50 protein-coding genes (2 of these 50 running past the window's edge) are annotated in these 57,114 nt (G+C 62.9%); 32 read left to right on the forward strand and 18 right to left on the reverse strand.

Going from position 1 to position 57,114, the window contains the following annotated elements:
• Positions 1-624 carry the 5' portion of an amidohydrolase family protein gene (locus CXQ94_RS12925; protein ID WP_219817048.1) on the reverse strand. 915 nt of this gene lie to the left of the window's left edge, so 624 of the gene's 1,539 nt are visible here — the first part of the coding sequence; its start codon is at positions 622-624; its stop codon lies beyond the left edge, outside the window.
• A 200-nt stretch (positions 625-824) separates the two neighbouring features.
• A complete protein-coding gene (locus CXQ94_RS12930; protein WP_181034207.1) occupies positions 825-2,228 on the reverse strand; it encodes a serine hydrolase in 1,404 nt (467 codons plus the stop codon).
• A gap of 327 nt (positions 2,229-2,555) precedes the next feature.
• Between CXQ94_RS12930 and CXQ94_RS12935 the strand changes: the two genes are divergently transcribed.
• Positions 2,556-3,638: a dipeptidase gene (locus tag CXQ94_RS12935; RefSeq protein ID WP_258067063.1), complete on the forward strand. Its 1,083-nt coding sequence runs from the start codon at positions 2,556-2,558 to the stop codon at positions 3,636-3,638.
• A 72-nt stretch (positions 3,639-3,710) separates the two neighbouring features.
• On the opposite strand, the gene CXQ94_RS12940 is transcribed toward CXQ94_RS12935, so the two are convergent.
• Together CXQ94_RS12940 and CXQ94_RS12945 are read right to left on the reverse strand one after the other, a co-directional pair.
• Positions 3,711-4,556, reverse strand: coding sequence for a M55 family metallopeptidase (locus CXQ94_RS12940; RefSeq protein WP_104090876.1), 846 nt, complete (start codon positions 4,554-4,556; stop codon positions 3,711-3,713).
• The gene (locus CXQ94_RS12945; RefSeq protein ID WP_104090879.1) at positions 4,553-5,503 is read right to left on the reverse strand and encodes a serine hydrolase; all 951 of its coding nucleotides are present in this window, start codon (positions 5,501-5,503) and stop codon (positions 4,553-4,555) included. The genes CXQ94_RS12940 and CXQ94_RS12945 overlap by 4 nt, the downstream gene beginning before the upstream one ends.
• A 97-nt stretch (positions 5,504-5,600) precedes the next feature.
• Here CXQ94_RS12945 and CXQ94_RS12950 point away from each other — a divergent pair, with 97 nt between their 5' ends.
• From CXQ94_RS12950 to menC, 9 genes are all read left to right on the forward strand, one after another.
• Entirely contained in the window at positions 5,601-7,220 is a 1,620-nt protein-coding gene (locus CXQ94_RS12950) for a CdaR family transcriptional regulator (protein ID WP_104090882.1), read from the forward strand.
• 151 nt (positions 7,221-7,371) lie between these two features.
• Positions 7,372-8,979 carry an ABC transporter substrate-binding protein gene (locus tag CXQ94_RS12955; RefSeq protein WP_104090885.1) on the forward strand — a complete coding sequence of 536 codons (1,608 nt, stop codon included), beginning with the start codon at positions 7,372-7,374 and terminating at the stop codon, positions 8,977-8,979.
• 367 nt (positions 8,980-9,346) lie between these two features.
• Complete coding sequence (locus CXQ94_RS12960; protein WP_104090887.1) at positions 9,347-10,954, forward strand: ABC transporter substrate-binding protein; 1,608 nt, start codon at positions 9,347-9,349, stop codon at positions 10,952-10,954.
• Between the two features lie 6 nt (positions 10,955-10,960).
• Complete coding sequence (locus tag CXQ94_RS12965; RefSeq protein WP_104090891.1) at positions 10,961-11,983, forward strand: ABC transporter permease; 1,023 nt, start codon at positions 10,961-10,963, stop codon at positions 11,981-11,983.
• Positions 11,983-13,815: a dipeptide/oligopeptide/nickel ABC transporter permease/ATP-binding protein gene (locus tag CXQ94_RS12970; protein WP_219817049.1), complete on the forward strand. Its 1,833-nt coding sequence runs from the start codon at positions 11,983-11,985 to the stop codon at positions 13,813-13,815. The genes CXQ94_RS12965 and CXQ94_RS12970 overlap by 1 nt, the downstream gene beginning before the upstream one ends.
• Positions 13,812-14,621, forward strand: coding sequence for an ABC transporter ATP-binding protein (locus tag CXQ94_RS12975; RefSeq protein ID WP_104090893.1), 810 nt, complete (start codon positions 13,812-13,814; stop codon positions 14,619-14,621). Before CXQ94_RS12970 ends, CXQ94_RS12975 begins: the two co-directional genes overlap by 4 nt.
• 14 nt (positions 14,622-14,635) lie before the next feature.
• Positions 14,636-18,001, forward strand: coding sequence for a serine hydrolase (locus tag CXQ94_RS12980; RefSeq protein WP_104090895.1), 3,366 nt, complete (start codon positions 14,636-14,638; stop codon positions 17,999-18,001).
• Positions 17,998-18,831, forward strand: coding sequence for a GNAT family N-acetyltransferase (locus CXQ94_RS12985; RefSeq protein ID WP_104090897.1), 834 nt, complete (start codon positions 17,998-18,000; stop codon positions 18,829-18,831). Before CXQ94_RS12980 ends, CXQ94_RS12985 begins: the two co-directional genes overlap by 4 nt.
• Before the next feature lie 2 nt (positions 18,832-18,833).
• Positions 18,834-19,961 (forward strand): o-succinylbenzoate synthase, encoded by a 1,128-nt coding sequence (gene menC, locus CXQ94_RS12990; protein ID WP_104090899.1) that lies wholly within the window; start codon positions 18,834-18,836, stop codon positions 19,959-19,961.
• A gap of 88 nt (positions 19,962-20,049) precedes the next feature.
• Here menC and CXQ94_RS12995 read toward each other — a convergent pair whose 3' ends face one another.
• Positions 20,050-21,057, reverse strand: coding sequence for an N-acetylglucosamine kinase (locus tag CXQ94_RS12995; protein WP_181034208.1), 1,008 nt, complete (start codon positions 21,055-21,057; stop codon positions 20,050-20,052).
• Positions 21,058-21,150: 93 nt separating this feature from the next.
• Between CXQ94_RS12995 and CXQ94_RS13000 the strand changes: the two genes are divergently transcribed.
• The 5 genes from CXQ94_RS13000 (at position 21,151) to CXQ94_RS13020 (ending at position 26,318) form a co-directional block, all read left to right on the forward strand.
• The gene (locus CXQ94_RS13000; protein ID WP_104090905.1) at positions 21,151-22,122 is read left to right on the forward strand and encodes a MurR/RpiR family transcriptional regulator; all 972 of its coding nucleotides are present in this window, start codon (positions 21,151-21,153) and stop codon (positions 22,120-22,122) included.
• Entirely contained in the window at positions 22,115-22,879 is a 765-nt protein-coding gene (locus CXQ94_RS13005) for a sugar isomerase domain-containing protein (RefSeq protein WP_219817050.1), read from the forward strand. Before CXQ94_RS13000 ends, CXQ94_RS13005 begins: the two co-directional genes overlap by 8 nt.
• A 141-nt stretch (positions 22,880-23,020) precedes the next feature.
• Positions 23,021-24,433 carry an N-acetylglucosamine/diacetylchitobiose ABC transporter substrate-binding protein gene (gene ngcE / locus CXQ94_RS13010; protein WP_104090908.1) on the forward strand — a complete coding sequence of 471 codons (1,413 nt, stop codon included), beginning with the start codon at positions 23,021-23,023 and terminating at the stop codon, positions 24,431-24,433.
• The gene (locus tag CXQ94_RS13015) at positions 24,430-25,422 is read left to right on the forward strand and encodes a carbohydrate ABC transporter permease (protein ID WP_258067064.1); all 993 of its coding nucleotides are present in this window, start codon (positions 24,430-24,432) and stop codon (positions 25,420-25,422) included. Before ngcE ends, CXQ94_RS13015 begins: the two co-directional genes overlap by 4 nt.
• A gap of 104 nt (positions 25,423-25,526) precedes the next feature.
• Positions 25,527-26,318: a carbohydrate ABC transporter permease gene (locus tag CXQ94_RS13020; RefSeq protein WP_258067073.1), complete on the forward strand. Its 792-nt coding sequence runs from the start codon at positions 25,527-25,529 to the stop codon at positions 26,316-26,318.
• A gap of 73 nt (positions 26,319-26,391) precedes the next feature.
• Here CXQ94_RS13020 and CXQ94_RS13025 read toward each other — a convergent pair whose 3' ends face one another.
• On the reverse strand, positions 26,392-26,964 hold the full coding sequence (locus CXQ94_RS13025) for a CGNR zinc finger domain-containing protein (protein ID WP_104090913.1): 573 nt from the start codon (positions 26,962-26,964) through the stop codon (positions 26,392-26,394).
• A gap of 83 nt (positions 26,965-27,047) precedes the next feature.
• Here CXQ94_RS13025 and CXQ94_RS13030 point away from each other — a divergent pair, with 83 nt between their 5' ends.
• Entirely contained in the window at positions 27,048-28,061 is a 1,014-nt protein-coding gene (locus tag CXQ94_RS13030; RefSeq protein ID WP_104090915.1) for a DMT family transporter, read from the forward strand.
• Between the two features lie 10 nt (positions 28,062-28,071).
• On the opposite strand, the gene CXQ94_RS13035 is transcribed toward CXQ94_RS13030, so the two are convergent.
• The 4 genes from CXQ94_RS13035 to CXQ94_RS13050 all read right to left on the reverse strand — a co-directional run bounded on the left by CXQ94_RS13035 (position 28,072) and on the right by CXQ94_RS13050 (position 31,769).
• Positions 28,072-28,764: an SDR family NAD(P)-dependent oxidoreductase gene (locus CXQ94_RS13035; RefSeq protein WP_104090918.1), complete on the reverse strand. Its 693-nt coding sequence runs from the start codon at positions 28,762-28,764 to the stop codon at positions 28,072-28,074.
• Between the two features lie 99 nt (positions 28,765-28,863).
• Positions 28,864-31,188, reverse strand: a complete 2,325-nt coding sequence (locus tag CXQ94_RS13040; protein WP_104090921.1) for a cation-translocating P-type ATPase — start codon at positions 31,186-31,188, stop codon at positions 28,864-28,866.
• Positions 31,189-31,212: 24 nt separating this feature from the next.
• Positions 31,213-31,437 carry a heavy-metal-associated domain-containing protein gene (locus CXQ94_RS13045; RefSeq protein WP_104090924.1) on the reverse strand — a complete coding sequence of 75 codons (225 nt, stop codon included), beginning with the start codon at positions 31,435-31,437 and terminating at the stop codon, positions 31,213-31,215.
• Between the two features lie 5 nt (positions 31,438-31,442).
• The gene (locus CXQ94_RS13050) at positions 31,443-31,769 is read right to left on the reverse strand and encodes a metal-sensitive transcriptional regulator (protein ID WP_104090926.1); all 327 of its coding nucleotides are present in this window, start codon (positions 31,767-31,769) and stop codon (positions 31,443-31,445) included.
• Between the two features lie 277 nt (positions 31,770-32,046).
• Here CXQ94_RS13050 and CXQ94_RS13055 point away from each other — a divergent pair, with 277 nt between their 5' ends.
• The 3 genes from CXQ94_RS13055 (at position 32,047) to CXQ94_RS13065 (ending at position 34,671) form a co-directional block, all read left to right on the forward strand.
• The gene (locus tag CXQ94_RS13055) at positions 32,047-33,015 is read left to right on the forward strand and encodes a type IV toxin-antitoxin system AbiEi family antitoxin domain-containing protein (RefSeq protein WP_146070308.1); all 969 of its coding nucleotides are present in this window, start codon (positions 32,047-32,049) and stop codon (positions 33,013-33,015) included.
• Between the two features lie 236 nt (positions 33,016-33,251).
• Positions 33,252-34,370 carry a glycosyl hydrolase gene (locus tag CXQ94_RS13060; protein ID WP_104090932.1) on the forward strand — a complete coding sequence of 373 codons (1,119 nt, stop codon included), beginning with the start codon at positions 33,252-33,254 and terminating at the stop codon, positions 34,368-34,370.
• Positions 34,371-34,383: 13 nt separating this feature from the next.
• Positions 34,384-34,671, forward strand: coding sequence for a MoaD/ThiS family protein (locus CXQ94_RS13065; protein WP_104090935.1), 288 nt, complete (start codon positions 34,384-34,386; stop codon positions 34,669-34,671).
• A 5-nt stretch (positions 34,672-34,676) separates the two neighbouring features.
• Here the strand turns inward: CXQ94_RS13065 and CXQ94_RS13070 are convergent, their stop codons facing one another.
• On the reverse strand, positions 34,677-34,955 hold the full coding sequence (locus CXQ94_RS13070; RefSeq protein ID WP_104090938.1) for an HPr family phosphocarrier protein: 279 nt from the start codon (positions 34,953-34,955) through the stop codon (positions 34,677-34,679).
• 72 nt (positions 34,956-35,027) lie between these two features.
• Complete coding sequence (ptsP, locus tag CXQ94_RS13075) at positions 35,028-36,713, reverse strand: phosphoenolpyruvate--protein phosphotransferase (RefSeq protein WP_104090941.1); 1,686 nt, start codon at positions 36,711-36,713, stop codon at positions 35,028-35,030.
• 150 nt (positions 36,714-36,863) lie between these two features.
• On the opposite strand from ptsP, the gene CXQ94_RS13080 reads away from it, so the two are divergent.
• The 6 genes from CXQ94_RS13080 to CXQ94_RS13105 all read left to right on the forward strand — a co-directional run bounded on the left by CXQ94_RS13080 (position 36,864) and on the right by CXQ94_RS13105 (position 43,283).
• The gene (locus tag CXQ94_RS13080) at positions 36,864-37,586 is read left to right on the forward strand and encodes a TetR/AcrR family transcriptional regulator (RefSeq protein ID WP_104090944.1); all 723 of its coding nucleotides are present in this window, start codon (positions 36,864-36,866) and stop codon (positions 37,584-37,586) included.
• A 54-nt stretch (positions 37,587-37,640) separates the two neighbouring features.
• The gene (locus CXQ94_RS13085) at positions 37,641-39,557 is read left to right on the forward strand and encodes a PTS mannitol transporter subunit IICBA (RefSeq protein ID WP_104090947.1); all 1,917 of its coding nucleotides are present in this window, start codon (positions 37,641-37,643) and stop codon (positions 39,555-39,557) included.
• Positions 39,557-40,714, forward strand: a complete 1,158-nt coding sequence (locus CXQ94_RS13090; RefSeq protein ID WP_104090950.1) for a mannitol-1-phosphate 5-dehydrogenase — start codon at positions 39,557-39,559, stop codon at positions 40,712-40,714. Before CXQ94_RS13085 ends, CXQ94_RS13090 begins: the two co-directional genes overlap by 1 nt.
• 155 nt (positions 40,715-40,869) lie before the next feature.
• Entirely contained in the window at positions 40,870-42,618 is a 1,749-nt protein-coding gene (locus CXQ94_RS13095) for a pyruvate dehydrogenase (protein WP_104090952.1), read from the forward strand.
• Positions 42,619-42,646: 28 nt separating this feature from the next.
• The gene (locus CXQ94_RS13100; protein WP_104090955.1) at positions 42,647-43,039 is read left to right on the forward strand and encodes a DUF1304 domain-containing protein; all 393 of its coding nucleotides are present in this window, start codon (positions 42,647-42,649) and stop codon (positions 43,037-43,039) included.
• Between the two features lie 43 nt (positions 43,040-43,082).
• Positions 43,083-43,283 (forward strand): hypothetical protein, encoded by a 201-nt coding sequence (locus CXQ94_RS13105; RefSeq protein WP_306418902.1) that lies wholly within the window; start codon positions 43,083-43,085, stop codon positions 43,281-43,283.
• A 23-nt stretch (positions 43,284-43,306) separates the two neighbouring features.
• Here the strand turns inward: CXQ94_RS13105 and CXQ94_RS13110 are convergent, their stop codons facing one another.
• Positions 43,307-44,317 (reverse strand): YdcF family protein, encoded by a 1,011-nt coding sequence (locus CXQ94_RS13110; RefSeq protein ID WP_258067065.1) that lies wholly within the window; start codon positions 44,315-44,317, stop codon positions 43,307-43,309.
• A 235-nt stretch (positions 44,318-44,552) separates the two neighbouring features.
• On the opposite strand from CXQ94_RS13110, the gene rlmN reads away from it, so the two are divergent.
• Entirely contained in the window at positions 44,553-45,719 is a 1,167-nt protein-coding gene (rlmN, locus tag CXQ94_RS13115; RefSeq protein ID WP_258067074.1) for a 23S rRNA (adenine(2503)-C(2))-methyltransferase RlmN, read from the forward strand.
• 61 nt (positions 45,720-45,780) lie between these two features.
• Here rlmN and CXQ94_RS13120 read toward each other — a convergent pair whose 3' ends face one another.
• Positions 45,781-46,431: a peptidyl-tRNA hydrolase gene (locus tag CXQ94_RS13120; protein WP_104090961.1), complete on the reverse strand. Its 651-nt coding sequence runs from the start codon at positions 46,429-46,431 to the stop codon at positions 45,781-45,783.
• Positions 46,432-46,518: 87 nt separating this feature from the next.
• Between CXQ94_RS13120 and CXQ94_RS13125 the strand changes: the two genes are divergently transcribed.
• Genes CXQ94_RS13125 through CXQ94_RS13135 form a run of 3 tightly spaced genes read left to right on the forward strand, consistent with a single transcriptional unit; the run spans position 46,519 to position 50,881 of the window.
• Positions 46,519-47,241, forward strand: coding sequence for an HAD family phosphatase (locus tag CXQ94_RS13125; protein WP_104091100.1), 723 nt, complete (start codon positions 46,519-46,521; stop codon positions 47,239-47,241).
• Positions 47,242-47,285: 44 nt separating this feature from the next.
• On the forward strand, positions 47,286-49,652 hold the full coding sequence (locus tag CXQ94_RS13130; protein WP_104090963.1) for a glycoside hydrolase family 65 protein: 2,367 nt from the start codon (positions 47,286-47,288) through the stop codon (positions 49,650-49,652).
• Complete coding sequence (locus CXQ94_RS13135; RefSeq protein WP_104090966.1) at positions 49,649-50,881, forward strand: aminotransferase class I/II-fold pyridoxal phosphate-dependent enzyme; 1,233 nt, start codon at positions 49,649-49,651, stop codon at positions 50,879-50,881. Before CXQ94_RS13130 ends, CXQ94_RS13135 begins: the two co-directional genes overlap by 4 nt.
• Here the strand turns inward: CXQ94_RS13135 and CXQ94_RS13140 are convergent.
• Complete coding sequence (locus tag CXQ94_RS13140; protein ID WP_104090969.1) at positions 50,878-51,312, reverse strand: acyl-CoA thioesterase; 435 nt, start codon at positions 51,310-51,312, stop codon at positions 50,878-50,880. The two genes, CXQ94_RS13135 and CXQ94_RS13140, sit on opposite strands and share 4 nt — an antisense overlap.
• Before the next feature lie 97 nt (positions 51,313-51,409).
• The gene (locus CXQ94_RS13145; protein ID WP_104090971.1) at positions 51,410-52,243 is read right to left on the reverse strand and encodes a patatin-like phospholipase family protein; all 834 of its coding nucleotides are present in this window, start codon (positions 52,241-52,243) and stop codon (positions 51,410-51,412) included.
• 140 nt (positions 52,244-52,383) lie between these two features.
• Between CXQ94_RS13145 and CXQ94_RS13150 the strand changes: the two genes are divergently transcribed.
• Positions 52,384-53,208, forward strand: coding sequence for a nuclease-related domain-containing protein (locus CXQ94_RS13150; RefSeq protein WP_104090973.1), 825 nt, complete (start codon positions 52,384-52,386; stop codon positions 53,206-53,208).
• Positions 53,209-53,311: 103 nt separating this feature from the next.
• Here CXQ94_RS13150 and purB read toward each other — a convergent pair whose 3' ends face one another.
• Positions 53,312-54,754: an adenylosuccinate lyase gene (gene purB, locus CXQ94_RS13155; RefSeq protein ID WP_104090976.1), complete on the reverse strand. Its 1,443-nt coding sequence runs from the start codon at positions 54,752-54,754 to the stop codon at positions 53,312-53,314.
• Positions 54,755-54,906: 152 nt separating this feature from the next.
• Here purB and CXQ94_RS13160 point away from each other — a divergent pair, with 152 nt between their 5' ends.
• Both CXQ94_RS13160 and CXQ94_RS13165 read left to right on the forward strand, forming a co-directional pair.
• Positions 54,907-55,239 (forward strand): hypothetical protein, encoded by a 333-nt coding sequence (locus tag CXQ94_RS13160; RefSeq protein WP_104090979.1) that lies wholly within the window; start codon positions 54,907-54,909, stop codon positions 55,237-55,239.
• Between the two features lie 22 nt (positions 55,240-55,261).
• On the forward strand, positions 55,262-56,830 hold the full coding sequence (locus CXQ94_RS13165; RefSeq protein ID WP_104090981.1) for a hypothetical protein: 1,569 nt from the start codon (positions 55,262-55,264) through the stop codon (positions 56,828-56,830).
• A gap of 67 nt (positions 56,831-56,897) precedes the next feature.
• On the opposite strand, the gene CXQ94_RS13170 is transcribed toward CXQ94_RS13165, so the two are convergent.
• Positions 56,898-57,114, reverse strand: partial view of a phage holin family protein gene (locus CXQ94_RS13170; RefSeq protein ID WP_104090984.1) — the 3' portion only. 197 nt of this gene lie beyond the right edge of the window; 217 of the gene's 414 nt are visible here — the last part of the coding sequence; the start codon falls outside the window, past its right edge; its stop codon occupies positions 56,898-56,900.

Raw genomic sequence — 57,114 nt, forward strand, 5'->3', positions numbered from 1 at the left:
GACTGCAAGGAACTCCGCCGGATCAGTGCGCGGCGCATAGCCAAGCAAGATGCCGATTCCGATAGCGCCGTCTGCGATCTCATTCTCGAGCTGCGCGAGCCAAGTGTTCAACTCGCGCGGGGTCGAACTGCGCTGCCACTCTGGTTTGGCGAGTAAGCCGAAGGCGTTGTGCACATCGGCGACCGGGGCCTGGCCTAGATGAGCAAAGGCGCGCGCCTGCGCCCAGGAGGCCGAAAAGCCGTAGTTGAGGGGGCGGCCCTCGCGGGCTGCATCGGCCATCGCCGCAGCGACGGGCGCCAGCCCAGCTTCGAGGTCAAGTGCCGTCGTGACTCCATCCATCGCCTGCAGGCGCTGCCCGGCGATGGAATGAACGTGGCTGTGGAGGTCTACGAAGCCCGGGCCGACTATGCATCCGCTGACGTCGATGACCACGGCCCTCTCGGTCTCGGCAGGCGAGAGCTGGGCCCCTGCTGCGACCACACGGCCGTTCTCCATGAGGAGATCGCCGATGTTGTCGTTCCCGGTGCCGGGGTCGATGACCCGCCCGCCCTTCAGAAGTGTGCGCATTGACCCAGCTTGGCAGATTTCGGATGCGTACCAGTTGTTCTTTTTGACAATAAACACACGGTGACTTCGTATGGCGGACCCACAACAAGCCGTGCTGCAAACATCTATGGTGACCACATTTACTGTGAGAAACCCAGAAACCCGTAGGCCACCATCACCGTCGTGGGCGCCCCCATCGAGGAGTTGAGTGCTTAGGCTAAACCCGCGCAAAGAAAAAGAGCCGCCCACCTTGCAGGTGTGCGGCTCTTTTAGTGGTGTCAGTTCGGGGTGGGGATCTGGGGGTAGCTGCGGCCGCTGAAGTGAAGTAGTCGGGTGTCTCCCAACGATTCAAAACTTAGCGGCGCCCAGTCCGAGGTGCCGGGCACCGCGGCGCCGAACCCTGCGGGACCGGAGCCTGCCAGCTCGAAGATGTCCGGTTCCTTCTCACCAAACAAGCCCGTGGTGTCCATGACGGCGGCGTGCCAGGTGGCTTCCCCGGCTGCCCTGATGTGTATCCTCACGCCGGCGGCCTCGTAGAAGCCCTCGTATTCGTGGAAGGCGGAGCCGTCGCCGTCGGTTGCGGGGGTGAAGGCTGCTGGCATGGTGGCGCCGGTCAGCAGCGCCGCGGCCTCGGTGAACAGTTCGCGCATCAGTTTCTGGGGTTCCCCACCGTTGGCCGCCAGGAAAAGCACCACGCCTTGCTCGGGAAAGAGCCGGAGCATGGAGTTCTGGCCCAAGGTGCCGCCATTGTGATTGATAGTCGGAACACCGCCCCAGGACTGCAGGACCCAGCCGATGCCCATATGGTCGGCTACCTGGGAGGCATGGTGCATCTCAACCTGGGGAGTGAGCATGGCGGCCAGCGAGTCGGCGCCCAGAAGTGCCTGGCCGCCGCCTGGCATGAAGGTCCTCGCGTAGCTGAGGACGTCGTCGGCTGCGGCCGTGATGAGCCCAGCAGGCCCGCAGCTGCGGGGGAGCAGGAAGGTGGGGGTCAGGACAGGTGTGCCGTTCTGGTTCTGGTGCCCGACGGCGAAGCGGTGGAGCGCTGTCTGCTCCGGCAAGGTGGTGGTTGCCTTGAGCGACAGTGGGGCAAGAATGTATTTGCTCAGAGCGGCGTCCCAGGTCATCTCACGGAGCACCTCTACGACCCGCCCGGCGATGACCAGGCCGGTGTTGCAATAGGACCAGGTTGCGCCCGGGGTAAAGAGTTGCGCAGCCGAGTGCAACGATTCCACGTACTTGCGCACACAATCGTCACCCCGGCCGGTGTCGGTGAAGATGTCCCCGTCAATGCCGCTGGTGTGGGTGAGCAAGTGGCGCATGGTGATGGTGGCCGCGGCGGATTCGTCGCTGAGTGTGAAATCGGGCAGTACGTCACGGATGGGTGCATCCAGATCCAGCTTCCCTTCGGCAACGAGTTGCAGCACCAAGGTGGCCGTCCAGGTTTTGGTGATTGAGCCAATTTGGAACAGGGTATCGGGGGTGACGGGCTGGCCGGTGTTGATGTTGGTGACTCCTGCGCCAACGACCACCCGTTCCTCCTGCCCGGTGCCACCCGAGGCCGTGTCCGAACGCAGGATGCCGAAAACCGCACCCGGGACTTGATACTTTTCAATCAAAATTTCGAGCTGACGCTGCCAGTGGGCAGCGTCCAGAGCCTGAACCGTTTTGGGATTGTTCACAGTAATTCCTCCACCTTGGGCTTGCGCTCCACGGTGATAGCGTGGAGGGCCTGTTGGCTGCCCTTTTGCAGCCCAGCCACTCACCAGCATGACGCAGATCACCCTTGGAATCTTTGGTGGATTTAACCAAAAATGATCAACACCATGTTGAAGCGTCCAAAACTTGGGTGTCTGCGTTGATTGCGCACGGTGCCCATCGACAGGTACTTGTGAACGGTGGACTTGCTGTTACGATCGTCTCGTTCAGCACATTGGCAGCCCCTGGCCGTGGCAATGAAGCCACACATCAACCTGCATGCCGGTGCTCCTATTGGAAGGCAGTACCCCTTGACTACGAACAAAATTGACCTAGCCCAGTTCCGTCCCGCAAGCGTGGAACCGGGCAGCTTTCCGGTGATTGACGGCCACAACGACCTCCCCTGGGCGGCTCGAGAAGCAACGGGCTACTCGCTGGAGGGATTGGACGGTAGCGCTCGCCCGGCGGGCTTCCAGACGGACATTCGCGCCTTGCGGGCGGGCGGGGTGCGGGGGCAGTTCTGGTCCGTTTTTGTCCCGGTGGAACTCACCGGAGGCGAAGCAGTGGCGGCCACCCTGGAACAGATCGACTTCGTGCACCGCCTAATTGCCCGGTATCCGGATGACCTCGCCTTGGCCCGCACCGCCGAAGACGTGCGGCGGGCGTGGGCGTCGGGGCGGATCGCGTCGTTGCTCGGAGCCGAAGGCGGGCACAGCATCGGCGGCTCCCTGGCGGTGCTTCGATCGTTCGCCCGCCTGGGTGTGCGCTACATGACCTTGACGCACAATGACAACACCGAATGGGCGGACTCGGCCACGGACACCCCAGTCCACGGGGGTCTCACCGACACCGGGCGCGAGATTGTGGCGGAGATGAACCGCGTTGGCATGATCGTGGACCTTTCCCACGTGGCCGAAACTACCATGAACGACGCCCTTGATGTCACCGATGCCCCCGTCATCTTCAGCCACAGCTCGTGCCGGGCCCTGTGTTCGCATCCGCGAAACGTCCCCGATTCGGTTCTTGGGCGGCTGGCCGACAACGGCGGCGTGGTGATGGTTGCCTTTGTGCCCCCCTTCCTTCGCAACGACTACGCTCAGTGGCAGGACGACGGGCGCAAGGGTGCCAAACCCACCGTGACACTCAGCGACGTCGTGGACCATCTTGAACATGCACGGGAGGTGGCGGGAGTCGACCACATCGGACTCGGCGGGGACTACGACGGCTTCGACGACTTCCCCGTGGGCATGGCTGACGTCACCTCTTACTCCCCGCTTCGCCAGGCCCTCATCGAGCGCCGGTGGAGCAACGATGACCTGGACCGGCTGGCAGGGCTGAACGTGCTGCGCGTCATTGGTGACACCGAACGCTTCGCCCCGGACATCACCGAATAGTCTTCGGGAAATGCTGAAAGGGTGTGGCGGGCCCGTCAACCGGCCCGCCACACCCTTTCGTCCTAGGCGCTGCTAGCGCCGGTTCAAGAGTGCTTCCTTGACCCGTGTGGCGCTGGCGGCAAGCTCGTAATTGATGTTGATCAGGCCCAGAACTTCTGAGACCGTATCCAGTTCACGGCGCACCGTGCGGTCCGCCGGCCTCGTTACCCCGGGCACGCCCATGGCCATTTGGGCAGCCAACGGGTTGGGCATATCCACTTCCAGGATCAATTCCCCGGGAACTTCCGGGCGGGGCAGCGACGCGGCGTTACGCACCGTTTCTGCCGCAGCAGCCCGGATTGCCTCCCGGGCCACACTGGGTGCCAACGAGTTTGTGGCGGTGAAGCCATGGGCCACTTTCACCTCAACCGTGCGTGCATGCGGCATGACGGTTTCCACGAGCTTGCAGATTACGTCGTCGCCGCTCACCATGCCAACCGGGACGCCCAGGGATGCGGCATACAGGGCGTTGACCTCTGCCTCGGAGACCGGGTGGCCGCCCAACCGGACTTCGGTGAAATGGCTGGAGAACGTATGCGCGAGGACGCCGGGCGCCCCGGCCGGTGCGTGGTAACCGATGAAAAGGGCCACATCGCAATCGGCAGTGAGCCCCTCGGCCATGCACTGTGCCTTCGGGGAGCCGAAGACCAGGCGGGCCCGTGGGTCCAATTGCTCGTGGATGATGTTATCCATGGTCCCGTGGGAGTCATTGACCAACACGGAGGTGGCGCCGCCGTCGAACGCCCCGGCAATGGCGGCGTTGGTTTCACCCGTCATGAGCTCCTGGGCTCGAGGGTAGCCGTGCCCGCCACGGATTATCTGGTCGAACGTGGCAATTCCGGCCACGCCTTCCATATCTACTGAGATGTAAACCTTCATGCGTTTTCACTGCTTTCTGCCTGGCTCTGGCGGAGGTAATCGATGGCTAGCTTGGCCACGGTGCCAATGACGCGGTCGGCATCCGGGTTGCGCGTTTCCTCGGTGGGTTCGCGCAAGAAGACGCCCACGGCGTAGCGGCCACCGTCGGGGAACTCGACAACGCCGGCCTCGTTGCGGGTATAGAACAGAGTCCCAGTCTTGCCGGAGACTTTGATGTTTGAATGGGGGAAGCCGGCCGTCAAGCGGTGCGGCCAGGCCTGTTGGGCCAGAATACGGCGCACCTCCGTGCTGGCCTCGGCGCCGATCACTTCATCGCGCCAAATGGCCGCCAGGAGGCTGGTGATTTCCCGGGGCGTGGTGTGGTTGGTGAGCTCTGCGGTGGCTGCCCGGGTATTTTGCAACGCCTGACGCATTTCTGGGGTGATTCCACCCGTCGCGGCACTGGCGGCGAGTTCCTCAAGTGAGGTGCCCAGGTCCTCTTCCACCGTAACAAAGAGCCCGGCACAGTCCCTGGTGACCACGGTGTCGGACAGCCCAAAGCTACCCAGCGTGGCGTTGATGGCGTCGTAGCCGAGAAGGTCAACGATGATGTCGGTGGCCCGGTTGTCACTCACGGACATCATCAAAAAGGACAGGTCCCGCAAGGAAAGGTCAATGTCGTCCAGCATGGCCGAAATACCCGTGCTGCCGTCTGTGCGCCTTTCATTGGCGGCAATTTTGACCCGCTCCACGGGGCTGCGCTGGCCCGTGGAGTACTGGCGGCAAAGCTCGACCAGGACCGGAACCTTGAAAACGCTGGCCGCAACCACGGGAGTATCGGCGTCCAAACCGATTTCCAAACCGGAGTCAATGTCGATGGCGTGAACATATCCGCGCACCCCCACCGCCGTAAGTGTGGCCGACAAAGCGTCGCGGACGGTTGCAAGTTCTGGATGCGTAATTGTCATTGTTCCAGTATTGTCTTCCCAAAAGGCCAAGAGTTCGTACGTTAGACCAAGTTCATCTTGGTAAAGCTGTACGTTTGATCAGAAGGTGAGCGCCAGGATGGCGAATGGAACATCAACGCGAGCACCGGCGTCGTCCCTGGGACGCATCGTTGAGCGGCTAGGGTCATCCTTGCTGTCCATGGAGGCGGGCACCGTGGATGACGGGCGCGTCATCGGATCCGTGGTCCTCTACGATCCCCTGGACAAGCCGGAGCTGCTGCCGGATTCCTTGGTGCTGGGTGTTGGCATAGCTGGGCCAGCGGAAACCGCCAGCCAGATCCGCGCCCTGTCTGCCGGAGGGGCCGTGGCATTGGTGTTGCGGGAACCGGTCCCTGCCAGTGCAGAGATCGACCAGGCCGTGGCGGACACGGGGATGGTCCTTTTTGGGCTGGTGCGGGGGGCCTCGTGGATTCAGGTGGCCACGATGCTGAACTCTGCGCTGAGTATCGATTCCAGCAACGAGGCCATCCCCACCGTGGGTGCCGAGATGGGCTCGGACCTGTTTGAACTGGCCAACGCCCTGGCCGCGCTCTTGCAGGCCCCGGTGACCATCGAAAACCTGTCCTCCCGGGTCGTGGCATTTTCCGCGGACCAGGCCGGTACGGATGAGGAGCGCAGGCTCACGATTCTGGGGCTTCAGGTGCCAACAATCCACAGTGAAAAGCAGCAGCGCGACGGCGTGTTTCGGCGAATCTATACCTCCGAACGCCCAGTTTTTGTGGAAAAAGTTGTGCCAACGGGGCTTCCCCGCGTAGCCATCAGGGTCAAAGCCGGTGAGGAGTTGTTGGGGTCCATTTGGGCGGTAGTGCAAGAACCATTGACTGAACAGCGTGAGCAGGGCATGGTGGAGGCCGCCCGGGTGGTTGCCTTGACCATGTTGCGGGCACGCGTCAGTGCAGATTCCTCCACCCGCCTTCGGCTGGGTTTGGTGAGCATGCTCCTGGACGGCGGCACCCGGGCTAGGGAGGCAGCCAACCAGCTTAACTTTGCCAAGTCTCCGGCGTGCGTGATTGCCATCGGTGCCAGTAGCGAGCACGACGACGCGGTGCGCACCGAGGCGGAGGCGCAGCGTGTTGCCAGTGCCCTGAACATGCACCTGCAACCCATCTACCCACGTGCTGTTGCCGCATTGCTGGGACGGATCATTTACGCGGTGGTGCCCCTGCGCGAGACCAATCGCAATGCCCAGGAAGAGGCGGCACAAATTGCGCGTGCTTTCATCGCACGCGTCGATACAACCCGCACCCTGTACGCCGGAATCGGTTCGGTGGTGAAAGAAGTCTCGGAGCTCCACGGCTCACGCACCGAGTCTGATGCTGCCCTGCGAGTCCTTCGGAGCCGGGAAGACGGCGAGCTGCGGGTAGCCACCTTCGCGGATGTCTACGTCTCCGCTCTGATGCTCCGGCTCTCCGATTTGCTAGCCGCGGACCAGGTTGCTGTTGGGGAAACCCTGCAGTTCCTAGGTCAGTACGACGCCGAGCACGGCGCCGAGCTGGTATCCACCTTGCGGAGCTGGCTTGATCATTTCGGTGACATCAGCGCGGCCGCCCAAGCCATCCACGTCCACAAAAACACCTTCAGGTACCGCCTGGCCAGGTTGGCCGAAATTGCCGGCGTGGATCTGAGCGACCCCGAGGTCAGATTTGGTTTGATGCTCCAACTCAGACTCTTTCCCTAACTGAATCTTGGTTCCACCACACCAAGGCTCAACGCAAGTTTGGTCGTTTGGACGATGTCCGAGGGCTGCGGAGCGACAACTGTTAACGAAAGTGCTCGCGACGATGCGAGCAGCCTTCACGCAGTACTCGACCCCTCAAGGTGGACAGCCAATGAAAGCTCGTTCTAGTTCCGCGATTGGCCTCGCGATTGTGAGTACCCTGTTCCTTGCAGCATGCGGCGGACCTGCAGCACCCGCAGCAGATTCGGCGCCGGAATACGTCAAGGACGGCACCTTGTCCCTGGCTCTCCCCGAGGATCCGGGCGATCTGAACCCCGTGGTCACCAACAAGGTTGCAGCCCAGGTTGTGGGGTCCTTTGCCTACGACTCGCTGATCTTCACCGACCCCGTCACCGGGGTTGTAAAGCCGTACATGGCCTCAGCGTGGACCGATTCCCCCTCCAAGGTGACGTTCACTCTCAAGGATGGCATCACCTGCGCCGACGGCACCACGTTCACGGCGCAAACGGCGGCGGACAACTTTTCCTGGATTGTTGACCCGGCCAATGGTTCCCCCTTGAAGGATTCGGTGATTCCTGCTGACGCCAAGGCAAGCGCCGCAGGCAATGTGGTGACCGTGGAAACCCCAGAGGCCTCACCGTTCCTGCTGAAAATTGTCGGTTCCCAGGCAATGCTTTGCGACGCGGCACTGAAGAATCCCAAGAGTGTTTCCTCCGCCAGCAATGGCACCGGACTTTTCACCGTCAAGGAAGTTGTCCCCAACGATCACATCACCCTTGAACGCCGCGCCGGCTACACCTGGGGACCTGACGGTGCCACCACCTCGGACACTTTGGGTGTGCCCAAGACTGTCACCATCAAAGTCGTCACCAACGCCAGCACGGCCGCCAACCTGATCCTTTCCAAGGGTTTGAACGTCGCCACTGTTTCCGGTTCCGATGAGGATCGTGTCAAGGCCGCCAATGTACCGTCCAAGCCGACCACGCGCCTGGCAGGGCAGCTGAACTTCAACCACTTCGACGGTCTTCCCACCGCCGATCCCGAGGTCCGCAAGGCCCTGACTGCGGCCGTCGACCTTGACACCTACACCAAGATCATTACCGGCGGAACCGGCGTTCGCGCCACCTCGTTGATGGCTGTCGATCCCAAGATGTGTGTCTACGACAGCGTCAAGGGCATGCTGCCAGCCTTCGATGCCAAGAAGGCCGAATCGATCTTGACCGCAGCAGGCTGGGCCAAGAACTCCGCCGGCATCATGGAGAAGGGCGGCAAAGAGCTGACCATCTCGCTCTACTACACAAACTCAACAGACCGGCAAAGCGCCGCGGCTGAATACCTGGGTTCACAATGGAAATCAATCGGTGTCCAGGTCAAACTTCAAGGTGGCGACGCCAACTTTGTTATCACCAACACCGTCGCTACGCAGGATCCCAGCAAGTGGGACGTGAGTACCCTGACCTTCCAAAGCAATACGCCAAGCATCTTCCCGGCCTACCTGACCGGACCTGTCCCACCCAAGGGCACCAACTTCATGTCCCTGAACAACACCAAGTACGTGGACCTGGTGGGCAAGGCCCGTGTTGCCTCCGGCGATGGCGCCTGTGATCTGTGGAAGCAGGCCGAGCAGTCCCTGTTCGCCGCGACAGATATGTTCCCGGTATCGGTGGCATTGGCGAACACCTTCTTCAACGGTGCCACGTCCATCTACGACACCGGCAGCAGCTTTATTCCGGGGTCGGGATACCGTGTAACGAAGTAGGAAATCGCAGCAATTCTTTCAGTTCAATTTCAAGGCCCCTTTGGTAGGTGCTTGCCGGCGACGGCGGGTGTTCGCCAAAGGGGCCTTGTGTCATTTCAGTGGACAAAAAACGGCCGCTGCGGCCCAGTCACAAAGCAACTTATGGGTGACCGGCGGCGAACTGGATGGAAATTTCCCCATCAATTCACCCCTGTGCCCCAGCTCATATCGCCGTGATTGAGCGGGTTTGGTTCCAGGGCACTAGTTGGGTCGTCATTATTGGTCGTCAGAACAGTGTCCGAACGTCGTTGAGCGGCCATGGTTAATGAAAGTGCTCGCGAGACCGTGGGCCGGGAATCAGCACTCGACCCCTCAAGGTGGATAGCCAATGAAAGCTCGTTCTAGTTCCGCGATTGGCCTCGCGATTGTGAGTACCCTGTTCCTTGCAGCATGTGGCGGACCTGCAGCACCCGCAGCAAATTCGGCGCCGGAATATGTCAAGGACGGCACCTTGGCCTTGGCTCTGCCCGAGGATCCAGGCGATCTGAACCCCGTGCTCACCAACAAGGTTGCCGCCCAGGTGGTGGGATCCTTTGCTTATGACTCATTGATCGCCACTGACCCGGACACGGGCAAGGTGCAGCCCTACATGGCGTCTGCATGGACCGAGACGCCGTCCAAGGTGACGTTCACGCTCAAGGACGGCATCACCTGCGCAGACGGCACCGCCTTCACGGCGCAGATGGCGGCGGATAACTATTCTTGGATTGTTGACCCCGCCAATGGTTCCCCGTTGAAGGGATCGATCATTCCGGCTGACGCCAAGGCCAGTGCCGCAGGCAATGTGGTGACCGTGGAAACCCCTGAGGCATCACCCTTCTTGCTGCAGAACATCGGGTCTCAGGCTATGGCCTGCGACGCAGCGTTGAAGAATCCCAAGAGTGTTTCCTCCGCCAGCAATGGCACCGGCCTATTCACCGTCAAGGAAGTTGTCCCCAACGATCACATAACCCTTGAACGCCGCGCGGGCTACACCTGGGGACCTGATGGGGCCACCACCTCGGACACCTTGGGTGTGCCTAAGACAGTCACCTTGAAGATCGTGCCCAATGCCAGTACCGCCGCGAATTTGCTGCTTTCCAAGGGCCTGAATGTCGCAGGCATTTCCGGCCCCGATGAGGATCGCGTCAAGTCGGCGAAGCTTTCCTCCAAGCCCTCAACCCGACTAGCGGGTCAGCTGAACTTCAATCACTTTGCAGGCCTTCCCACCGCCGATCCCGAGGTCCGTAAGGCCCTGGTGGCCGCCGTCGACCTTGACACCTACACGAAGATCGTCACCGCCGGAACCGGCGTCCGAGCCACCTCGCTGATGGCTCTGGAGCCAAAGGTGTGTGTCTATGACAGCGTCAAGGGCATGCTGCCAGCCTTCGATGTTAAGAAAGCCGAATCGATTTTGACCGCAGCCGGGTGGTCCAAGAACTCAGCTGGCGTCATGGAGAAGGCCGGAAAGCCGCTGGCACTCTCGCTCTACTACATCAACTCCACCGACCGCCTCAGCGCCGCGGCGGAATACCTTGGCTCGCAGTGGAAGGCACTTGGCGTTCAGGTCAAGCTCCAAGGTGGCGACCCGAACTTTGTTATCACCAACACCTTCTCCACGCAGGATCCCAGCAAGTGGGACGTGAGCACCTTGACCCTGCAAAGCAACGCACCCAGCATCTTCCCGGCGTACATGAGCGGGGAGGCCCCTCCGAAGGGAACCAACTTCATGTCCCTGAACAACAGCAAGTACCAAGACCTTACCGGCCAGGCCCGAGTTGCCTCCGGCGATGCCGCCTGCGAGCTGTGGAAGCAAGCCGAACAGGCTCTGTTCCAAGACGTGGATACGCTCCCCGTCGCGGTGGCTCTGTCCCAGACCTTCTTCAACGGCGCCGAGTCTATCTACCACACCGGCACACTGTCCGTCCCCGGCTCCGGCTACCGGGTAACTAAGTAGCCGGCCATGAGCGAGACGAAACTCCGCGAAGAAGCCACATCGCCAAAGTCGCTGGCACCCAAATTGGGCAAGTCGCCCTGGGGCGGGCAATGGGGGGCGTTCCTTGCCCGCCGGCTGGGCCGGCTTGGCATCTCAATCGTGGTTCTGGTGACGGTCTCATTCCTGATGATCCGGCTAATCCCGGGCGATCCGGTGCGCAATGCACTGGGCATCATGGCCTCCCAGGACGTTGTTGAGGCTAGGCGTGAGGCCCTGGGGCTGAACCTGCCGCTCTGGGAGCAGTACCTGCGCTTTTGGCAGGGCCTGTTCACCGGCAATCTGGGCGACTCCTTTACTCTGCAAATGCCCGTGACAACCGTTATTGGGCAGCGGCTGCCGGCAACACTTGAGATCGCGTTCATGGCGCTTGTATTCATGCTTGCGTGCGCCATCCCGATTGGAATGATTGCCGCCGCTCTGACTCGAGGCGGACGCCGTCGCGGTCTGGAGCTTGGCTACACCGGTGTCAGCGGTTTCATTGCCGTGATCCCCGAGTTTCTCATCGGCGTTGGGCTCATTTATGTATTTGCCGTGCAATTCCACCTCCTTCCGGTGGCAGGACGAAGCGGCCCGGATTCCTACATTCTGCCGGTTTTGGCGCTATCCATTGGCGGCATTGCCGGGGTCTCACGCATTGTCCGGGCAGAGGCATTGACCGTCCTGGGGCAGGACTACATTCGCACGGCCAGGGCCAAAAGAATGAGCAGCTGGCGGATCTACATGCGCCACGCCCTACCCAATCTACTGACCTCCTCGCTGACCATTGGCGGGCTTGTCCTTGGCGGTCTGATTGCCGGCACCGTTCTGGTGGAATTCATCTTCTCCTGGCCGGGACTGGGCATGACAATCGTCGCCTCAATCAAGGACAAGGATTTCCCCCTCGCCCAGGGCGTCATCATCGTTTATGGACTGATGGTCCTGCTGGTGACGCTCATCGTTGATATTTTGCTTGTCCTTTTGGACCCGCGCTCTGCCTTGAAGGAGAACTGATGACGTCCCTGCCAGAAACAGCGGCACCGGCAGCAGCCAAGTCATCCCGCTTTGCCACGGTACTGCGCACTCCATTGGGCATCACCACCATTTTTGGTGTTCTGATGGTCCTGTTCATGGTGATCTTTGGACCCATTATCTGGGGTGCACAATCCACCGTTGCAGACTTCGGCCAGCTCTCAGCCCCGCCAGGCCCTGGACATCCGTTCGGGACCGACGCCGGTGGGCGGGATGTGTTGGCTCGGGTCATGACGGCCGCACGGCTCTCCGTGAGCATGGCCATGGTGGCCACGGCGCTTGGCGTGTGCGGTGGCCTGCTGATCGGCTTGCTGCCCGTCGTGGTACCCCGACGCGGCGCCCGATTCATTGTCAGCGCAACCGGCATCGCGATCGCATTCCCGAGCCTCTTGATGATCATGGTCTTCTCGGTCGCCATCGGAACCGGCGTCCAAGGCGCCGTGCTGGCCATCGGCTTTGCCATGATGCCATCCTTCGGACGCCTGGCCCAGACCATGAGCGCCTCCGTTGCCGGACGCGACTTTGTGCTCGCGGCCCGGATCCTGGGTGTGTCCAAGACCAGGATCTTGTTGCGGCACATCCTGCCCAATGTCGCCGAACCGCTCACCGTCAACGCCAGTCTTGCCGCGGGTGGTTCACTGATCGCCTTCGCGGGCCTATCCTTCCTGGGCCTTGGCGTCCAGGCCCCCGATTTTGACTGGGGCCGGCTCCTGAACGAGGGTCTGGAGAAGATCTACGTCAACCCGGCCACCGCCCTGGCGCCGGCCGCCGCCGTCGTCTTTGTCGGCGTCGTCTTCACCTTGTTGGGCGAGACTCTTTCCCGCGGATTCGGGATCGAACCCCTGCTGAGCAGGCGTCCCAGGGCCCTGCAAAAAATCGCCGCACCCAAGCCCGAAGCGGTGGAAACAGCGCAAGAGGACACCGTGCTGGACGTCCGCGGCCTGCGTGTTGCAGCTCCTGCCGGCGCCAACTGGACACATCCGGTGAACAACATCAGCTTCCAGATTCGCCGCGGCGAGATCGTGGGGCTCGTGGGCGAATCCGGTTCGGGGAAGTCGCTGACGTGTATGGCGGTCGCTGCGCTGCTTGAGGATCCGCTGGACGTCTCGGCTGAGAGTGTGCGCTTTGACGGCTCCGAATTGACCCAGGACGGCAAGATTCCCAGCAGGATTCGTGCCGCCGCGTTGCGCAAGCAGCTTGGAACCCGCCTTGCCCTGGTGTTCCAAGACCCCTCAACGTCCTTGAACCCGGCACTGCAGGTCGGTAAGCAGGTCGCCGAAATTGGCCAGCTGCACGAAGGCCTCAGTGCCAAGGAGGCGCAGGAGCGGGCCATCGAGCGGCTCGGGGATGTGCGCATTCCGGAGCCGAAACGCCGGGCCAAGCAGTACCCCTACGAGTTCTCCGGCGGCATGCGCCAACGCGCCATGATCGCCATGGGCCTGATGGGGAGCCCGGCCTTGATCATCGCCGATGAGCCGACCACCGCCCTTGATGTGACCGTCCAGCGCGGTGTCCTGGGCTTGCTCAAGGCCGTCAACAAGGAAGAAAATGCGGCCATCTTGCTGGTCTCCCACGACATTGCGGTGGTTACCGGGCTCTGTACCCGGGTCCTGGTCATGTACCGGGGCTCGATCGTGGAAAACGTCGACGTCGAAGACTTGATCGCCGGCCGGGCCAAGCACCCCTACACTCAGGCGTTGCTCGCGGCCGTTCCCACCATGAAAGCGGAGAAGGGCGAATATTTCGCCACGATTCCCGAGGGAACCGTGTTTTCCACATCCGTGGCCGAACCCATTGCAGAGGAAGTGGCATGAGTACCCTGGAATTTCGTGACCTGTGGGTCCGGTTTGGCAGCGGCCATACAGCGTTCGACGCCGTACGCGGGGTGAACTTGACCGTGGCCTCCGGGAAAGTGGTTGGCCTGGTGGGGGAGTCCGGTTCCGGCAAGTCAACCATCGCCCGAACCGCCGTCGGACTCAGCGAACCGCACCACGGGCAGATCCTGCTCGACGGCGTCGACGTGGCCCACGCCAAGGGTTCGGCGGTTCATGCCCGGCAGCGGATTCAAATGGTTTTCCAGGATCCGTACTCCTGTCTTGACCCGAGGATGTCAATTGGGGCCTCCATCCGGGAGGCGATCGATGTCACCGAGAAGCGCAAACGCCGTGAGTCAGCGAATTACCAGCCGCTGAGCCGTGCCGCACGTGATGCGCGGGTGGGTGAACTGCTGGCCCTGGTGGAGCTTGACCCGGCGCGAGCCAGCGCATTCCCCGGCGGTTTTTCCGGTGGACAGCGTCAACGCGTGGCCCTGGCCAGGGCGCTGGCCGCCGAACCGGATGTGCTGCTTGCGGATGAGATCACCTCGGCCCTTGACGTCTCGGTGCAGGGGACCGTGCTGAACCTCCTGCTGGATCTGCAAAAACAACTCAACCTGACGGTTCTTTTCATCAGCCACAACCTCGCGGTGGTGAGCCGCGTCTGTGACGAGATTGTGGTGATGAACCGCGGCGAAATCATCGAACATGGCCCGACCTCGCAAGTGATCGACAACCCCCAAGATCCCTACACCCAGGAACTGATCGAGGCGGTGCCGCAAATCGGCGTCCCTCTTTTCGGTTGAGAGGAAATCAACTTATGACACGTGCACTGACCATTGAGGACCTGTCCCTCATCGCCACACCGAGCGAAACCGCCATCTCTCCGGATGGGGAACGTGTGGTTTACGTCCGCTCCAGCATCAAGGAGGGGACCCCGCACAGCGAACTGTGGATTGCCGGAGTGGGTGTTTCCCCGCGACGCCTCAGTTCCGGCCCGGGGGATTCATCCCCACACTGGAGCCCGGACGGTTCCGAGCTGCTGTTCCTACGCAAGCAGGGCAGCACAGCCCAATTGTTCACCATGGCCTCCAACGGCGGAGAAGCCCAACAACTCACGACGGCGGACTCCCTCCCCTTGGGCGCAGGGGCTGGCGTTTACAGCCCGGACGGCCTGCGCATTGCCTTCGCCGCACCGGTGCAACGTGCCGAGCATGCCGGAAAGGGCGCCGCCCCCCTGGTGACGGACCGTCTCGGGTACAAAGTGGACGGCGGGGGCTGGCTGGGCGACATTCGCGTTCACCTCTTCGTGGTGGAGCGTGAAAGCGGCACGCTCACACGCCTGAGCGACGGCGATTGGAACGCTGCAACACCGATTTTCTCACCCGACGGACTAGAGCTTGCCTACACCTCCGATCAGGAACCTGGCGCCGAACTCACCCTGAGCCGGTCCGCGTACAGCATCCGCCTTGACGTCCCGGGCGATAAACCACGCCGGCTCGGCACCGCGGCAGGCGTTCAGGCCCTGGCGTTCTGGCGTGCCGACGGAACCGCCGTCGTCGCCGTGGGCTCGGCACAGATGCAAGCCGGCGACGCCGACGTTCTGGTTTTGTCGACCGAAAACACTGCCGACCACCTCCTCACCGAAGAACTGGACCGCAGCGTCATGGTGGGTGCGCCCGGCTACCCGGGCGGCCTGCCAGCCCTTGCCGGCGGCCCAGACGGCGAGGAGATTCTCTTCTGCCTACGTGATCGCGGCTGGACTCACCTGTATGCAATCCCCGCCAACGGTGGTGCCGCACGGCCCTTGGTTGACGGCGCAAATCAGGTGGTCTCGGCACTTTCGCAAGCCACCGGGGCCCGCCGGGCATCGTTTGTGCTGACGAGCCAGGGCAGCTTCGGCGAGGTAGCCGTGGTTGACCTGGACACCCGCGAAGTGAGTGTGCTGACATCCCTGACTGAGCAGACGCTTGAGGATGTGGAGATTTTCGCGGCGGAGGAGCGCGAGTTTGAAATCTCCGACGGCGTGCGTGTCCACGGCTGGTTGCTGGCTGACCCCAAGACCAGCGGTCCAGCACCGTTGCTGCTGGATGTTCATGGCGGCCCACACAACGCCTGGAGCGGTGTTGCCGACGGCGCGCACCTCTACCACCAGGAATTGGCGGCCCGGGGCTGGCGTATTCTCACCCTGAACCCGCGGGGATCGGACGGCTACGGCCAGGAGTTCATGCGTGCCATCGTCGGCGCCTGGGGCCAAGCCGACGTCAACGATTTCCTGGAACCCATCGACGCCCTGATCGCCGAAGGCCTGGTGGATCCGGACCAGCTGGCCGTCACCGGCTACAGCTATGGCGGCTTCACGACGTCGTCCCTGACCACCAGGACCAACCGCTTCAGTGCCGCCGTGGCTGGCGGGCTGATCTGCAATTTTCTTAGCCTGCAGGGAACCAGTGACCTGGGCAACTTCCTGATCGACACGGCCCTTGGTGCCGATGTGCGGGATAGCCCGGCAGCACTGCTGAACGCCTCACCCATTGCCAAGGTGGACCAAGTCCGGACACCAACCCTGATCTTGCAGGGCGCCGCAGACGAACGCTGCCCGCTGACGCAGGCCGAAGAGTGGTTCTCGGCCTTGACCAACAAGAACGTAACCACCCGCATGGTGGCCTACCCCGGTGGCAGTCACTTGTTCATTCTCAATGGTGAGCTTAGCCATCGCCTTGACTACAACCGCAGGGTAGTGGACTGGGTGGAGCGCTACACCCGGACGCCGGAGCGGCCCAAGGCCATCTCCAAGGCACCCCGTGGCGCCGAGTATTGGCAGCGCCGCCTGGATACCCTCCGCGTTCGTTACGGCGTGACCGGGGCGCAGTTCGGCATCCTGGAACTCTCCGACCTTCCAGCCAATGGCACCGACGGGCGCCTGAATCAGGTGGTTGTCAGCTCTGGCGTGGCGAACAAGGCAACGGGGGTGCCCGTCACCAACGACACCTTGTTCCAGATTGGCTCGATCACCAAGGTGTGGACCGCCATGTTGGTCATGCAACTTGTTGATGACGGGTTGCTGGATCTTGACGCTACGGTGCGCACCTATCTGCCGGACTTTGCCCTGCTTGACCACCACGCGGCCACCCGCGTGACGGTGCGTCAGCTGCTGAACCACACCAGTGGAATCGATGGCGACCTCTTCAGTGACATGGGCCGCGGAGATGATTGCGTGGAACTGTACGTCAAGTCCCTCGCCAGCGCCGTCAACATTCACCCCCTGGGGGAGCGGTTCTCCTACTGCAATGCCGGCTTTGTTGTGGCCGGGCGCATTGTGGAGGTACTGCGAGGCGCCAACTGGGACACCGTGCTGCGCGAACGCCTCATCGAGCCACTGGGACTGACCCACACCTTCTCCCTGGCCGAGGACGCACCCCGCTTCAGCGTTGCCACCGGCCACTTCGGGGCTGGTGCGGCTGCGACCCCGACCCCCACCTGGCCGTTGACCCGCTCGGTGGGCCCCGCCGGGATCATCAACGCCCGCATGGCGGACCTGCTGGTATTCGCCGAGGCGGCCATGCGTGGCGGTACCCTGCCAGGGGGCAACCGCGTACTTTCCGAAGCCTCCGCAGCCCGGATGCTGGATGAAGAAATCGGGCTCCGCTCCGTTTTGCCTACGGCAACTGCCTGGGGTCTTGGCTGGTTCATGGAGGACTGGGACGGCCACTTGGTCTACGGCCACGACGGGACCACACTGGGCCAAAACGGGTTCCTGCGGATCTTCCCCGATCACGGTTTTGCCGTGGTACTTGCAGCATCCGGAGGGAAAACCGACGGCCTGTACAAGGAACTCTTCAGCGATGCGGCGAACGCGATTGCGGGAATCCAGGCAAGCGGCGGCATCCAACCCGGGGAAGGCAGCGGTGTTGCCGCGGAGCATCTGGGCTTCTTCGAATCCGGGGGAATCCACGTGGAGCTCGGCGTCGATGAAGAGAAGCCGGTGCTTCGCCTGGAGAGCAAGGGCGACCTCCTGCGCGAAGGCGCAGAACCCAAGTGGGACACGGTGCCGCTGCACACCATGGCGACCGCCGGTGTGTACGGAGTCAGTGAACCCGGTAAGGCCGGCTGGACCCAGGTCCGCCCCGTCGACGGCGGCGCCTATATTGGCTACCGATACGTCCCGCGCAAGGCCGCGCAATGAGCGCGGCACCGCAGACTCAGACCGACGCCGGAGACCTTGCCAGCACCTACGCCAGGGAAAGCGGGGTGGAGATCAGGGAACTGCACGATCCTGCCGAAATGGTGGCCGCCTCCAAATTGCTGGCGGAGGTATGGGGGATCGATCCTGCCAAACCCCAAGTAAACCCGGGCATGATGGTGGCGCTGGCCCACGCAGGAAACTACGTAGCGGGCGCCTTTGACGGGCAGCAGATGGTGGGTGCCGGTATTGGATTCTTCCACACACCCAACGACAACGCCCTGCACTCCCACATCACCGGGGTGGTTGGCGGCCGCGTAGGCGGCGGGATCGGCAAGGCGCTGAAGTTTCACCAACGGGGCTGGTGCCTTGCCCGTGGTGTTGACTCCATGACATGGACTTTTGACCCCCTTGTAGCCCGGAATGCGTTCTTTAATTTTGAACGCCTTGGCGCCCGGGCCGGCGTGTACCTGCCCAACTTCTACGGGGACATGGACGATGACCTGAACCGCAGCCAGGACACAGACCGGCTCATGCTCACTTGGAATCTGGGCGGCACGGGAACGGGCTCCCCCCGAGAGCTCCCCGAGGTACCCGTGGCGGCACTGCGCCGGGGCGCCCACGGTCCAGTCCTCGATCTAGACCTCGACCCGGCCACCATGGTGTGCCGTGTTGAAATTCCCACCGACATTGAAAAAATGCGTCGGGAGAGCCCGTCTGCCGCCGAACAATGGCGGCCGGCACTTAGGAATGCACTCACCCCGCTTCTGGCGGACGGCTGGCAGATCGCCGGCTTCGATCGAAGCGGTTTCTACCGTATGGAAAGGTACTGAGCATGCGTATTCTCAATGTGGAGCTGATCACCGTCAGCCTTCCACTTGTCAGCCCCTTCACCACCTCCTTCAGCACGCAAACGCAGCGTTCACCGTTGCTGATCAAGCTGACCGCCGATGTGGACGGCGACGTCGTAGTGGGTTGGGGGGAGTGCGTCACCCTTCAGGACCCGCTGTATTCGGAGGAATACCTTGACGGTGCGCGCGACGTATTGCGGCGCTACTTGATACCGCGGCTCTACGCCTGGCAGGATGCCGGGAATAGTCTCAGCGCCGAGACGGTGGGCCACGTGCTGCGGCACATTGTGGGGCACCGGATGGCCAAGGCCGCCCTGGAAATGGCGGTACTTGACGCCCAGCTGCGCGCAAGCGGGCAGTCCTTTGCCAGCTACTTTGGCGCAACCGTCAACTCCGTGCCCTCTGGCGTATCCGTGGGCATTGAGAACTCAATTGAGCACCTGCTGGAGGTGGTGGGCGACTTCCTGGACCAGGGGTACGTTCGCATCAAGCTCAAGATCAAACCGGGCTGGGACATTGCCCCGGTCCGCGCCGTGCGTGAGAAGTTCGGTGACATTCCCCTGCAGGTGGATGCCAATGCCGCCTACACGCTGGTGGATGCGCCCCTGCTGCGTCAGCTGGACGCCTTCGATCTGCTGCTGATTGAGCAGCCACTGGCCGAGGACGATCTGCGCCAGCATGCCCTCTTGGCCAAGCAAATGAGCACGCCCATGTGCCTGGATGAGTCCATTGTTTCGGCAACGGCCGCCGCGGATGCCATTGCACTTGGGGCCGTTGATGTCATCAACATCAAGCCAGGGCGGGTGGGCGGCTACCTGGAAGCCCGTCGCATCCACGACATCGCCGCGGCAAATGGCATCGCCGTGTGGTGTGGAGGCATGCTCGAGTCAGGTCTGGGACGTGCGGCCAATGCTGCACTGGCCGGAATGAGCGGGTTTACCTTACCGGGGGATATATCCGCCTCGGACCGGTTCTACAAATTGGACATCACCGAACCCTTCGTTCTCGACGGCGGACGGATCGCCATCCCGACCGGTCCAGGTTTGGGCGTGGAACCCCTCCCCGAAGTTCTCAAAGACCTCACGGTTCACACGGAAACCGTTTCCAACTGATCCTTGGCCATCAAAGCCGTGGGGACCCGCCAAATGGCGGGTCCCCACGGCTTTTTGCTCGCTGATTCAAGCGCTTTTCGGTGGGACGCTACCCGCGCAATGACGCCAGGCTTGACGTGATGCGCTCAAATACGGTGGCGTCCACCATTTCGCCGTTGCGTTTAAGGGCAAGCACCGCGGCCCCCACCACGCCGTCGGCAACCAGGGCCGGCTCCGTTTTAAACGCGCCGTCGGGGTGGCCGGCAGATTCGCCCGCCTGCCCCAGCTGTGTCAACACCGCCGCCCCCACGGTGCCGCCCTTGGTGAGAACACTGCCGCCAAAAACCAGCGGCCCTGAGATGGCGGGGTCCACTACCGCCCTCAGGGTCTGTGCCAGTGCGGCGGCGCAGCGGGCAATGATCTGTTGGGCAACGGCATCCTCCGGGACGGCAAAAACCAGGGGCGCGAAGCGCGACAGTTCAATAGGGCGCAGTTCATAGGTCTTTACGATCAGTTGCTGCTGGGCACTGACGCGTCCCTGGGTTCGCGAGTCAGGGTCCACGGTGATCCCCAGATCCTCCAGCACCAAGTTGGTCAGGGCCGTGGGCGTTCCGCGGCCGTCCAATGCCGCAGCAACGGCGCGGGCCACCTCATGGCCAAGCCAGAATCCTGACCCCGTATCGCCCAAGAGCCAGCCTGTCCCGTCGGCGACGGCTGCGAGCCGGCCACCGGCAATACGGGCCGCCACGGCTCCCGTGCCGGCTATCAAGGCGTATCCATCATCTTGATAGGTTCCGGAGTAAAAGGCGGCCAATAAGTCAGATTCAATCACTGCTTGCCCGGTCAGACCCAGCGTCACGAACCGCTCTTGAAACAAATGTGTCGGCAAATCAAGGGACGCGCCGGCCATGGCCAGCGTCACCGCAGCGAGCGGCGCGCGGGCATCTCCCACTGCACTGTTCGAGGCCGCCAAGAGCGCCTCCAAGGCCCCGTCAAAACCCCTAGAAACCGGGTTTCCGCCACCCGATGTGCCGTATCCCAGACACTGTCCGAAGTGGGTCAAGAACACCGCTCGGGTCGAGGTTCCGCCGGCGTCAATTGCAAGGTAGTTAGGCATTGTTATCATTCTGTGTCTTAGATGTGACTTGACTTACATCGCTGGTGATAATAGTTTTCAGTTAGCAGTCACCGAAAAGAAATGGATTTTCACATGTCATCGTTCGCGCCATCCCTTGCAGCAGTGAACGCTGCCGGCGTCGTGAACCGTATTCAGGCAAAACTACCCGACATGCCGACTGCAATGGCCAAGATCGGAACGTTTCTTTTGGAACATCCGCAGGCGCCGTTGGAATTGTCCATCATGGAACTGGCCGAGCAAACAAAAACTTCGCCCGCAACCGTCACGCGCTTTTGCCGCCTTCTTGGTTATGCCGGGTATGTGCCATTTCGTGTCAGCATCGCCTCCGACGTGGGACGCAGTGACGCCCGCGAGTCGTGGAAAGCCGACATCGGCCGCGCTTTCGGCCCCGACGATTCCGCCCGCGATGTGCTGAGCACCCTTGTTAACGCCCACACGCGTTCACTCGAGGAAACGGCTGCGGTCATGGACCTGGCGCTCATGAACAAGATTGCCCGCCGCATTGCCATGTGCACCCATGTGGACATCTATGGCATCGGTGGCAGTGCTGTCATGGCAAAGGAAATGCAGTCACGCCTGTACCGGATCGGCATCAACGCCCATCACTGGTCCGAGGTCCACGCCGGTCTGACCAGCGCCGCTATTCAGGACTCAAACTCGGTGGCCATTGGCATCTCCAACACCGGGCGCACCGAAGAGACCATTCAAATGTTGCGTGAAGCCGGCGAGGCCGGCGCCTTGACCGTGGCGCTGAGCAACAACCCGGGCTCACCGTTGGCCGAAAGTGCCGACGCCGCCATCATCACCTCCGTTCACGAACAATTCCTGCAACCGGACGATCTTTCGGCCAAGCACGTTCAACTACTCGTCCTGGACTTGCTCTACCTTTTGGTAGCCCAGGTGAACTTTGCCCAGACCACCTCCAAGCTGGCCTCCTCGGCGATGGCAGTTTCCCCTCATCGCCGCCCAACCCGGGCTGCGCGCCTGGAGCTGGGCACCCACCGAGGACAGCGCACTACCGGAAGGAGCCCCAAGCGTGTCTGAGAACATCAATGCTTATAGCTTGGAAGTATCCACCCGCCTGGACGCCCTCACTGAGTGGGCCGTGGCCGGCGGCCTGAATGAGGCCGCCGAGGCGCTGGCGCAGACCTTGAGTGACGGGGGCGTTATTCAGGCCTTCGGCACCGGCCACTCCGAGGCGTTCGCCATGGAGATCGCCGGCCGCGCCGGAGGGTTGATCCCCACGAGCAAGATCGCCCTGCGGGACCTGGTGCTCCATGGGGAGCGGGATGTTGCCGTGCTTGATTCGCTGGAAGGCTCCGTCTTGGAGCGCGAAACTGGCATCGCCAAGGAGTTGTTCGATCTCTCCTTGGTGGATCCGCGCGACATATTTCTTATTGCTTCAAACTCCGGCGTGAACGGCTCGATCGTTGGCTTGGCGCTTATTGCCAAGGAACGCGGGCATAAAGTGATCGCCGTCACCAGCCTTGAACACACGAATGCAGTCGAAACAAAGCACCCAAGTGGGATGCGTCTCAGTGAGATTGCCGATATTGTTATCGATAACAGGGCGCCTTTTGGCGACACAACCCTCGAAGTTTCCGGCGGAGGAGGTGTTGGTGCGGTTTCATCGATCACGGCAGCGTACATAGCGCAGCTGTTGACCATTGAAACCGTCCAATGCCTGGTCCGTGCGGGGAAGAAACCGCCCATCTATGTTTCGGCAAATATCCCGGGCGGGGACGAACACAATACCGCTTTAGTGGGCCAGTACGCTGGCCGGCTCAGGCGTGAGGCGTGATTCCAGCAGCCGTGTAGCAGCAAGTCAGCTACAGCTCGTGAGGCCGCCGCATGAATTGCAGTGAAATGCAGTAACAGTTCAAAAAGTACAAAGCAGTACCTTTTTTAGCGTTCGTACCATCAACGGAAGGCAGTACCTAGAATGAGCATTCAGAACAAGCCGCTGCAGCGTCGTGGATTCCTCCGCGGTGCCCTGGCCACCGCCGTTCTTGTCCCCATGGGTGGGGCCCTGGCTTCTTGCGCCGGCGGCTCCGGGACGGCAGCAAGCTCCGCTGCGGGCGGGGACGTCTCCGCCACCAACCCGTTTGGCGTTGCCAAGACCGGCGCACTTGACGCCGTCATCTTCAAGGGCGGCTACGGCATCGACTACGTCGATTTCGCCGGCGCCATCTTCACCAAAAACTACCCGGGCGTCACCGTCAAGATCAGCCCGTCCACGGACATCGCCCAGGAACTGCAGCCGCGCTTCGTCGGTGGCACACCTCCGGACCTCATTGACAACTCCGGTGCCAAGTCCATCGGCTTTGCCACCATCTTGGACCAGCTCGAGGACCTTAAGTCCATCACCGAGGCCAACAACCTTGAGGGCACCAAGATTGCCGACACCCTGTACGACGGCGTTCTGGCACCGGGCACCTTCGATGGCAAGGTTGCCGCCATCAACTACGTGCTCACGGTCTACGCCGTGTGGTACTCGGCCAGCTTGTTCAAGGCCAACAACTGGACCGTTCCCACCACCTGGGACGAGGCCATGGATCTGGGCGCCAAGGCCAAGGCGCAGGGCAAGTACCTGTTCCTCTGGGGCAAGGAAGCTGCCACGTACTACCTGACCATGGCCATCGAGTCGGCCATCAAGGAAGGTGGCGACACGGTACGCGTCAACCTTGAGAACCTCAAGCCCGACTCCTGGTCTCAGCCGGCCGTGCAGGCCGTCTTTGGCGCCCTGGAAAAGATCGTCAAGGCCGGCTACGTCAAGCCCGGTGGCGCCGGTACCCAGTTCACGGCCGCCCAGGCACAGTGGTCCAACAACCAGGACGCCCTGCTGTACCCGTCCGGTTCATGGATCGAAAACGAAATGAAGGACCAGACCAAGGCCGACTTCCAGATGACGGGTGCTCCCACCCCCGTTGTCACGAGCAGTCCGAAGATCGCCCAGAGCGGTGTTCGTTCCGCAGCCGGCGAGCCCTTCATTGTTCCCAGCAAGGGTGTCAACGTCGCTGCCGGCAAGGAATTGCTGCGCATCATGCTTTCCAAGGATGCTGCCGTCAACTTCGCCAAGACCAAGCTGGCTCCCACAGTAGTCAAGGGCACCGTTCCGGCGGACGGCTTCGGCTCCACCGCATTGGTCTCCCAGACGACCATGCTGGACAAGGCCGGCAAGAACATCTTCACCTGGAACTTCATCGACCTGTACGGCATGAACGCCGACCTGCTGGTGCCGTGGAACTCCTTCCTCGCCGGTGATCTTGACGCTGCTGGCCTGACCAAGGCCCTGCAGGACATCACCGACAAGGTCGCCAACGACAGCTCGGTCAAGAAGATTGAAGTGAAGTGACTCAAGTAGCAAACCATGTGAAGCCGGGCGGCGACCTTCCAGTCGCTGCCCGGCGGCGCCGGAAAAAACTGACGTTCGATAAGGTCAGCTTCATGGCAGTCTTTTTGGGCCTGCCATTGGTGATCTATCTGGTCTTCGTGATCTCGCCGTTTGTCCAAGCGGTGTACTACTCGATGACCAGCTGGAGCGGCTTCGATGCCAACATGCCGTTCATTGGCTTCGATAATTATGTCAAGCTCTTCAACGATGACATCTTCATGATCTCGGTCCGCAACAGCATCACCTTGGCCATCTTCCTGCCGGTCATCACCGTCATCTTGGCCCTGGTATTGGCCACGCTGGTGACCATTGGGGGCAGCAGCCGCGGTCAGATCAAGGGCCTGAAGGGCGCTGGTTTCTACCGGATCGTCTCCTTCTTCCCCTACGTGATCCCCGCCGTCGTCATCGGCATCATCTGGGCACAGATCTACGACCCCAGCTCGGGACTGCTCAACGGCCTCCTGAACGCTGTTGGTCTGGACGGCCCCGCCAACGGCATGCTGGGCGATTCACGCACGGCCATGATCGCCTCCATGGTGGTCATCGTCTGGGGCTTTGTGGGCTTCTACATGATCTTGTTCATCGCAGCCATCAAGGGCATCCCCGCGGAGACCTTTGAAGCCGCCCGCATTGACGGCGCCGGACGTTTCCGCACGGCCATCACCATCACCATCCCGCTGATCCGTGACAACATCCAGACGGCCTACGTCTACATGGGCATCCTGGCCCTGGACGCCTTTGTCTACATGTCGGTTCTGAACTCCACCGGCGGGCCGGCCAACTCCACCTTGGTCATGTCCCAGAAACTGTTCACCACCGCATTCTCCAAGGGCCAGTTCGGCCTGGCCTGTGCCATGGGTGTTGTCCTGGCAGTCATGACCTTGATTTTCTCGGCGCTCGTATTCTTGGTGAATCGCCTCACCGGTGGCAGTAAGGATGTGTCCAACTAATGTCACTCAAACTCTCCAAGAGGTCTTCCGAAATCGAAGGCCATGTGGAACGTAAGCCCAAGGAGTCCAAGGGCGACAAGGTTGTAGCCGGCGTTTCGCACACCATGCTCGCCTTGTGGTCCCTGATGGTCCTGGTACCCCTTGGCTGGACCCTGCTGTCATCCTTCAAGCAGACCAAGGAAATCTTCGCCTCGCCGTTCTCCCTGCCCGAAACATGGCAGTTCCAGAACTACATCAACGCCTGGAATTCGGCCGGCATTGGGACTTACTTCTTCAACACCGTGATCGTGGTGGCCTCCGCTCTCATCATTGTCATGGTGCTGGGTTCCATGTGCGCCTACGTCCTGGCCCGCTATGTGTTCCCCGGCTATCGTGCGGTGTACTACCTCATGCTTGCCGGACTGACGTTCCCGATCTTCCTGGCAATTGTGCCCTTGTTCTTCATTTTGAAGAACATTGGATTGCTCAACACCTTGCCCGGGTTGATCATCGTGTACGTCTCCTTCGCTCTGCCGTTCACCGTCTTCTTCCTGTTCTCCTTCTTCAAGGCCCTTCCCGGGGAAATTGCTGAAGCGGCACAGATCGACGGCGCCGGTGAGTGGCGCACGTTCTTCCAGGTCATGCTGCCCATGGCCAAGCCGGGCCTCGCCTCCGTGGCCATCTTCAACTTCCTGGGCCTGTGGAACCAGTACCTGATTCCCGTCGCCATCAACACCAAGCGCGAGAACTATGTCCTTTCCCAGGGCATTGCCTCCGTCGCCGGCCAGATGGGCTACGCGGTGGACTTCGGTCAGCTGTTCGCGGCCGCCATCATCGTGGTGGTGCCGGTGCTGATCGTGTACGTGATCTTCCAGCGCCAGCTCCAGGGCTCGGTGTCCGCAGGAACCATGAAGTAGCGGTTACCCGCACTCGAACGGGGAGTAGTTGTTGATGTTGGACGCCAACATCAACAACTACTCCCCGTTCGATTTATTTAACGGCCAACTTACGACGGCGGTACGCGGCCACGTGGGCGCGATTGCCGCAGTTTCCGGTATCGCAATACCGGCGCGAGCGGTTCTTGGACAGGTCGATCAACACCGCCCGGCAGTCATCGGCGGCGCACACTTTGAGCCGGCCGAGCTCCTTGCTGCGAATCACATCCACCAAGCCCATGGCCGCCTCCACACCCATGCGCTGGGCGAGCGGCGCTGCGGGGGCGGTGGCGTGCAAATGCCAGTCCCACTGGTCGTGCTTGACCAGCTGGGGGAGTGCCTGGGCGCGGGAAAGCAGCGAGTTCACCATGGCCACGGCGGTGTTTTCATCCGCCGTCCAGATGTTGCGCAGCTCCTCGCGCATGCGGTGAACGGCGGCGAGTTCGCCCTTGGAGTGCTCCCGCGAACCGGTGAATTGCTCCGCCGCAACAAACGCGTCAAGCTGCTCGATGGTGGCCAGCGAGTCGCTCTCCGAGTCGGTTTCGGCGGGGCCGTTGGCGGTGGGGGCCGTGTTGATCAAGTTGGCGGCCGATACCAAGGCAACCTCGGTGTCATTAGCAAAGACCATGTTGACTCCTGACTTATTGCGAGCGTAGTGTCATCAGTCTAACGCCTTACACTCCTGACATCTTCTGACACTACGGATGCGCCATGACTTCACCAGAAACTCCCGCTCTCAGCCGCAAGGCATCTCCGGCCCTGCTGCTGGCTTTCGTTTCGGCAGCTGCCTTTGGCCTCTCCGGCTCCTTTGCCAAGTCCCTGTTCGACGCCGGCTGGTCACCGGGCGCCGCCGTCGCCGTCCGCATTGGTGGCGCCGCCGTCGTCCTGCTCATTCCCGCAGTCATCATTTTGCTGCGACAGTGGGAAACCGTGAAGGGATCTCTCCTGCGGATTGCCATCTATGGCGTGGTGCCCATTGCCCTGTGCCAGCTGTTCTTCTTTAACGCCGTGGCGCACCTGTCCGTGGGCGTGGCCTTGCTGTTGGAGTATCTCTCGCCGGTGCTGCTGGTGGGCTGGGCTTGGCTCATGACGCGATCCCGCCCGCGCGCACTGACCATTCTGGGTGCGGTGAGCGCCATGGGCGGACTGGTGTTGGTGCTTGATTTGGCGGGGGGACAGAAGGTCAGCGTGGAAGGAATCCTGTGGGGGCTTGCCGCCGCAGTCTGTTCGGCCGTCTACTTTGTCATGTCCGCCCGTGCCAATGACAATGTCCCGCCGATCCTCATGGCCGGCGGTGGCATGGCCGTAGGTGCCGCGGCAATCTTTGGCCTGGGCCTCACCGGGGTCATGCCGCTAGTGTTCTCCACCACCGATGTCGTTTTCGCCGGGAGCCAGGTGCCATGGTTTGTGCCGGTGCTCGGGCTCGTACTGATTACTACGGTGTTTGCCTACGTGGTGGGCATTATGGCCACCCGCGGCCTGGGCTCCAAAGTGGCATCCTTCGTGGCGCTTTTTGAGGTGCTTTTTGCTGTTGTGTGGGCGTGGATCCTGCTCGGGGAATTGCCGCGGGTGGTGCAACTGCTGGGCGGGGCCCTCATCATGTTCGGCGTGGTCATGGTGCGCCTGGATGAACTCCGTGGGCCCTTCCAGCGCGGCCCCGGCTATGCCGTGGACCTTGAACTGGCCGCTGCCGCCCCGGCTGAACACCGGGACCCAAACAGCTAAACTGTGCGGGCTACCAGGGCAGCGTTCCTGAACGGTCCTTGTAAGTACCGCTGGGCCCATCAGCTCCGGCCATGGCCGTTGCGACGATCACCTCGGCGCCTTCTTCCACTGTTTGGGTGCCACGGTTTCCGTTGAATTCGGTGTTGGTGTAGCCGGGATCCACGGCGTTGATGCGCAGCTCGGGAAAGGCCTTTGCGTACTGTGTGGTGAGCATGTTCACGGCGGATTTGGAGGAGGAATACACCACCGAATGAAGCGCCGATTCTCCCCGGGCGGGATCCGAGGTGATGGTGATTGAGCCCATGCCCGAGCTGACGTTCACGATTGCCCCGCTCGATTCGCGCAACAGCGGAAGGAAGGCGTGAATCATTCGCACAGTGCCGAAGACGTTCACATCGTAGACCTCCTGGAGGCTGCCAGCTGTGACGTCCGCGGGGGACGCGAACGCACCGGAGATGCCGGCATTGTTGACCAGAACGTCCAGGCGGCCCGCCTCCGCGCGAATCCTTTCCGCGGCGGCCGTCACGGAGGCGTCCGAGGTGACGTCGAGTTCAATGAAGTGTCCGCCAACGGATTCGGCGGCCGCCCGGCCGCGTCCGGCGTCCCGGCACCCAAGGTAAACGGTGTGTCCGGCTGCAACAAGTTGGCGTGCGGTTTCAAAACCGAGGCCCTTATTGGCGCCGGTGATCAAGGTAGTTGTCATGGCTCCAGTGTGCTCCCGATCCGGCCAGCCCAACAGGGCCGGCACGCAAAACGGCCCGCCCCGACGCATTCGGGACGGGCCAGTTTTGATTCAGGGGCGTTACTTGCCGAAGCGGCGCAGTCGCAGCGAGTTCGCCACCACCAGGACCGAGCTGGCGGCCATCGCGGCGCCGGCAATCATCGGGTTCAACAGCCCCAGGGCTGCCACCGGGATGCCGATCGCGTTGTAGAAGAACGCCCAGAACAGGTTCGTCTTAATGGTGCCCAGCGTCTTGCGCGACAGCGCAATGGCGGTGGCCACCTGGCCCAGATCGTTGCCCATGACCGTCAGATCCGCCGCCTCGATCGCAACGTCGGTGCCCGATCCCATGGCAATGCCAAGATCGGCCTGCGCCAGGGCTGCTGCGTCGTTGACGCCGTCGCCGGCCATAGCCACCGTGGCTCCGGCGGCCTGCAACTTCTTGACCGCCTCCACCTTGCCCTCGGGCAGGACGTCGGCAAACACGTCCTCGGGCGCAATCCCCACCGTTGCAGCCACCTGGGCTGCCACCGCTGCGTTGTCACCGGTGAGCAGGATGGGCCGCAAACCCAGTTCCTTGAGCCTGGCAATGGCCTCAACGGATCCGGCCTTGATGGTGTCCTTCAACGCGATCAGGCCAGCAGCCTTGCCGTCCACAGCCACCCAGATGGCGGTGGTGCCGCGCCGTTGCGCCGTCACCAAGGCCGCCCGGTCGGCTTCGGAGAGTTCGACGCCGTTTTCCTCCAGCCAGCCTGCCCGGCCGGCCAGCACGGTGTTGCCTTCGATCACGGCGCGCACCCCGCCGCCCGGGGCCGAGGTGAATTCTTGGACCTCGGGCAGGTCGCCCCTGGTGCGGGCGTGGTCGGCAATGGCGTGGGCAATGGGGTGTTCGCTGTGGGATTCCACGGCCCCAGCCATGCGCAGGACGTCGGCTGGGGGTACCTGGGCGAGGGGCACGACGTCGACCACGCTCAGCTTGCCCTCGGTGACGGTGCCGGTCTTATCCAGCAGGATGGTGTCCACCGTGCGGGTGTCCTCCAAAACCTGCGGGCCCTTGATGAGGATGCCCAGCTGGGCTGCCCGGCCCGTGCCGGTCAGCAGACCAACAGGTGTTGCAAGGCCCAGGGCGCAGGGGCAGGCGATGATCAGAACCGCAACGGCGGCGGTGAACGCTGCCTGCACGTCGCCGCTGAAGATCAGCCACAGGGCGAAGGTGAGTACGGCGATGACCAGCACGACCGGCACGAACACGGCGCTGATCCGGTCCGCGAGGCGCGCAATAGGTGCCTTGCCTGCCTGTGCGGCGCTGACCAGCTTGCCCATCTGCGCCAGCGTTGTCTCCGCGCCCACACGGCTTGCCCGCACCAGCAGGCGACCGGAAGTGTTGATGGTGGCGCCGGTGACAGCGTCATCCACGGTGACATCCACGGGCAGGGACTCACCGGTGATCAGGGAGGTGTCCACGGCGGAGGTGCCGTCGGTGATGATGCCGTCGGTGGCGATCTTCTCGCCGGGCCGCACCACGAAGATCTCACCCACGGCCAGTTCGGCCGCAGGGACCTTGACCTCCACGCCGTCGCGCAGCACGGTGGCTTCCTTGGCGCCAAGGCTCAGCAGAGCTTTGAGTGCGTCACCCGCCTTGGACTTCGCCTTGGCCTCCAAGTAACGCCCGAGTAGCAGAAAGGTGACCACCACGGCGGAGACCTCAAAGTACAGGGGGGCGTGCCCGCTCATGTGGGCGCCATGGGCCGTCAGCATCGGATCCATCAGCATGGTGACCGTGGAAAACAGGAACGCCGCGCTGACGCCGATGGAGACCAGGGTGTCCATGGTGGAGGCGAAGTGCCGGGCGTTGATGGCCGCGGCCCGGTGGAACGGCCAGGCCGACCACGTCACCACCGGCAATGTCAGTGCGCCAACAACCCAGCCCCACTGAGGGAATTGCAGGGCGGGGAACATGGAAATCAGGAACACCGGGATGGTCAGGATGGCGGCCAGGATCAGCCGGGGACGCAGCGACGCGGCGGTTCCGCCGTGCGCCATGTGGTCGGTGTGATCCATGCCCTCGTGGCCGGGCTCGTGGTCCATGCCCTGGTGGGAATCGAGCGAACCGTGTGCACCGGCGTCGTGCATGGGCATGGTCCGCGTGGCGGGATCGTTCTTCACGGTGGCCTTGTAACCGGTGGCGTTCACAGTGTCGATGATCTGCTGGTTGGTAATGCCGGCAGGGACGGTGACCTGGGCCGATTCCAGCGGGAGATTGACCGAAGCGCTGACGCCGTCGAGCTTGCCCAGTTTGCGTTCAACCCGGCTGACGCACGAGGCGCAGGTCATGCCTTCGATGTCGAGTTCGACCGTGCGCGGGCCGGGGGTGGCGGTTTGGGACAAAATCTCTGACGCGCTCATGGCGCTCCTTAGTGTGGTGGTCGTTTAGGCGTTATTGGAGACGACGAGGTAGCCGGCTTCCGCAATGGCCTCGCCAATTTCCGCGGGGTCAAGGGTCAGGGTGGAGGTGATGGTGACCTCTGAGATGCCGCCGGCGTTGAGGTCGACGGCGACGCTCTCCACGCCCTTGAGCCCGGTCAATTCCTCGGTGACTGAGCTGACGCAGTGGCCGCAGGTCATGCCGGAAACGTTGATGGTGGTGGTGTTCATGGTGCTTAGCTCCTGAGTAGGCGTGAAATGGCGGCTGTTGCTTCGGATACTTTTTCGGAGACGATCTCCGGGTTGCCGGTTTCGGCGGATTCGTTGGCGGCGTTGACCACGCAATGCGCAATGTGGTCGTTAAGCAGGCCGATGCTCACGGCGTGCAGTGCCTTGTTGACGGCGGCCATTTGGGTGAGGATGTCGATGCAGTATTTGTCGTCCTCGACCATTTTGGCGATGCCGCGAACCTGGCCCTCTGCGCGCTTGAGGCGACGCAGGAGTGCCTGTTTTTCCCCCGAGTACCCGTGAGGGCCGGTGTGTTCTGCTTCTGTTGTGGTCATGGCTCCAAGTTATACCCCCATAGGGTATCTGTCAAGTACCCTATGGGGGTATTAATCGGCGTGCGACGGCGGCGCAAAGTGGCGCGGTCTTCGTGCCGGCGGCGCCAACTCGCATGGACGGCGTATGTTGCGCGGCGTTTCGCGAGTTGCCGCCGTCGTCAGGGATCGGGTGCGAAGATACGCCGTCTTCGCGAGTTTACGGGCGGGCCGGGCTGTCTTATCCACAAGGTGCTCCCTGCCCCTGTTGCCGAACATTCTGGTTGTGCAGACTCAGTTCATGGATATTGCAACGCAACAGAAATTCTTGGCAGAGGCGTGGCCCAAGCCCCTCCAGGTGGCCACCACGGAGCAGCTGCGAGAGGCGGGTGTGGGCGATCGACTGCTGGCCTCGGCGTTAAAGCGCGGCCTGGTCTTCCGGCTCCGAAAAGGAGCCTATGTTCAGGCCGCAACATGGCAAGCTTGCCCGCCCTGGGGCCAATCCAGGCTCCGATTGGCGGCACACCTTGCCACGACGCGTGGCACGCCCGTCTATTCCTACTACAGTGCGGCGCGCCTCCATGGGCTCTATGTGTGGAATTGCGGTGCACAAGTCCACATCACCGGCCCTTCGCCTATGTCCGGAACAACAGCGCCTAAGGACGTTGCCACCCACCATCAGGATTTGCCCGATGCAGATGTTTGCACGCTTCGGCTGCCAAGCGGGCGCGAGGTAAGGGCGACGACGCTTGAACGGACTGTGGTGGATTGTGCCCGAATAGCTCCCTTTGCGCAGGCCGTGGTGATTGGCGACAGTGCCTTGCATCTGGGCGCCAACCTGGATGTCATGGTCGGCCTCTTAGCGCAGATTCCAGGGCGGCGGGGCGTTCGGAAGGCGCGGCGGGTCCTTGCCGCCCTGGACAAGAGGTCCGAATCGCCCGGTGAATCGCGCACCCGGCTTGTCATAGCGGAAATGAACGTGCCGCAACCGGAGCTCCAAGTTCAGATGATGGTCAGGGGAGCGGTCTACCGACCCGACTTTGTCTGGAACGAGCAAAAGGTCATCGTGGAATTTGATGGGAAAACCAAGTACTTCGACTACAAGCCCACGGCTGAGGTCCTTTTGGCGGAGCGGAGGCGAGAAAGCCTGCTCATGGAGGCTGGCTGGCGCTTTGTCCGTTTCACTTGGGACGACTTGCGGAATCCCGAAAGCATGAAGCGGCGCCTTGGCGCCGTTCTGGCCCCCGGGGGCGCTAGAGTGGCCGCCTAGAGCGGCGTATCCCGGCGCCCATTTCGTGCGGACGGCGCCAACTCGCATGGACGGCGTATCTTGCGTGGCGTTTCGCGAGTTGCCGCCGTCGTCGGGGATCGGGTGCGAAGATGCGCCGTCTTCACGAGTCGGCTGGCCGTTCAGGGGGAAGCGTTGCGGCTGCGGCGGGTCCTGCGGCGGCAAGTTACTGGCCCGGAACCCTTGATGCCCGCAGGTTGCAGTGGTCGAATGGAACCATGACACGCAGCGAAGCACCGTCGAGCAGTGAGCAAACCACCCTCTTGGCCGTGGGAACGAAGAAGGGCTTGTGGCTGGGGACCAGTACCGACCGGGCCGCGTTCACTTTCACCGGCCCGCATTTCCTCATGCATGAGATCCCTAGCATCGGGATCGACACCCGCGACGGCCGCACGCGCATCCTCGTTGGACTGCGCAGCGAGCACTGGGGTCCCACGGTGGCGCATTCCGATGACCTCGGCGCCACGTGGCAGGAGCCAGAGCATGGCGCCATTACGTTCCCGCCCGACACCGAGACCGCCCTTGAGCGGGTCTGGCAGATCCAGCCCGACAGTGCAGAGCGCCCCGGCGTGGTGTGGGCCGGCTGTGAACCCATCTCCGTGTGGAAATCCGTCGACGGCGGCGAGCACTTTGAGCTCAACCGTGGGCTATGGAACCACCCGCACCGCACCGAATGGGGTGCCGGATTTGGTGGCGCCGCGGCACATACGGTCCTTCCCAGCGCCTCCGATCCCACCACAATCCACGTGGCAATGAGCACCGGCGGCGTCTACAGGAGCACCGACTCCGGGGAGTCCTGGACGGCACGCAACCGGGGAATCGGCGCCGATTTCATGCCGGAGGAGACGCCAGAATTTGGCCAGTGCGTGCACAAGATCGCCCGGGATCCCAACAACCCGGACACCCTGTACGCACAAAATCACGGTGGGGTGTACCGCTCGGACGACAACGGCGACACCTGGAATTCCATCGCTCAGGGCCTGCCCACCGACTTTGGCTTCACCATTTTGGCCCACCCGAGCCGCTCTGGAACCGCCTGGGTGGTACCGATCAAGGCCGACATTGAGCGGATTCCGCCGCAGGGACAGCTCGCTGTACACCGGACCGACGACGCCGGGGCCTCCTGGCAGCGGTTCTCTGCCGGTTTGGTGGAGCCCGACTACAACGTGGTGCTGCGCGATGCGGCAGCGGTTGACACCTTGGAACCGGCGGGGGTGTACTTCGGTACCCGTGGAGGGTCCGTCTACGCCAGTGCCGATGAGGGCGAACACTTTGCCGAAGTCCTCGCCCACCTGCCGGACGTTTTGTGTGTCCGGGCTGCCGCCGTCGAACTTTGACGGAGGTTGGCGCATGCCGGAGGTAACGGTGCTTGTTCCGAGCCTGCTGCGGCCCCTCGTGGGCGGCAGCGCTGAACTGCGGCTGGCGGCAGAATCAGGGGCCACCGTGGCGCAGTTGCTTGACGCGATTGGCGGCGAATTTCCCGTGTTCAACCGGCGGGTGCGTGATGAAACTGGTGCGTTGCGGCGCTACGTGAACATCTACCTCAATGGCGATGACGTGCGGCGGCTGGAAGGGCTAAAAACGCCCGTTGCAGCCGGCCAGGAACTGATGATCATCCAATCCGTGGCCGGCGGCTGAACCGGCTAGACGGCGTCGAGGTCCGTTTCAAGCAGCTTGACCAAGGTGTCCAGGGCCGCGTCGGCACCCTCGCCCTCGGCGCGCAACACCACCACGCTGCCGTGTTCGGCGCCCAAAGTCATCAGCGACAGGATGCTGCTGGCATCCATGGCGTCGTCGGCCGGCGCCCCGTCCATGGCAATGGTGACTTCCACGCCGGTTTCCCCAGCCGCTTCGGCAAATAGTGAAGCGGGACGGGCGTGCAATCCGGAGCTGCTGGCGACGGTTGCTTTACGTTCTGACATGGTTCCTCCTGTGGAAGCCGTTGGTGCGATTAGCTGTGGTGCGGTGTAGCACCGGCCGGGGGCGGGTAAAAATCAGAGGCCAAGCTCGGCCAGGATCGGCAATTTTCCGCGTGCGCGGTCCCGTGCTTCGGCGGGGCTGGTGGCGCGTAGAGCCAGTGTAGCGATTTCCTGCGCCTCTTTCAGGGTCACCGTGGCCAGCACGGCGCCCACAGCGGCCAGCGACCTGGCTGTCATGGACAGCGTTGACACGCCAAGGCCAACCAGCACGACGGCGAGGGCCGGGTCCGCGGCGGCCTCGCCACAGACCCCCACTGGTTTTCCACTGCCCTCGGCCAGCGCGCCGGCCACCGTCAGGCGGACAAGCTGGAGAACGGCCGGCTGCCACGGGTTGTTGAGCGCGGCCAGCGGCCCCAGCTGGCGGTCGGCCGCCATGGTGTACTGCGTGAGGTCGTTGGTGCCCAGGCTGGCGAATTCCACCTGGCCCAGGATTGACTCGGAGGTGACGGCCGCGGAGGGAACCTCCACCATGACGCCGGGGGTCTTCAGTCCGGCGGCAGCGCACAGCGAGGCGAAACGGGCAGCTTCGTCGGGGGTGGAGATCATGGGGGCCATGACCCAAACCTCGGCCGTGGCGCCGTCGGCAGCCTGTGCAATGGCGGCGAGCTGGCGTTCCAGCACCCCAGGGGAGGACATGTCCGTCCGGTAGCCGCGCACACCCAAGGCGGGGTTCGGTTCGCTCGCGTCGGTCAGGAACGGCAGCGGCTTGTCGGCGCCGGCATCGAGGGTGCGAACCACCACCTTTTTGCCGGGGAAGGCGTCAAATACACCGCGGTAGGCTTTCACCTGCTCGTCGATGGTGGGCTCGGTTTCCCGTTCCAGGAAGCAAAATTCTGTGCGCAACAAGCCCACGCCCTGGGCGCCGGCCGCCGCGGCCTTGACGGCGTCCTTGGCCCCGCCCACATTGGCCAGCAACGGGACCAGATGGCCGTCGGCCGTGGTTCCGTGCCCGTCAAAAACGGCAAGGGTTGAAGCATTTGCGGCCCAGGCAAGTGCCGCTGCGCGCTCGGAATCTCCGGGCTCGGTGGCGATAGTCCCTGCCGCGCCGTCAACATACACTTCGGTGCCGTCCGCCAGCTGGTCGACGCCGGCGGCCGCGACCACAGCGGGCAGGCCGAGGGAACGGGCGATGATGGCCGTGTGTGACTGCGGGCCGCCGCCGGCCGTGACAAGCGCAATCACCTTGACCGGGTCCAGTGTGGCAGTGTCGGCGGGGGCCAGGTCCTCGGCGATGAGGATGAAGGGGGTGGCCGAGGACGGGATGCCGGGGGCCGGCACGCCCCGCAGGGACGCCACGATCCGGGCGCGGACATCGAGCACGTCGGTGGCGCGTTCGGCCATATATCCGCCCAGGTTCACCAGCATGGCGGCCACTGCTTCGGCCGCTTCCCAGACCGCACGTTCCGCGGAGGATCCGGCGTTGATTAGCTTGATGGAGGCCTTGATGAGCATGGGGTCTGTTGCCATGAGCGCGGTTGCCTCCAGAACGGCCTTCGCATCGGCGCTGGCGCCGGCGGCACGTTCACGCAGCTGGGACTGGACAGCCTTGGCGGCCACCCGAAGCGCGTCCGCTGCTTCTTCGGCGCTTGTGCCCGGGGCCAATTTATCCCCGGTGGGCGGTTCGGCCAGTGGCCGCGGCATCTGCCGGATGGTTCCAACGATTCGACCGGGGCTGACGCCAACTCCTGGGAAATTCTGCATTGAAAGTCCTCAATTCCTGTGTCTGGCCGCGGCGCCTGCCGACGGGCTTCAGTGCCAATCGGTGGGTGCCCCGCGGATGCGGGGGTGTACTAAAACTACATCCTGTGATTTGCTTCATATAGCATTGCTATAGATGCTAGGGTAGCAGTCATGAACATCGACAGCCAGCTTCCACCCAAAGCCAGGCTCTTAAAGGCCGCCGCCGAATTGCTGGCCAATTCAGCGGGCGGGCCCGTCTCAACTCGGCAAATCACCGAGTTGGCTGGAGTGACTGCTCCCACGTTGTACCACCACTTTGGCGACAAGGAAGGGCTCTTCAACGCGGTCATCGACGTCGGCTTTGAAGAGTATGTGGCCGGCGAACACAACTTTGTACCGAGCGGCAAGCCGCTACAGGATGTCCGCCAGATCTGGGACAACCACCTGAAGTTCGGTTTGGATAATCCGCAACTGTATTCGGTGATGTTTGGCAATATCCGCCCCGAAAGCCGCCCCCCACGGGTTTCCGAGGCTGAGGGCTTTATGGAGGAAATGTTGGAGAAGGCGGCCGCGGCCGGCCAACTCTGCGTCTCACCCTCGGAGGCTGCCCGCAGCATTCTGGCAGCCAATGTCGGTGTCACCTTGATGCTCATTGCCGAACCGGCAGCGGAGCGGAATTTTGATTTATCCGACATGACAAGAGAAGCCGTCATCTCAGCCGTCTCCTCGGAGATGGAGCTGAGTACGTCGGCGACACCCGTGGGTGCGTCGTCGGTGGTGGTGGCGGCTATCGCCCTCAACGCCGCACTTGAATCCTCCCGCCCGGAGCAACTCTCAACCACCGAGTTGAAGATGTTCCTGGAGTGGCTGGACCGAATCGCCAAAACTTCATGAATCACAAGCAGCTTTCCCCGCATAGGCGCGGGACTCACGGTTAGGACAAAGACAATGGCAACACCATCAGTGGCCGCCCCTAAGGGCGGTGTGAGAGTTGGGGTGCAGAAATTTGGCACCTTCCTCTCCGGCATGATCATGCCCAACATTGGGGCATTCATTGCCTGGGGCCTCATCACGGCCCTGTTCATCCCTGCGGGGTTCTTCCCCAATGCTGCCCTGGGCGCCATGGTCACCCCCATGATCACCTACCTTTTGCCCCTGCTGATCGGCTACACCGGCGGCAAGATGGTCTACGGGGTTCGTGGCGGCGTGGTGGGTGCCGTGGCAACCATGGGTGTGATTGTTGGCACCGACATCCCCATGTTCATCGGCGCCATGATCTTGGGCCCGCTGACGGCCTGGATCATGAAGAAGCTGGACAAGGCCTGGGAAGGCCGGATCAAGCCTGGCTTTGAAATGCTCATTGACAACTTCTCCGCGGGCATCCTGGCGGGCATCATGGCCGTGGTGGGCCTGCTGCTTGTGGGCCCGGTGGTGCTGGCGTTCAGCACGGCGGCCGGCAAGGCGGTTGAATTTCTGGTCAACCACGGCTTGCTGCCGCTGACAAGTATCTTCATTGAACCGGCCAAGGTGTTGTTCCTGAACAATGCCATCAACCACGGGATCCTGACCCCGCTGGGCACCGAGCAGGCGCTCGCCAATGGCAAGTCCATCCTGTTCCTGCTCGAGGCGAATCCGGGCCCGGGTCTGGGCCTGCTGCTCGCGTACTCCTTCTTCGGCAGGGGCCTGGCCAAGGCTTCCGCCCCCGGTGCCGCTGTCATCCAGTTCCTGGGTGGCATCCACGAGATCTACTTCCCGTACATCCTGATGAAGCCGGTCATGATCCTGGCAACCATCGGCGGAGGTATGACGGGCATTTTCATGCTGGTCATCACCAATTCCGGCCTGGTGGCCCCGGCCGCCCCCGGCAGCATCTTCGCGGTGTTTGCCATGTCGTCCAGGGATAGTTACTTCGGTGTTGCACTGTCCGTGACGGCGGCAGCAGCGGTCTCCTTCCTGATCGGCTCCTTCATCCTGAAAATCAGCCCAATCGCCGAGGACAGCGACGGCCTGGGCGATGCCACGGCCAAGATGGAGGCGCTGAAGGGCAAGAAGAGCTCGGTCGCGTTTGCACTGGCCGGAGCCGGCACGTCTGGCCCCATCAGCACCGTCGTCTTTGCCTGCGACGCCGGCATGGGTTCCAGCGCCATGGGCGCGTCGGTGCTGCGCAATATGATCAAGAAGGCCGGGTTCCCGAACGTCAAGGTCACCAACTCTGCCATCTCGAACCTGACTGACACGTACGACGTCGTCGTGACCCACCAGGACCTGGCCGCCCGCGCCGCCCCGGTAACGGCCAGCGCCGTCCACGTCTCCGTGGACAACTTCATGAACAGCCCCCGCTATGAGGAGATTGTGGAGTTGGTACGTGCCAGCAACTCGGCTCCCGAGCCCGGCGCCACGCCTGCTGTCCCGGCGGAGGAAGAGGCCGTGGGCAGCAACATCCTGGCCCGCGAGAGTGTGATCCTGCACGGCACCGCCACCACCCGCGACGGTGCAATTGACGAGGCCGGGGCACTCCTGCTGGCCCGTGGCGCCGTGAATGCCGTCTACGTCAAGGCCATGCACGAGCGCGAGGAATCGGTGTCCACCTACATGGGCAATTTCCTGGCCATCCCGCACGGCACCAACGAGGCCAAGGGCAACATCACCAGCTCGGCCGTCTCGATCATCCACTACCCGAACGGCATCGACTGGAACGGCAAACCCGTGAAGTTCGTGGTGGGCGTGGCCGGTGTGAACAACGAGCACTTGGCCATCCTGTCCTCGATCGCCCGCGTCTTCACCGACAAGGCACAGGTGGCACGGCTGGAAAGTGCGACCACTGTGGATGAAGTTCTGGACATCTTTGGAAAGGTCAACGCATAGTGAAAACAATTCATTTTGGTGCCGGCAACATCGGCCGCGGATTTGTTGGGCTGCTGCTCCACAAAGCCGGCTATGAGGTGGTCTTTGCCGACGTCGCCGAGGCTCTCATCAACGAATTGGCAGCCGCAGACAGCTACAACGTCCACGAGGTGGGTGATACCCCGGCCGTGCACACCGTGAACAATTTCCGTGCGCTGAACTCGGCCGCCGCTCCCGACGCCGTTGTGGCGGAAATTGCGACGGCGGACATGGTCACCACCGCGGTGGGACCAAACATCCTGAAGTTCGTGGCCCCACTGATTGCCCGAGGCATCGCAGCCCGGTCCGCCGAGCTAGCCCCGTTGCAGGTCATGGCGTGCGAGAACGCAATCAACGCCACCGACATCCTGGAGGCAGCCATCCGCGCCGACGACGCGGTGGACTCCGCCGATGTTGATGTGCGGGCCGTCTTTGCCAACACGGCGGTGGACCGGATTGTGCCTAACCAGGCACCGGGCCAGGGCCTGGATGTCACGGTGGAGACGTTCTTTGAATGGGTCATCGACAAGACCCCGTTCAACGGCGGTGAGCCCACCATCGGAGGAGCCACCTTCGTGGACGACCTTGCCCCTTACATCGAGCGAAAGCTGTTCACGGTCAACACTGGACACGCTGCCACGGCCTACTTTGGCTATGCGGCCGGGATTGAAAAGATCTCGGATGCCATGGCGGACCCCGGCGTGAAAGCCCAGGTGCGGGCGGTGCTGGAGGAAACCAAGGGACTGCTGGTGAAGAAGCACGAGTTTGGCGAGGCGGAGCAGGAAGCCTACGTCCAAAAAATCCTGGTGCGGTTTTCCAACGAATACCTGCCCGACACGGTGGCACGTGTGGGACGGGCGCCGATGCGTAAGCTCAGCCGCCACGAGCGGTTCATCGGGCCGGCAGCGGAACTGGCCGAAAACGGCGTCGAGCCTGTCGCATTGCTGCAGGCTGTTGGCGCGGCGCTGAGGTTCAGCGCCGCGGGCGATGCCGAGGTGGCCGAGTTGGCCGAAATTCTCGGCTCCCACACGGCCCACGACGCCACGGTGCGGATCACCGGATTGGCGCCGGAGCATGCGCTGTTCCCGGCAGTTCGCGACGTGGTCGAGACCGCAAAGGCCGCGGCCGCAGCAAAATAGGCGCGAAACCTTGAAAACGGGGTCAACTCGCGAGAACGGTGGTTTAACACACCGGTCTCGCGAGTTGACCCCGTTGTGAGTGACCGCACCAAGGGCACGGGGATATATTGGGCCTAACCGCCTGCGAGCCTCATCCAACCACTAGGGAGCCAGTCATGGCCAAGGAACTTGCCAGCCAACTCATCGAGCAATTGCAGGCGGCCGGAGTCCGGCGCATCTACGGGATTGTGGGGGACAGCCTGAATCCGCTGGTCGATGCCGTGCGGAAAACCGGCGGTTCCAGCAAGGGCGGGATCGACTGGATCCACGTCCGCCACGAGGAAGCAGCCGCCTTTGCCGCCGGGGCCGAAGCCCAGCTGACGGGCGAACTCGCCGTGTGTGCCGGATCCTGCGGGCCCGGAAACCTGCACCTGATGAACGGCCTCTACGACGCCAATCGGAGCGGCGCGCCCGTCCTGGCCATCGCCTCCCACATTCCCAGCAAGCAGATCGGCAGCGGCTTCTTCCAGGAGACCCACCCGGACAGGCTATTTGAAGAATGCTCGGTGTACTCCGAGCTGATCAGCACCTCCGACCAGGCTCCGCGGGTCCTCCACAACGCGATACAACATGCCGTGGGGTTGCGCGGGGTGGCGGTGGTGACCCTGCCAGGTGACGTGGCCAGCCTGCCCGCCTCGGCGCCGTCGCCCATGGCCCGCCCAGTGCGCCCGGCCACTCTAGTGCCCGACGCCGAAAGTGTCAGGGAACTCGCAGCAGCCATCAACAGCGCGGACAAGGTGGCCATCTTTGCCGGCGCCGGTGTGCAGGGCGCCCACGACGAGGTGGTGGCCCTTGCCGAGAAGATCAAGGCGCCCATCGGGCACAGCCTGCGCGGCAAGGATTTCATCCAGTACGGGAACCCCTACGACATTGGCATGACGGGTTTGCTGGGCTACGGGGCGGCGGCGGAAGGAATAGCCGACGCCGATTTGCTGATCCTGCTGGGCACGGACTTCCCGTATGACCAATTCCTGCCCGGGACACGCACCGCCCAGGTGGACAGGGCGCCGGAACATTTGGGGCGCCGAACCGATGTGGACATTGCGGTCCATGGCGACGTCCTGCCCACCATCGCGGCTTTGCTGCCGTTGGTCGAGGCCAAACAGAACGCCAAGTTCCTTGATGCGATCCTGAAAAAGCATGACCGACTTATGAACAAGGCCGTGGGCGCCTACACGCGCAAGGCCGACAAGCTGGTGCCCATCCATCCGGAATACGCGGCGTCATTGCTCGATGAGATCGCCGCGGATGACGCCATCTTCACGGCGGACACCGGCATGTGCAATGTGTGGACGGCCCGGTACATCAACCCCTTGGGCACCCGGCGGCTGATCGGTTCCTACCTCCACGGTTCCATGGCGAACGCCCTGCCCCAGGCCATCGGGGTCCAATCGGCGTTCCCGGACCGGCAGGTGATCTCCGTCTCCGGCGATGGCGGCCTGTCCATGTTGCTGGGAGAACTGATCACGGCGGCGGCGCACAAGCTGCCCCTCAACGTGGTGGTTTTCAACAACTCCACCCTCGGCATGGTGAAGTTGGAGATGCTGGTGGACGGTTTGCAGGACTTTGGCGTGGACGTCCCGGACGTCAACTATGCCGCCGTCGCCGCCGCACTGGGCTTCCACTCCGTGCGAGTCACCGATCCTGCCAACATTGCCGACGCCTACCGGGCCGCCTTCGCCCACAACGGCCCCTCATTGGTGGAATTGGTCACCGATCCTCAGGCGTTGTCCATCCCGCCCAAACTGAAGAGCGGGCAAGTGATCGGCTTCGCCACGGCCATGTCCAAGATCGTGTTGAATAAAGGTGCTGGCGAAGTGGTCAGCATGGCGCGTTCGAACCTACGCAACATCCCCCGCGGCTAACTTTCCGCCCACGAAAGGACTCCTTACGATGCTCACCACGGCCCTGATTTTTGCGGCACTTGCCGCCCTGGTCCACGTCTACATCTTCGTGCTCGAATCGCTGCGCTGGACGGCCCCTGCCACCCGCAAGACCTTCGGAACCACCGCCGCCGAGGCCGAATCAACCAAGGACCTTGCCTTCAACCAGGGGTTTTACAACTTGTTCCTTGCCGTAGTTGCGGTGGCTGGCATCATTGCCGCGGCCTCCGGCCACCACGGCGTAGGGGCCGCCTTGGTCCTGGCCGGTGCCGGCTCCATGCTCGCTGCCGGGTTGGTGCTACTGATCTCCTCGCCCAGCAAGGCCAAAGCGGCACTGGTGCAGGCGGCGTTCCCGCTGCTCGCCGTCGTCTTCGCCGTGGTGTGGCTGATTTCTGGCCATTGAATTGCACGCCCAACGGGCATAGCGTGGAAGGACATCCGAGGGGGTGGCCGAAGTGGAAATTCATCTGTGGTGGCTTGAGCTGGACCTGCCGGCCAAGCAGTGGCTACGCGAAAATGTGGGCGCCGGTACTGTGCCCGATCACGTGTTGGCGGCCGTGCTGGCTGCCGGAGGCGAGGTGGTTGGCGGGACGCTGACCGAGCGCGAATGGGGCTTCATTGAAACCCAGTCGGAGTTTGTGGACTAGGCGTGCGGAGAAGCAGCACGCCTCTACTGTGATGAGATCAGCAACGCCACCGTCAACAACGCAGTAATGCCCACAAATGGCAGGCACATCACTACGTGGAGCTTCCTGTGCTCCACCAAGATGGCCACGTACTCACGCAGAAAGGCGCTGGGCAAGAAGTAGTGGGCAGTGGGTGACCCCACCACTTGGGCGTCAAGGCCCACCTTCCTGGACAGGAGCGCCGCACGCAACACGTGGTAGTTGCTGGTGACCACCAACAGTGGACCACGGCGGCCATGTGTTGCGGCCACGACGGCGGAAAATCTCAGGTTTTGTTCGGTGTTCGCGGCCCGTGTCTCAGCGGCAACATCTTGCTGTGGAACCCCTTGGGCCAGCAGATACTCGGCCATGGCCTCACCCTCTGAACACGATTCTCCAGGACCTCGACCTCCCGAGGGAATCAGAAGGGGTGGCACGTCAGCGGGCGCCTTCCCATAAACTTCCAGGCCTTTGTCCAAACGGGAACGCAGCAACGGCGGAACCTTTCCGCCCATGACCTGCGAACCCAGAATCACAACTACATCCGGGCTGATGCTGTATCGCATCCGCCCATAGGCCACCGCGTATGCCAGGAAAATCACAAAGACCACACCGAAATAGCTGCAGAGAAAGAATAGGAGCGCGGCAAATCCAATGGCTAAGGGGTCCCGGGTGGCAAGCAACAGCCCTGCCATGACAGGCAAGGCCAACAGCGCCACACCTGCCACCATTGAAAGCAGATTCCCCACGCCGCGGCTCTCATGACGGAGCATGGTGACACCGTTGGCGATCAGGAAGCCAGCCAGCACCACCACGGCCAGGGGTGTCAGGGCAATGAAACCCAGCACCGCCCAGTCAAACCAGGGAAAAGCGTCGGCGAGGATTCGGGAGACGCCCAGAAGCCCAAACCAGAACGCGGCAACCAGCACGATCCCGTTGCGCAGCATGCGCGGATCCTTGCGGCGCAAGTAGACGTAGATGCCGCCAAGGGCTGCGGCCAGCAAAAGGGAAGTCACGGGTCCCAGCCTAGGCGAGAGCCCCGTGACCGGTGAGATATGGCGACTCTGGGGGCGCTAAGCCGCCATACCTCACGGTTCGCGTAAAAGGAGTTGCGAATGTGATCTTCACATCCAAGGCGGGACAGGAACGCATCCGTGGTGGAGAATGGAAAGGATGACTTCCCTCGAAAACACCCCCAGCCCCGTAGCGCCAGCCACCAAGACACGTCCTGCCCGCCGTCCGGCCCAGGTCATGCCTGCCACCGAGGGCTGGAAGCAGGCCAAGGATCCGGGAGGACGCCCGCTGCTGCAGTTCAAGTCTCCGCGCGTTTCGCAGCCGCCGGTGCACCTGGCCGACATGACGCTGCCCGAGCGTGAGGCGAAGTTCAAGGAGATGGGTCTGCCGGCATTCCGCGCCAAGCAGCTCTCCGTGCACTACTTCCAGCACTACACTACCGATCCCGAGCTGATGAGCGACCTCCCCAAGGACCGCCGCGCCGAGATTGTGGACACCATGTTCCCGAAGCTGCTGACCGAGGTCAAGCGCCTCACTACGGATAACGGCGACACCATCAAGTTCCTGTGGCGCCTCTTTGACGGCTCCCTGGTGGAGTCGGTGCTCATGCGTTACACGGGCCGTGTGACCCTGTGCGTGTCCAGCCAGTGTGGCTGCGGCATGAACTGCCCGTTCTGTGCCACCGGCCAGGCCGGGCTGACCCGCAACATGTCCACCGCGGAGATCCTTGACCAGATTGTCCAGGCCAACCGGGTCATCGCCGAGGGCGGGCTGGGCCACCTGCGCCGCGACGGCGGGCACGACGCCGAGCGCGTCACCAACATTGTCTTCATGGGCATGGGGGAGCCGCTGGCCAACTACAAGCGCGTCATGAACGCCGTGCACCGCATGGTGGCCGAGGGTCCCGAGGGCCTGGGCATGTCCGCCCGTGGCATCACGGTCTCCACCGTGGGCCTGGTCCCGGCCATCAACAAGCTGGCCGAAGAGGGCCTGGGCATCACGTTCGCGCTGTCCCTGCACGCCCCGGATGACGAGCTGCGCGATGAGCTCATTCCGGTCAATGACAAGTGGAAAGTTGATGACGCCCTGGATGCGGCCTACAACTACTACAAGGTCACCGGCCGCCGCGTGTCGATCGAGTACGCGCTGATCAAGGACATGAACGACCACCCGTGGCGTGCCGACCTGCTGGCCAAGAAGCTCAACCAGCGCGGACGCGGCTGGGTGCACGTGAACCCGATCCCGCTGAACCCGACCCCCGGCTCCATCTGGACCTCCTCCGAGCCGGAAGTCATGCAGGAGTTCATTGACCGCCTGATCGAAGCCGGTGTGCCCACCACGTTGCGCGACACCCGCGGCAAGGAAATCGACGGCGCGTGCGGCCAGCTCGCTGCGGCCGAGTAGGACAAAACTAGAGGACGACGCCGGAACTTAGGTTCCGGCGTCGTTCTTGGTTTAAGCGGGGCTAGAGTCCGGTGACCACGTAGGCGGTGGTGGAACCCGGTTCAATCTCCGTCCGCCCGGCGTCCTGAATGACGGGTCCGGTGGCGCGGCGGGCGCCCTTGCGGAAATCCTTCGCGGAGGCATGCGTGATTCCCACGGGGAACCCCGCCGCAGCCCACGCCTCTGTGGCGTCCGATCCGGCCTCGAGCAGCCAGGCGAAGAGTGCGTGGGCGGCCTGGGCGGCGGCCTTGCCCGTGGACATTTCCAAGGAACTGTTGAGAACAATCGTCAGCGGCGCAGGCGGGAGGGGTTCGCCTGCGGGCAGCTGGGTGCCTGAAACTTGGAGCTTGGCCAGCAACTTCGGCAATTCCTGCGCGGGCATGGGTGGCAGTCCAATGGCGCTGCCCTCACCCACGGTGGCCAACACGTGATCGGGAAACGCGGCCAGAACCTTGGCGAACATTTTGGCGTCGGCGCGTCGCACGGACTTGGCAAACGCACCCGCAGCCCATTGATGCCAATCGGGATTTTCGGGTTCCCGCATGAAAGCCTGCACCGAAGCCAAGGCAGCGGCCGCGATCCCGTGGTCGGCGCCAGCCGGTTCCTCCCTGTCCACCAGCAAAATGATTGGCTGAACAAGTTCTACGGGGTCGTTTTGGGTAATTTCACTCACGGCACAAGCCTATGTGGCTTGCAGGTGGCAAGGTTACAGTAAGGGCAAAGCCGCTAGGCCTGCGACAGGAAGAAGATGTGGACCACCATGACTGAAACCATCCTCGATTGGAAAGCCGCCGGCGCGCTGCTGATAGACCTCGACGGCGTACTGACCCCCACCGCGGTGGTGCACGAACAGGCGTGGCAGCAGCTCTTTGACGGGTATCTGGCAGAAACCGGACACCCGGGCTACCGCGCAAGCGACTACTTCGATTTCATCGACGGCAAGCCCCGCTTTGACGGTGTGCGTGACTTCCTGGCCTCGCGCGGAATCACGCTCCCGGAGGGCCCGCTCGACGACGACCCCGCCCATCTGAGCGTCCACGGCCTGGGCAACAAGAAAAACCTGGTGTTCAACACCATTGTGAAAACAACCGGCGTGCAGCCATACCCCGGCTCGGTGCGCTTCGTGGAGGCGGCGCAGGCGCACGGGCTCAAGCTCGCCGTCGTCTCCTCCAGCCGAAACGCCCCAGCCGTTCTGGCCGCGGCAGGCCTGCAAGACTACTTCCCCGTGGTGGTGGACGGGGAAGTAGCCGCCGCCGCCGGACTGCCGGGCAAGCCGGACCATGACACCTTCACCTACGCTGCGGGGCTGCTCGGCGTCCCCACCGGCGATTGCATAGTGGTGGAGGACGCGGTTTCCGGCGTCCAAGCCGGCAGTGCAGGGGACTTTCAGGCGGTTATTGGGGTTGATCGGGGCGCAGGCCGGCAAACGCTGCTCGACGCCGGGGCCACCGTGGTGGTCAACGACCTCGACGAGCTTCTCTAGCCAAGCTCCCCACAAGAATTGACGACGACAAAGGAGCAACGCCCGTGGCATTGATCAACTCGGACCGGCTACGTTTTCCGTGCGAGCCGTGGCAGCTTGTGGAGACCTCCCATGAAGCCGACGACGACGGCACCCTGGAAACGTTGATGGCCCTGGGTAACGGGCACCTTGGCATCAGGGGCAGTCATTCATTCGGCGGCGACGGGGTCCTGCCGGGGACGTTCATCAACGGCTTCCACGAAATTTGGGACATCAAACACGCAGAAAATGCCTATGGCTTTGCGCGCACCGGCCAACGGATCGTGTACGTGCCCGACGCCGCCAACTTCACCGTGAGCATCGACGGCGAGATGCTCTCACTGGCCGATTCAACCGTCCTCGACTACCGGCGCAGCGTGGACTTTTCAACCGGCATCTACCGGTGCGCCGTGACCTGGGCTGCCCGTTCCGGCGCCACCGTCACTACCGTGGTGCGCCGTGCGGTGGGCTTTGAATCACGCGGTTCGCTGGGAATCGAGCTAGCCATCACCGCCGACCGGGAGGTGTACGCGGATGTCAGGAGCGACATCGTCAACCGGCAGGACAAGCCTGTGGAAGACCAGTCCGCCCACGACCCGCGCCGCGCGGGACGCCATGCAGACCGGATCCTGCTGCCCTTGCACCTCCACGGGGTCGACGGGTCGCTTGAACTTGCCTGGGAAACCGCGGCGTCCCGACAGGGCGTCGCCATGGCCGTGGAGCATACGATCAATACCGACCAGCAGCCCTTTGAAACGGTGGTCGGTCAGGACGAATCGACAGTTCGCTATGTTCTGGGTCTCGGGGCCGGTGAGAAGTTTGTGCTCCACAAGAGCGTCAGCTATGCCACCGCCGGGACGTCGGCGGCACCGGACCGTGGAGAAACCCTGGCGGCAGAGGCCCAGGCGGCGCTTATCAGTGTGGACGCCATCTTTGCTCAAAGCGTTGCGCACTACGCCAACTATTGGGCCACGGCCGACATTGTGGTGGGTGGGGAGCCCGAACTGCAGCAGGCCATTCGATGGAACCTGTTTGTTCTGTCGCAGGCCACGGCGCGGGCCGGGGTTTCCGGAATACCGGCCAAGGGTGTCAGCGGCTCGGGCTATGAGGGCCACTATTTTTGGGATCAGGAAATTTACCTGCTGCCGTACCTGACGTACACCAATCCGACCGCCGCACGGCAAGTCCTGGAATCCCGGCACAGGATGCTGCCGGCCGCGCGCCGTCGCGCCACCGAGCTCAGTGTGGACGGCGCCCTGTTCGCCTGGCGCACCATCAACGGGCTCGAAGCCAGCGCCTACTATGCCGCCGGCACCGCGCAGTTCCACATCAACGCGGCCATCGCCTTTGCCGCGAAAAGGTATGAATGGGCCACCGGGGACGCTGCGTTCCGGCAGGACATGGGGGCGGAGCTGTTCATTGAAACGGCACGCATGTGGGTTTCCCTGGGGTTCTTTGGCAAGGATGGAATGTTCCACATTCACGGTGTGACCGGCCCCGACGAGTACACGGCAGTGGTCAACGACAACCTCTACACCAACGTCATGGCCCGCTTCAATCTGCGGGCGGCAGCCGAGGTTGAGGGCTACCCCGGCGTCACCGACACGGAACGGCTGGTGTGGAAGCAGGCCGCTGACAGGATGTCCGTGCCCTACGACGCCCACCTCCAGGTGCACAGCCAGGACAACGACTTTATGACCCTCGAACCCTGGGACTGGTCCACCCCGCGGTCCAAATACCCCCTTTTGCTGCACTTCCATCCACTGGTGATCTACCGCCACCAGGTACTTAAACAGGCCGACGCCGTACTGGCCATGTTCTTGCAGTGGCAGGACTTTACGGCGGAGGAAAAGCAGCGCGCCTTCGATTTCTATGACCCCATCACCACCGGGGATTCCACCTTGTCCGCCTGTGTCCAAGGGATCATGGCCGCCGAGCTCGGGTACAGTCACACGGCCCTCAATCACTTCACCGACGCCCTGTTCATCGATCTGGACAACTCCCACGGCAACACCATCGACGGCGTCCACATCGCCTCCACGGGCGGAATCTGGAGCTCGCTGGTCTGCGGTTTTGCCGGGATGCGCGACCAGGGGCAGCACCTGTTCTTCGACCCGCGCCTGCCCGCCAGCTGGTCTTCGCTGACCTTCAAACTCTCCGTCCGGGGGGTCTTGCTGGACGTTGAGCTGCGCCCCGATGCCATCAGTTTCACCCTGCCTGCAACCTACGACGGCGTCGCCCGGGCCGTGAACGTGCGAGGGACTTTGGTGGAGCTTCCCGTGGGAGAAAAGACCACGGTGGCCCTGGCCCCCGTTCCGGCCCCGACGCCGTCGATCTTCCCCAGTTCCTTCCCCACAGCCGGCTTCCCGGTCATCGGCAAGGGGCTGTCATGAGCCAGCCGCTTCCCGTTGCCTCACGGGCGCAGGTCCCGCCGTTTGCCGTCATGGATATCCTGGCACGTGTGGCAGAGCTGCGGGCCGCCGGACGCTCCGTGATTTCACTGTGCGCGGGGGAGCCCGGGAGCGGCGCGCCGTCTGGTGTTTCTGCGGCGGCTGCGGGCATCCACGCAGCCGGGACTCCTTTGACGTATACGCCCGCGCTGGGCATCGTGGAGCTCCGGGAGGCCATTGCCGGGCACTACAAGCGCTGGTACTCCTTGGATATTGACGCTAAGAACGTGGCGGTGACGACGGGGTCCTCGGGAGCCTTCCTCTTGACGTTCCTTTCGGCATTCAACGCCGGGGACAAGGTGGCGCTGGCCCGGCCCGGTTACCCTGCGTACAAGAATATTCTCCGGGCTCTCGGGGTTGAGGTGATAGAAATTGAGGCCGGGGCCGGCACCCGCTTCCAGCCCACGCCGTCGGCGCTGGATGCGGCGGTGCGTGAGCACGGTCCCCTGGCGGGGCTGATGCTCGCCTCTCCCGCCAACCCCACCGGAACCATGGTCTCCCGCGATGAGCTGGGTGAGCTCACTCAATGGTGCGCCAACCATTCGGTTCGCCTGATCAGCGACGAGATTTACCACGGCATCACCTATGCCTCGCCTGATACGCCCGATTTTCGCGGCACGTGCGCGTGGGAACTGGACCGCAGCGCCGTGGTGATCTCCAGCTTCTCCAAGTATTGGGGCATGACAGGGTGGCGGCTGGGTTGGGCGATCGTGCCCGATGAGCTGATCGAGGTGGTGGACGCACTCGCCTCAAATGTGGCCCTTTGCCCGCCGGCACCCGCACAATGGGCGGCTGTAGCGGCCTTCAGCGAGGACTCCTACGCGCAGGCGGATGCGTCTGTGGCCGAATTCTCCCGAACCCGCGACTACCTTCTGGCCAATGTGGGCCGCCTGGGCTGGGCGGACGTGGCCCCGGCAGATGGCGCCTTCTACCTCTACGCCAGCCTGGGCCCGGCCATGGACGGCTTTGCCGACTCCGCTGACTACTGTTCCGCGTTGCTCGAGTCAGCCGGGGTGGCAGTGGTTCCCGGCCTCGACTTTGACACCGTGGGCGGGCGGCACACCGTCAGGCTGAGTTTCGCGGCAGGGTACGACGCCGTTCGGGAGGGGCTGGAGAGGATCGTCGCCTTCCAGGACACCCGGGCTAGCCAACGCCGCGCGGCGGCGGTTTAATCCTGGGGTTCGAAGTGACCCAAGTGCTGGCGGGGAACCCTGTCCCTGTCATAGGTGATGGCGTCATAGCCGTGGGCCGCCGGCTTGCCATCCTCCCCAAGGTTTACAAACACGATCTTTTCGATGGTCAAGATGGACTCACGGGTGAACATGTTGCGAACTTCGGCGCGCATCGTCAAGGAGGTGCGGCCAAAATGGGTGGCCGTCAGGCCCATCTCGATCAGATCGCCCTGGCGGGCAGAGGAGACAAAATTGATCTCCGACATGTACTTGGTGACCGCCAAGCCATTGCCGAGCTGAACGATCGCGTAAATGGCGGCCTCTTCATCGATCCAACGCAGCAAGCTGCCGCCGAATAGCGTGCCGTTGGCATTCAGGTCTTCGGGGCGGACCCATTTGCGGGTGTGAAAAGTAATATCGCCATTGCTCATGGTTCGAATTTACCCGCGATCGGGGCCTGGTTGAGCCTAAATGTCCCCAAAGACACACCATGGTTTGCGCCACAAAGCCGTAGCGCTGCCCCGAGGATCAATGCCACAGGAGGCCAACAGCCGCGCCGACTTCACGCGCCTGAGCCCGGCCCGCAACGGCAGAAGCGGCACGGAACGCCGGGTCCAAGGCATTCTTACCCATTGCCTGTTTTGCCTTTGCATCGGGTGTGAGCAGGAGGGTTTGGACCTCCGGACCCAAAGCGGCCAGCTGGGCGGCCACCGACCAGCGCTTGCGGAGCGACAATGTGGTTGGTGCCAGGACAAGAACCACATCGCAACCGGCAGCGAGGTCGGTATTAGTCCCGGACAAGGTGCCGCCGTCGATGTACCGGCGGTCTCCAATTGTCACAGGCGGCCACACGGTGGGAACGGCACAGCTGGCGGCAACGGCGTCGATCATGGAAACGCCGCTCTCCTGATCGAAGACCCGCCGCTCTCCGGTCGCGGCGTCGAGTGCCGTGAACAACAATCCTGGGCGCGGCCAGTTGTCAGCGCCCACCCGCTCCGCAATGACGGCACGCCTGACTGATTCGGGAACTGTGCTGGCGTTCAAGGCCGATCTGCCGATCATGCGCGCTATTGATTCATCGCCAAGCGGCAAAAGTTGGGGTCCGAGCAACCGCACTATATTGGTGAAACCAATCGCGGCGGAAATTTCTTTGCCGCCTTCGGCGATTTGCACCGCGTAGTTCTCTTCGGCCGACGACTTCCCGACCATTGCTGCGGCGACGCTGGAGCCGGCAGAGGTGCCGACGATGCGTTCGGCTTCGCGCAGGTGTATTCCCTGCTCGGCTAGTCCGGCAATCAATCCGGTCTCCCAGCCGATACCGGTGACTCCGCCGCCACCGAGGACAAGGGCTCTGTTACTCATTGGTCTCCTAGGACTGGACTGGCCTCATCCTAGCCCGTTCGACGCAATGGCCGCGGACAACCGCCGGTGCCGTAGTTTGTTTCCTACAGACGGGCCCAGACTTCATTTGTGGGCCCACAAACACGTTGGGGGCAGCTTAGATGGAAACAAGCATCGAGGAGTACAGTTCGCAGGGTCCGCAGGTAGCTGGAGACCTCCTACAGCGGATTCCCGGGCAGTCGGTGATGGCCGAATTGCTGCGCTCGCAGGGCCTTGTGCCGCCGCGCAGATTCCTGGGACGCCTTTTTGGTGCCAGCCCGCTGACAGCCGAAACCGAACCCTGGTACAAGGGCGCTTTAGGGGAAATTGAGGTGGCCCGGATACTGACCGGGCTGGGGCCGGACTACACGGTATTGCATGCTGTTCCGGTGGGGACCGGCGACGCCGATATTGACCATGTAGTGATTGGTCCGGCGGGGGTATTTACGCTGAACACCAAACGCCATTCAGGGAAGAACGTATCGGTCTCTGGCGGCACCTTCATGGTCAACGGCGCCAAACAGCCTCACATCCGCAACTCCGTCTTTGAGGCAAAGCGCTCGGCAAAGATCCTCACCCGGGCCATGGGTCACCCGGTGGCAGTGACGGCGATGATCGTGGTGGTGGACCCTTCGAAGCTGACAATCAAGACGAAGCACGACACCGTGATTGCGCTGGAAAGCGGGGAACTCCTGCGCTGGTTCAAGAGGCGTCCGGCAACCCTTGCACCGGACGAGTTGGCCGCGCTCCTTGAGCAGGCAAGGCGTCCCGAACTATGGCACCAGAGTCCGAGCAATGACGGGGACCGGCAGGGGCTGATGTCCCGGTTTGCGGAGCTTCATCAAACGGTTCGGCGTGCAAGTGCCCGGAAGGCGGTGTGGGGCTTTGCCGGGATGACCGTCATGGCGGCGAGCTTGATTCTCGGCAGCCTGGCACTTACCCGTTAGCAGGGCGCCGATCGGGGTGCCGCCGTCGTTCTTAAACGTCGAGCGGGGAGTAGTTGTTGATGTTGGGTGAAAACATCAACAACTACTCCCCGCTCGACGGGGACTACTTCTGCAGGTGGTCCACCAGGGACTCGGCGATGCCGATGTACTTGCCCGGGGTCAGTGCCAGCAGGCGCTCCTGGGCCTCGGCGGACAGGCCCAACTCGGAGACGAACTCCTGCATGCGGGCAGCATCCACGCGGTGGCCGCGGGTCAGGTCCTTCAGGCGCTCGTACGGGTCGGCCATTCCTTCGACGCCGGCGATGGCCTCTGCACGCATGACCATCTGGATGGCCTCGGCGAGTACCTCCCAGTTGTGGTCCAGGTCCTCGGCCAGAACGGCCTCGGCGGTGTTCAGTCGGCCCAGGCCGCCCAGGACGTTGTTGATGGCCAGCAGGGAGTGGCCGAAGGCGACGCCGATGTTGCGCTGGCTGGAGGAGTCGGTGAGGTCGCGCTGCCAGCGGCTGGTGACCAGGGTGGCGCCCAGGGTGTCCAGGAGGGCGTTGGAGATCTCGAGGTTTGCCTCTGCGTTTTCGAAGCGGATCGGGTTGACCTTGTGCGGCATGGTTGAGGAACCCGTGGCGCCGGGAACCGGGATCTGCGCGAAGTAGCCGATGGAGATGTAGCTCCACACGTCCGTGCACAGGTTGTGCAGGATGCGGTTGAAGCGGGCCATGTCGGCGTACAGCTCGGCCTGCCAGTCGTGGGATTCGATCTGGGTGGTCAGCGGGTTCCAGGTCAGGCCCAGGTCCTCGACGAAGGACTTCGCAACGGCTTCCCAATCGGCGGCCGGCACGGAGGCGTAGTGTGCGGCGTAGGTGCCGGTGGCACCGTTGATCTTGCCCAGGAACTCGGTCTTGGCGACGCGGTCCAGCTGGCGGGTCAGGCGGAAGGCCGTGACGGCCAGTTCCTTGCCCAGGGTGGTGGGGGTGGCGGGCTGGCCGTGCGTGCGGGAGAGCATCGGCACGGCGCGGTTCGCCTCGGCCATTTCCGCGATCTTGGCGACCAGGGCGCGGGCTGCGGGCAGCCAGACGTCCTCGACGGCGCCCTTGACACCCACGGCATAGGAGAGGTTGTTGATGTCTTCGCTGGTGCAGCCGAAGTGGACCAGCGGCTTCAGGCGCTCCAGGCCCAGGGCGGCCAGACGGTTGCCGATGAAGTACTCCACGGCCTTGACGTCGTGGACGGTGACCTTTTCAATGCCGGCCAGTTCCTGCACCGATGCGGCGTCGAACTCGGTGACGATGGCGCGCAATCCGGCCTGCTGCTCAGCCGTGAGGGGCTCGGTGCCGGGCAACACGTTGTGGTCGGTCAGGTGGATGAACCACTCAACTTCCACACCCACGCGGTCACGGTTCAGGGCGGCCTCGGAAAGGTAGTCAACCAGCGGCGCAACGGCGCCCGAGTAACGACCATCGAGGGGTCCCAGGGCAATGCGCTCGGAGGAAGCGGCCAAGGACTTCCGGCCGGAAGGGATGCGGGCTGTGGCAGATGCGGAATCAGACATGGCTCAATTCTTTCATGAACCCGCGAGTCCTCCACAGCGGGGAGCTGGCGTGAGACTTATTCACATCTGGGCAGAAGGGGCTGGTGGAGGCTTGTCGGTGCGCTTAGCCTCAGGTGAAGGGCCGTTTGCGGGTTGCGTGCGAGGAGGATGAGATGCGTGAACCAGTTGGGTTTGGCGATGCGGTTCCAGGGCCCACAGCGGGCGCCGTTGCCGTGGTGGCCCAACGGCTGGGGAGCATTGCACGTGAGATCGATGGCGTGCGGCTGGCCTTGGGCCCGCTACGGGTCCTGGACTGGCAGTCGAAGGCGGGAAATGCGTTTGCCGAGTCGGTGGGCGGTTGCAACATCGCATTGACCGGGGTTGTCAGGGATGTGGAAGCCAGTGCCCAGGACGTGCAGCACTATGCGCAGTCCTTGGACGTCGCCGCCCGAGGGGACATAGGCCGTCCGGAAATTGTTCCTTGGTTCGGCGGCGGTACCGGCTGATACGAGCGGAAGAGGCGATGCTGTGAGCGAGCAAAAGGGGACCGACACCACCTTTTCCACGACCGGTGGCGTGGGCTCCATTCGCTTCACGCTTGGTGAGATTTCTGCTGCGGGCCTGAAGCTGGCCCGTTTGGCGGAACAATTGGAGCCGCTCGGGGACCGGCTGCGCTCAGAATGGGAGTGGCTGTGCGAAGCAACGCAAGGTTCTCCCGCCTGCCCCTACACGGCCCTGGACAACCTCAGGGACACGGTGTGGTCTTGTCTGCGCGCCCAGGCGGACACGGCCGAACTGGCGAGGAAGGCAAGCGCAGCTGCCCGGAACTATGACGAGGCGGAGGCGCACAACGCGTCGCTATCGGCGAAAGCTGCCGAGCTCCGCGCCCTCGGCAGCGGATATCAAAGCTGGCTATTGGGGCCGTTGGCGCCCGTGAATTTATGGGCAGATGCCTGGGGCTCCTGGCAGGATGCCAAAGCGCATGGCCTGCGCGATGCCACAGAGAAGGCGCTCAACACTGGGCCGGCCTACGGTGCAGGGATACTGGGTCCCGGATTCGGGACCTTCTATCTACTGACTCATCTTGGTCTTCCCGACACCGTCAACAGCGGTGTGGGGCCAGCAAACTTTGTCCGAAGGACTTTCGACTGGACCGGGCTGACAAAACCGGGGAGCCTCGCCGTACGGGCAGTCCCGGGAGCAGAATGGAACGCCACGGCCGATAAGTGGCGGCCAGGACGCGCGGTTTCGGATCCAGCTGACGGTGTTCCCGGAACAGTGGACACCACCATCAATGGGCTGCTGTCAGGGAGCAAAGACGCCTACGGCTACCCACCAGGCTCTATCGGTGTAAGCAGGGTTGACCGGGGCGACGGCTCACGGGTCTGGATTGTGAACCTGCCAGGAACGGAGGTGTGGGGCGATGTGGACAGCGAAAACCCGTGGGACCTCGAAGGTGATCTTGAGGGCATGACGGCAGCTCAAAAACAGATGTTTACACAGCAACAGATAGTCATCCAAGAGCTCATGAAAGCTGCCCTGAACGCGGCCGGCGCGCTCGCAGGCGAGGAGGTGATGATCACCGGCCATAGCGGTGGCGGCATCCATGCGGCCGCGGCAGCCGCGGATCCGGCCTTTCTAGCCAAGGTCAACGTCAAAATGCTCATCATTGCCGGGGCGCCAGCAAAAAATCTGCACGTTGCCCCGGGCGTCCAGGTTCTGGATCTGCAAAATGAACACGACATTGTCACGGCAGCCGATTATGGGCCTCCACCTGATACCCCACGTTGGGTCACGGTGACCTCGCACAGGCCTGGTGCCACGGATGGCGCCGATCCTTTGGAGATCATCCGCGACGCCCATGACTTGGATAACTACCTCAACGACGCGCGGGCCATGGAAAGCAGTGATGATCCCGCCATCCAAGGCGCACGCCAGAAAGTGGGCGAGATTCTTGCCCCCGCATTTCCCGGCGCCGCCATCAAAGTGACGAAATTTGTATTTCAGGGACGTGACGTCAATGAACCCGCGCCAGCAAGGACCGCAGCGCCGCCGGGGAAACGTCAAACAAACAGGGAAACAAGGGACGGCCGCTGAGTCCTAGGGATAAGGGCAAGGATGACGTTGAGGCCGGGGCAGTGACAGTTCCCCGTGGAGCGCGGCGTTAGCGGTGTTCGTCGGTCCTGACGAGGCTTCCGGCCACCATGGAGACAAAGCTGATGATCAGGGCGGCGAAAATGGCCGTCCAGAAGAAACTGTCAATGGTGAAGTGCACCGGAGTGTAGGAACTCAGCCAGGACGTCAGCCACAGCATCGCGGCGTTGATAACGATGGTGAATAACCCCAGGGTCAGAATTGTCACCGGCAGGGAAAGGAGCTTA

This window comes from Arthrobacter sp. GMC3, assembly GCF_002929305.1.
Classification (GTDB): Bacteria; Actinomycetota; Actinomycetes; order Actinomycetales; family Micrococcaceae; genus Specibacter.

What these genes read in the sequence shown, in the direction of transcription:
- CXQ94_RS12965 (WP_104090891.1), top strand. Translation starts at nt 10,961, where the DNA reads ATGAGCGAGACGAAACTCCGCGAAGAAGCCACATCGCCAAAGTCGCTG.
- CXQ94_RS13020 (WP_258067073.1), top strand. Translation starts at nt 25,527, where the DNA reads ATGCTCGCCTTGTGGTCCCTGATGGTCCTGGTACCCCTTGGCTGGACC.
- CXQ94_RS13035 (WP_104090918.1), bottom strand. Translation starts at nt 28,764, where the DNA reads ATGACAACTACCTTGATCACCGGCGCCAATAAGGGCCTCGGTTTTGAA.
- CXQ94_RS13055 (WP_146070308.1), top strand. Translation starts at nt 32,047, where the DNA reads ATGGATATTGCAACGCAACAGAAATTCTTGGCAGAGGCGTGGCCCAAG.
- CXQ94_RS12950 (WP_104090882.1), top strand. Translation starts at nt 5,601, where the DNA reads ATGGCGAATGGAACATCAACGCGAGCACCGGCGTCGTCCCTGGGACGC.
- CXQ94_RS13045 (WP_104090924.1), bottom strand. Translation starts at nt 31,437, where the DNA reads ATGAACACCACCACCATCAACGTTTCCGGCATGACCTGCGGCCACTGC.
- CXQ94_RS12940 (WP_104090876.1), bottom strand. Translation starts at nt 4,556, where the DNA reads ATGAAGGTTTACATCTCAGTAGATATGGAAGGCGTGGCCGGAATTGCC.
- CXQ94_RS13140 (WP_104090969.1), bottom strand. Translation starts at nt 51,312, where the DNA reads ATGAGCAATGGCGATATTACTTTTCACACCCGCAAATGGGTCCGCCCC.
- CXQ94_RS12945 (WP_104090879.1), bottom strand. Translation starts at nt 5,503, where the DNA reads ATGACAATTACGCATCCAGAACTTGCAACCGTCCGCGACGCTTTGTCG.
- CXQ94_RS13085 (WP_104090947.1), top strand. Translation starts at nt 37,641, where the DNA reads ATGGCAACACCATCAGTGGCCGCCCCTAAGGGCGGTGTGAGAGTTGGG.
- ngcE (WP_104090908.1), top strand. Translation starts at nt 23,021, where the DNA reads ATGAGCATTCAGAACAAGCCGCTGCAGCGTCGTGGATTCCTCCGCGGT.
- CXQ94_RS13135 (WP_104090966.1), top strand. Translation starts at nt 49,649, where the DNA reads ATGAGCCAGCCGCTTCCCGTTGCCTCACGGGCGCAGGTCCCGCCGTTT.
- CXQ94_RS12970 (WP_219817049.1), top strand. Translation starts at nt 11,983, where the DNA reads ATGACGTCCCTGCCAGAAACAGCGGCACCGGCAGCAGCCAAGTCATCC.
- CXQ94_RS12960 (WP_104090887.1), top strand. Translation starts at nt 9,347, where the DNA reads ATGAAAGCTCGTTCTAGTTCCGCGATTGGCCTCGCGATTGTGAGTACC.
- CXQ94_RS13095 (WP_104090952.1), top strand. Translation starts at nt 40,870, where the DNA reads ATGGCCAAGGAACTTGCCAGCCAACTCATCGAGCAATTGCAGGCGGCC.
- CXQ94_RS12955 (WP_104090885.1), top strand. Translation starts at nt 7,372, where the DNA reads ATGAAAGCTCGTTCTAGTTCCGCGATTGGCCTCGCGATTGTGAGTACC.
- CXQ94_RS12995 (WP_181034208.1), bottom strand. Translation starts at nt 21,057, where the DNA reads ATGCCTAACTACCTTGCAATTGACGCCGGCGGAACCTCGACCCGAGCG.
- ptsP (WP_104090941.1), bottom strand. Translation starts at nt 36,713, where the DNA reads ATGCAGAATTTCCCAGGAGTTGGCGTCAGCCCCGGTCGAATCGTTGGA.
- CXQ94_RS13160 (WP_104090979.1), top strand. Translation starts at nt 54,907, where the DNA reads ATGCGTGAACCAGTTGGGTTTGGCGATGCGGTTCCAGGGCCCACAGCG.
- CXQ94_RS13150 (WP_104090973.1), top strand. Translation starts at nt 52,384, where the DNA reads ATGGAAACAAGCATCGAGGAGTACAGTTCGCAGGGTCCGCAGGTAGCT.
- CXQ94_RS13100 (WP_104090955.1), top strand. Translation starts at nt 42,647, where the DNA reads ATGCTCACCACGGCCCTGATTTTTGCGGCACTTGCCGCCCTGGTCCAC.
- CXQ94_RS13025 (WP_104090913.1), bottom strand. Translation starts at nt 26,964, where the DNA reads ATGGTCTTTGCTAATGACACCGAGGTTGCCTTGGTATCGGCCGCCAAC.
- menC (WP_104090899.1), top strand. Translation starts at nt 18,834, where the DNA reads ATGCGTATTCTCAATGTGGAGCTGATCACCGTCAGCCTTCCACTTGTC.
- CXQ94_RS13050 (WP_104090926.1), bottom strand. Translation starts at nt 31,769, where the DNA reads ATGACCACAACAGAAGCAGAACACACCGGCCCTCACGGGTACTCGGGG.
- CXQ94_RS13145 (WP_104090971.1), bottom strand. Translation starts at nt 52,243, where the DNA reads ATGAGTAACAGAGCCCTTGTCCTCGGTGGCGGCGGAGTCACCGGTATC.
- CXQ94_RS13060 (WP_104090932.1), top strand. Translation starts at nt 33,252, where the DNA reads ATGACACGCAGCGAAGCACCGTCGAGCAGTGAGCAAACCACCCTCTTG.
- CXQ94_RS13040 (WP_104090921.1), bottom strand. Translation starts at nt 31,188, where the DNA reads ATGAGCGCGTCAGAGATTTTGTCCCAAACCGCCACCCCCGGCCCGCGC.
- CXQ94_RS13070 (WP_104090938.1), bottom strand. Translation starts at nt 34,955, where the DNA reads ATGTCAGAACGTAAAGCAACCGTCGCCAGCAGCTCCGGATTGCACGCC.
- CXQ94_RS13000 (WP_104090905.1), top strand. Translation starts at nt 21,151, where the DNA reads ATGTCATCGTTCGCGCCATCCCTTGCAGCAGTGAACGCTGCCGGCGTC.
- purB (WP_104090976.1), bottom strand. Translation starts at nt 54,754, where the DNA reads ATGTCTGATTCCGCATCTGCCACAGCCCGCATCCCTTCCGGCCGGAAG.
- CXQ94_RS13125 (WP_104091100.1), top strand. Translation starts at nt 46,519, where the DNA reads ATGACTGAAACCATCCTCGATTGGAAAGCCGCCGGCGCGCTGCTGATA.
- CXQ94_RS13030 (WP_104090915.1), top strand. Translation starts at nt 27,048, where the DNA reads ATGACTTCACCAGAAACTCCCGCTCTCAGCCGCAAGGCATCTCCGGCC.
- CXQ94_RS13065 (WP_104090935.1), top strand. Translation starts at nt 34,384, where the DNA reads ATGCCGGAGGTAACGGTGCTTGTTCCGAGCCTGCTGCGGCCCCTCGTG.
- CXQ94_RS13080 (WP_104090944.1), top strand. Translation starts at nt 36,864, where the DNA reads ATGAACATCGACAGCCAGCTTCCACCCAAAGCCAGGCTCTTAAAGGCC.
- CXQ94_RS12985 (WP_104090897.1), top strand. Translation starts at nt 17,998, where the DNA reads ATGAGCGCGGCACCGCAGACTCAGACCGACGCCGGAGACCTTGCCAGC.
- rlmN (WP_258067074.1), top strand. Translation starts at nt 44,553, where the DNA reads ATGCCTGCCACCGAGGGCTGGAAGCAGGCCAAGGATCCGGGAGGACGC.
- CXQ94_RS12975 (WP_104090893.1), top strand. Translation starts at nt 13,812, where the DNA reads ATGAGTACCCTGGAATTTCGTGACCTGTGGGTCCGGTTTGGCAGCGGC.
- CXQ94_RS12980 (WP_104090895.1), top strand. Translation starts at nt 14,636, where the DNA reads ATGACACGTGCACTGACCATTGAGGACCTGTCCCTCATCGCCACACCG.